Here is a 57,671-nt window from a genome sequence, read left to right as displayed (position 1 = left end):
TCCCGCTCCGTTACGACCTGCGGGACGGAAAGCCGAGCGACTGGGTCTACTCGGGTCTCCTGGAATGCGACCCGCCCAGCCCGCTCGTCGTCCAGGGGGACGGCTTCTGGTCGGTCACCGTCACCAGGACGGAGGCCGGCATCAATGTCGTCGACCTGTCCGCGGAGGGTCGGCCGACATGGGTGTTCCGGATCATCAAGAACCCGGACGCCTACTGGCTGGAGGCCGACGCGAACCGCGTGTTCGTGCTCGACGGCGCGACGCTCAGCGCCCTGCCGGTGTTCTAGGGGATCGTGTCGATCAGGCCGGGTCGGGCCTGTTGCCACGGCGCAGCGCGCGGGAGCACAGCCCGATGACGGTGGCGTTGACGAGCGCCCCGAGAACGATGGAGGCGACCATCGCCGCACCGCTGTCCGGCAGCGCGAGCATCACCAGGCTGCCCGGGGCGGTGGCGAGCGTCGGGATGACGCCGGCCATGGACTCGCCGGTGTCGTCGGTGACGGTCACCACCACCGCCCAGATGATCAGGGCGGCGCAGACGGCGAGGTAGCCGAGGGCGAAGATGTCGCTGAGCGCGTGGCGCACTCGACGGGTGACGGAAGCGGACACGGCAGTGCACTCCTAGATGGGTCCTGGTCGGGTCGGATGAAGTGAGTCGGGGTCGGTCGGTCGAGGTCGGTCGGTCGAGGTCGGTTCAGGTGCCCGGTCAGGTGACCGGTCGGGTGCCGGTCAGGTGCCGGGCGGATTCGGGCGGGCAAGGCCGAGGTCGTACGCGAGGATCGTGGCCTGCACCCGGTCGCGCAGTTCGAGCTTGCGCAGCAGCGCGTTCACATGGGACTTGACGGTGCCGACGGTGATGCCGAGTTCGGCGGCGATCTCCGTGTTGTTGAGTCCGGCCGCGACCAGCGTGAGGACGAACCGCTCGCGGCCGGTCAGGCCGTCCAGCTCACGCACCCCCACGCCGGCCTGGATCCCGGCACCGGCTCCCGACGCGTAGTGGCCGATGAGCCGACGGGTCGCGGAGGGCGCGAGGACACTGTCGCCGGTGGCCACCACCCGGATACCGCTGAGCAGTTCGGCGGGCCGTACGTCCTTGAGGAGGAAGCCGGAGGCGCCGGCGCGCAGCGCGTCGAAGACGTACGCGTCGAGGTCGAAGGTGGTCAGCACCAGAACGCGCGGCGCGTGGGGCCGGGCGGTGATGATCCGGGTGGCGGCGATGCCGTCCAGTCCGGGCATCCGGACGTCCATGACGATCACATCGGGGGCCAGCTCCTCGGCGAGACGTACGGCGGCTGCGCCGTCTGCGCCCTCGCCGACGACCCTCATGTCCTCCTCGGCGTCGATCACGGCGGCGAAGCCCGCCCGTACGACGCCCTGGTCGTCGACGACCAGCACACTGAGGCTCATCGGTCCCTCTCCGCATCGTCCTCGGCCGGTACCGCGAGTGCCGCGAGTGCCGCAGGCGCTGCCGGTGCTGCCGGTGCTGCCGGTACCGCAGGCGCTGCCGGGCCGGTCGTACCACTCGGTCCGAGTGGCAGCCGGAGTCGGACCGGACCCGGCGGATCGGTGGCGAGCGTGCCCCCGAGCGCGGCGACCCGGGCCTCCAGCCGCTCCCCCACGGCGAGGCGGGCGGCGCGCGGCACCCCGGTGGCCGCGAGGGTCAACGTGTCGCCGTCCGCGCCCGTTTCGAGGTCCAGTTCAAGCCTCGCGGGCTCCTCGCCGCCGGCCGAGAGCACGGTCTCGGCGACGTGGTAGGCGGCCAGGTCCACCGTGGTGGGCAGCCGCTCCGGCACCCGGTCGGTCAACCGTATCTCCACGTCACGGCCGGTCGCCCGGCACTGGTGGGCGAGCAGGTCGAGGGCCTGGAGGGTGGGCTGCGGGCGCAGTTCGGGCCCCGTCTCGCCCTGCCGGACCGTGTCGAGCAGGGCGCGCATCGCGGCCAGTGCCTCGCGGGCGCGGTCGGCGGTGGTGTCGAGCCGGCCCGCCTCCGCCTCCGCGACCATGTCGGCGGTACGCGACAGCACGGTGGTCTCCAGCCCGGCGGCGATACGTCGGCGCTCGGCCCACGCGTCACGTACGGCCTCCCCGGTCCAGGCGGCGAGGCGTTCCTCCTGGTCTCCCCGCGCGGCCCGGTCGCGCCGCCCGCGCAGCGTGCCGCCCCACCGGGCCGCGCCGACCGCCAGGGACGACCCGGCGACCGCGCACACGGCGACCGCCCAGCCGGGGAGGGTCGTGCCCCGGTCCAGTACGACGGCGGTGACGGCGCCGGCGTGCACGACCACCGCTACGGCGGCGCCGGCGGCACGGGCCCCGTCCGCCGCGAGCACCACGAGCGCCGCGCAGGTGGCGATCATGCTCAGCGCGGGCGGCAGCAGGACCGGACCGGCGTACTCGCCCACGGCCATCGCCACCGGCCAGAGCGGGGCCAGCGCGCACAGGACACCCAGGGCGACCCGGGGCGCCCGGCGCAGCCACAACAGCGCGAGCGCCTGCGCCGCCGCCAGCAACGCGAACAGCACACCCGCGGACACCTGCGACCCGCTCGACGCGCTCTCCGACCTGACGACCAGCGTAGGGAGCAACGGCTGAAGACAGAGACCGACGGCGGCCACGACCTGCGCCGGCCGGTAGCCCCGGGTGACGGACCGCTCGACGGGAGCGGCGGTACGGCCGGGCAGCACCGCGCGTACCTCCCAGCCGCCGTCGGCCGTCGGCCCGCTGGACAACGTCCCGCCCGCCTCCCGGGCACGGGACCGCAGGAACCCTTGCCCGCGTCCCGAGCCGAGCCCGGCGCCGTGCGCGACCGCACCCGCCGGCGGCGCGGCGCTCGTGACCACGACTTCGGTACGGGTGTCGCCGTACCGGCACAGCACCGTCGTATCCGCACCGGCCGCGTGCCGCGCCACGTTGGTCAGCGCCTCGCGCACGATCCCGTACGCCGCGTCCGCGACGGCACCGTCCGGCAGGGGATCGATCTCGCACTCCACCCGCTGGTCCAGCCGGCGGAATCCGGCGACCAGCTCCCGCAACCGTTCCTCCGGCGACGGCGCGTCCTCCCGCGAGGGCGCGGGCGCCCGTACGGCGCCGAGCGCCCGGCCGACCTCGCGGCCGGTCTCGGCCGCGAACTCCAGTGCCTCGTCGGCCAGTTCGGGCCGCCGCTCGCGCAGGCCGAGCGCCGCGCCGGCCGTGACGACCACGGCCGTCAGATGGTGGGCGCTGACGTCGTGCAGTTCGCGCTCCATCCGGCGCCGCTCGACGGCCGGCAGCCGGTGCCGCTCGGCCTCGGCCCGCCTCAGGACCCGTTCGGCGACCCGCCGTGCGCGCCGCCGCCGCCGTACCAGCAGCCCGGCGCCGCACATGGCGACGTACAGCAGAAGGGTCAGGACGACATCGAGCCCGTCCCGGTCGCTGAGCCCGTGCAGGCTGAGGCCGTGCAGCAACTGCCAGGCGGCGAGCGCCACGACGCAGAGCACGGCGGTGAAGGTGTCACGTTCGGTCGCCACGGTGTACAGGGCGAGCGCGACCCCGGCCGTCCCCAGCACGGCGACGGCCCCCGCGGGCGTCGGCCCGGCGCCGAGCGCGCAGACGGTGACGACCAGCACGAGAACCCCGACCGGCCGAGCCCGCCGCAGGGCCAGCGCGGCCCCGACCAGTCCGGCGACCAGGGCCACCACCAGAAGGTCGACCGACCGCGGCACATCACCCCGCGGCAGGACGGCCCCGGGCCACACCACTGCCTGGGCACAGATCAGCAGGACCGGAATCAGCCGGTCGTCGGTTCGATTCATATCGAGATCCAGGCTAGGGCCCGGCTGACCTGCCCGACTCCGGCTGAAGGCGGAACCGGCTCTCTTACCTGGGTTGCAGAAACGGGGCCGGGCGGACCCGAACGACAAGCTCGCCATTCACGGCCCTCGCGAGGTGAACTCATGGTGGCCGGAGCCCGTTGTGGCGTTACGAGAGGTACTCGTACGAACTGCGTTGTGTCCGCGGGCCACTGATCCAGCGGTGAGCGAACGTCAACCTTTTCATGATCGAACGGAAGGTGTTCGCATGACTGACGCGACTGACGCGGCCGAGGCGGCGGACGGTCTGAGGAGTGCGGAAGAGGGCAACTCCCCCGCACCGACGGTTGACCGGACGAGTCCGACGCCACTGGAAACGCGCCTGGAGACGTTCGAGAAGGGCGCCCTGATCACCGCCATGGGTCTGACCGCCGCCGCGTACGGGATGGAGCACAGCACACCCCGCGCGTTCGGCCTGGGCGCGCTCGCTCTCCGCCAGGCGGGAAAGGCGGTGAAGGACGGCTACAAGGAACGCGAGTCGGCCGCGGAGCCCGCCTTCAACGCCGTCGGCACCGCCGTATGGGCGGCCGGGACAGCCGCCGACAACCGCGGTCTGAAGACCTCCGGCCCGGCCCTCAACTCCGTCGCACACCTCGCCGCCGCGGGAATGCAGTACCACCAGGGCAAGGGCGAATGGAAGAGAACACTGATCGACGCGGCGGAGCAGGGCGCCTTCGCGGCCGTCGGCTACTCGGAGAGCCCCGCGGCCGGCACCGTGGCGTTCGGCAGCGCGGCACTGGGCTTCCTCGTCGACGCCAAGGACGACAAGGGCCTCCTGGGCCACGCGGCCGGCGCGGCCTTCATGGCGGCGGGAGCCGGCATGAAGTACCCGCCGCTTCAGAGCGGGGGCGCAGTAGTGGTCGGAGTCGCGGAGATCGGCCGCCTGCTCTACCCCGCTTACGAGAACTACACGAAGAAACGTTCCTCCAACCTCCCCCCACACCCCCTCCCCACCACGCCCACCTCATCGGCGTCCCACTACTCACCAACGACGCCCCCACAGCGCCGCCACTCCACCACCCACCACCCAACCCCCCACACACCGGCCCCCACGCCACCCCGCAGACACAGCATCTGACCCCCGAACAGCCGGAAGCCCCGGATCACGACGAGCGAGTTCCGGGGCTTCCCCTGAGCCGCCTTCGGGATTCGAACCCGAGACCTACGCATTACGAGGGCTTGCACAATCATGACGGCAAGTACTGACGTCTGACACAAGACTCATCCACGGCGTTCTCGTCCATGCGCCCAGGCTGCCCGCCCCTGGACACTCAGCGGTGACTTTCTCTTCACGCACTGCTTCTCGTCTGTGCCTAGTTGATCAGGCCGCGCCATCGGCGGCGACAGCGGTGGAGCGGACTGAGTGGATGACAGACACCATCACGTCCACCTCGGCCTCAGGAAAAATTGCCTCGGGACCTGTCGGGGCAAGCGCGGTGAACGGCGATTCATACAGCGCGTCAACATCGATCGTGCCGTTGCGCGCCAGATAGTCGATCAGTTCGTTGAGGAAGCGGAGCTGGTTCACTGTGAACGTCTTACTCTGCTGGAACCTATCGAAGGCCAGGGCCGCCGCCTCCCGCTCCAGTCCTGTCAGAGACCGCAGGAACAGGCCGAGGCCGCCCTTGGCGTCCTTGATGTAATCAATGTCCGCTGTAGTGCCAAGGCCCGCCTCGACGAAGATCTGCTCCAGCTGTGACAGGTCCGTGGCAGTGATCTGCTGGTTGCGACGGATCTTCTGGACGGCAAGTTGGTCCTGGTGCGTGTTGAGGTAGATACGGATCTTCTGCTCAAAACGCGTGAGGTCGGTGCCGACCTCCATACCTCTGAGCGCGGCAGCGGTCAGATCGCCGAGCTCGTCTTCAAAGTCGGTGTAGACGATGCTGCGCTTGGTCTTCTCGATCAGTCGGACAAGTCCGCGCAGGCGGCGGCGCATCGTCTCCAGCAGTGGCAGCGTCACGCCCTGCCACCATTCATCTCCTGCGACCTCGTCGAGGAGGAGTTGCTGGGCCTTAACCGCAGGAATGGTCAGCTGATCGAGCAAGGTGGACGCGATCTCCTGGGCCTGGTCCCGCAGGCGAGTGAAGCCTGGGTCGCCATTAAGGACGGCGAGTTGGAGCCGGAGCGCGAGCAAGTCGAATCGCTTAGCCTCCTCACCGGTGTCGTCCTTGTCGCGGAAAGCCGTTGGGAGGCCGGCCAAATGATCAACGGCCTCGCCATGCGCGTCAGGGGTGAACGCAAGCCACGCGTCGAAGTCAGCGAAGGCTTCGATCTGCTCGCGGTGGGGGCGGACCAGGAAGTTGTCCGGGTTCATCGCCGCAACCTCATCGTGCAGCCGGGTGGCAAGGTCCCAGCGCAAGCCGACCTCGCTGACCGTGCCGTCGGACTCGGGGCGTACGACCGACTCCGCGGCTGCCTTTTGTTCAGGGATTACTTCCCCATCGAGGGCAAGGAGCAAGTCAGCACGACGCTCGAAAATCCGCTGACTCAGAGAGGGGGCGACCTTTCCCTCGGCGCGCATCAGGTTCTGGTTGAAAAACTCGATGTTTTGACATAGGTCGAAGACCAGGAAGCCGTCCTTGCTTCGGTTCGGGCCGAAGAGATCCGGTGCGAGGCGGGTACCACGGCCGACCATCTGCCAGAACTTCGTCTTGGATCGCACCAGTTTGAAGAACACAAGGTTGACAACTTCAGGGACGTCGATGCCAGTGTCCAGCATGTCCACGGAGATAGCGATCTGCGGAAGCTCCGCAGCGTCGGAGAACTTATCAATCAGGCTTTGGGCGTACTCCGTGCGATAGGTGATGACCTGTGCGAAGGCACCCTTGAGGTGCGGGTAGTTCTTGTCGAACCGCTCTGCGATGAACTCCGCATGGCGGTTGTTGGCGGCGAAGATGATGGTCTTGCCGAGCTTGTCTCCGCCGTCGACCTTCAGACCGTGCGCCATAAGGGTCTGGAGGACCTTGTCGACGGTGTCTGCGTTGAATAGGTACTTGTTTAGTTCCTCCGTGGTGATCTCATCCGGGATTTGACCGTCCTCGCTCCACTCTGTCTCGTCCCACTTCTCCTTGTCCTCGTCGGACAGGTCGTCGTATTTAATGCCGCCACGCTGAAACTTCAGCGGGACATCGACAGCCCGCGGCGCCACAAGGTAGCCCTCGGCCACCGCCTCGTCCAGGCTATAGACGTCAGTGGGGACCCCGTCCTCAAGTTCGAAGCGGCGATAGGTGTTCCGGTCGACTTCGCCCTTGGGCGTCGCCGTCAAGCCAACAAGAAGCGTGTCGAAGTAGTCGAAGATCGCGCCATATCGCTGGTAGATCGAGCGATGTGCCTCATCGATGACAATCAGGTCGAAGAAGCCAGGGCCGAAAGTACGGCGACCCGCGGCATCGGTCTGGTCGATCAGATTCATCATCGTGGGATATGTGGAGACGAACACTCGCGCGTTGGGATCCTTCTCCTCCAGCAGATTGACCACTGGAGCACCAGGCAGGTGCTGCTTGAACGCGTTCGTGGCCTGCTTGACCAGGGCTGTTCGGTCGGCAAGGAAGAGGATGCGCTTGGCCCAGTTGGCGCGCATCATCAAGTCGCTCAGCGCGATGACGGTACGGGTCTTGCCAGAGCCGGTCGCCATTACGAGCAGGGCGTGGCGCAGGGAGTCTTTTTCGAAGGAGTCAGCAATCCGTCTTATCGCGCGGGACTGATAGTGACGGCCGGCGATCTGCTCGTTGATCGGCAGTTTGGCGAGGCTGCGGCGGCTCACCCGCCGCTGGACCAAGAGACGAAGCTCATCCTTGGTGTAGAACCCCTGGACCTCACGGGGCGGGTAGTTCAGGTCATCGAACAGGTACGTACGGTAGCCGTTGGTGTAAAAGATTACCGGCCGCTGCTTGAATTCATCTTCCAGAGCCTTGGCGTAGACGGTCGCTTGAAATTTGCCCTGCTGCGGGTCGCGGGTGGTTCGCTTGGCCTCGACGACGGCCAAGGGTTTGCCGTCGTCGTCCCACAGGACGTAGTCAACCTTGCCTTTGCCAGAGGGCGCGGCCGATGTGGGCAGCCCCGTGACCGGGTATTCGCGATCCCTCGGCTGATCCAGCTCCCAGCCGGCCTCTTTGAGAAGAAGATCGATGATCAGGGTGCGGGTCTCGGCTTCGTTGTAGTTGTGCGTGTCCGGCTGCGCCTCGTTCGCGACCTTGGCCGCCTTGATCTGTGCGCGCAGCTCTGCGATCTCGGCATCGAGATCCTGGTTCTTCTTCCGCTCTGCGACCAGCGCGGCATCCTGCACGGTGTACTTCTCCGCCTGCGCCTTCAGCTCGGCCTGCTTGGCGATTCGTACCTCCGCCGGGACCGGTCGAGGTATCAGTGCCGTGTCGAACGCGAGCGTGGACGCGGGCAGTTGAACTTGATCGCGGGTGTAGGTACGGGCCATCCAGTACAGGACATGGAACAGCTCAGCGAGCGTGCGCACCGCATCCTTCGGACCGACGGGGGTCTTGCGGTGCACAGCGATATTGCCCTGCCGACGAATCACATCCATCTTCGCCCGCACGGCAGGGCCGGCTGCCTTCACCAAGGTCGGCTCAGCAATCAGTGCCGCTAAATCGCGTCGATACGGCAATTTGAGCGTGTCATCGGCATCGAACAGCCACGCCACCGCGAGTTCCAGCACTCGGCGTGCGTAGAACGCGGACGCTCTCGGGTCTGCGTATGCCAGCCGCTCGGCATGCACCGCCTCGCGGTGCAGCTCCGGCCACTCGGCCTGCAGAAACCCGTAATTACTCACGTTGGTGACCTTTCACTGGCCAATACAGGCGGGCGGAAGTGGCATAAGGCAGCGCGATGCCGCATTAGGCGGCGGGCACAGCCTCGTCCAGCCATAGATCGCCACGGAACGCACGGTTCTGGAGCGACGCGAACAGGGTATCAAGCTCCACGAGGTGACGCCGCTGAATTTCCCTGAGTGACTCAATAACCTCAACACGCTTCGCGTAATCTACCTGCAAGTTCAGCGGCGGTTCAGCGACATTGATATTTTGGAGCTCTCGAGCGTTGATGTTCGCCATGCCTACAATGCTTTTACACATCCCCCTGAGGACGCGTTTAGCGTACGGCGTGTTGAGAAATGCCGCCAGATATTCTGGATCATTCTCCTTATTCACACGCATGCGAATAAGGTAGCCAGCATAGGCGAGCTCGTCACTCCCGCGGTAGATTGCAGTTTTACCGACCAAGTCCGCGCTATTTGTTCGATTGAACAGAACATCACCACGGCGGATCAAATACTTTACACTCACGGTAGGGCGATCCATAAACTTGAGATCACTTAGATCAATCTGCCCCGAAGAAGTGATGTTACCCATCCGCAGAACAGGGATATCTCCCTCTTCGCTCGCCTTCTCGCTTGTTCCGTAGCTCGCCGATTCGATGAGGTCGCCAATTGTCTTCATTGGCCACCCCTTGGGGTTGCGGACAGGGTCGCCGAACATTTCAACAAAGATGGACTGGGTGAGAACGTCAAGGAGAGAGATGGCCTGGCGACGCCTGGCGCGCAGTGCGTTCACATGGTCCAGCACCTGCGCAATTCGTTCCTGCTCAGCTAGGGGCGGCACGGGAATCTTGATCTGCGCCACGAACACAGGGCGCGCGCGCATCAGGGAGCCCCCGACACCGGCAACAGTATTCATGAACTGCGCATGGAATGAATCACCAACCAGGACGTGACGCAAGTAGTTTGCATCAATATCGCCTGCCGGACGAAAAACGATCCACTCCCCGGAAGCAATGATGCGCTTGCCTCGGTTCTTGCCAACGATCCAGCATCGTCGGATATGAGGGACGATCTTCGCGAGAAGAACATCGCCCGGCTGCACAACCTGCTTGGGGGATCCGATCCTGTTGCCGACTGTCAACTCTGATTTACCGGAGTCAAAGGCCGGGATGCTGTAGAGGTCAAAAATCTCGTCCGGATAGTTCGCGGGATTTACGTTTCCGGTCTTGACTGCCATGAAAGATTCCAGCGAAATCATATCTGGGCGGCTCATCCCAGCATCCCCTTGAGCTCGCTCATCCCCTGCTGAATTCCCGCTTCGATCTGAGCCAGTTCATCCATGATGTCACTCGGTGCGCGGTGCTCGACATCCTCGTGGACGATCTCTTTGTACCGGTTGATGCTCAGGTCGTAGCCCTGCGCGGCAATGTCGGCCTTGGGGACACAGAAGCTCTGCTCTGTCCGCACCCGCTCCTGCTCACTGCCGTTGCGGCGTCGCCAGCGGGCCAGTACGTCGGGCAGGTTGTTTTTGCCGTGCTCGTTCCCGCTCAGCTCGCCGTCGCCCACAAGCGGTCCGAGCTTGTCCGCCCCCAGCAGCGGCGTGCGCTTGTCGTCCAAGCTCCAGCCATCCGCAGTGACCTCGTAGAACCAGACGTTGTCCGTGCCGCCGCTGTTTGTCTTGGTGAAGAACAGGATCGCCGTGGAGACTCCTGCATACGGTTTGAAGACGCCGCCCGGCAGCTTGACTACCGCATCCAGCTTGTGGCCTTCGACGAGCAGCTTTCGTAGCTCCTTGTGAGCCTTGGTGGAGCCGAACAGCACGCCGTCCGGGACGATGACTGCGGCCCGGCCGCCGGGCTTGAGCAGGCGCAGGAAGAGGGCGAGAAACAGCAGCTCGGTCTTCTTGGTCTTGACGACCTTCTGCAGGTCGGCCGCCGTGGCGTCGTAGTCGAGGCTTCCAGCGAAGGGTGGGTTGGCGAGGATCAGCGAGTATCGGTCGGCCTCGCCTGCCGCGCTCTGGGCGAGTGAGTCGCGATACCGGATGTCGGGGTTCTCGACCGAGTGCAGCAGCATGTTCATACTGCCGATGCGGAGCATGGTGCTGTCGAAGTCGAAGCCGTGGAACATGCTCTTGTTGAAGTGCTGCCGTTGGGCCGGCTCGAACAACGCCTCTCGGTGCACGCGCTCGACGTGCTCGGCGGAGGCGACTAGGAACCCGGCCGTGCCGCACGCCGGGTCGCAGATTTTGTCGCCGGGCTGCGGGGCCATCATCTCCACCATCAGCTGGATGATGTGCCGGGGTGTACGGAACTGTCCGTTCTGCCCAGCTGTGGCGATCTTGCTGAGCATGTACTCGTACAGGTCGCCTTTGGTGTCCTTGTCGCCCATGTCGATGCCATTCAGCATGTCAACGGCCTTGGAAAGGAGGTTCGAGGTCGTGATGGTGAAGCGTGCGTCCTTCATGTGGTGCGCATAGGTGGAGTCCTCACCACCCAGCGCGCGCAGCCAGGGGAAGACTCCATCACGCACCCGAATGAGCATGTTCTCGGGGGACTCGTTGACGAACACCGACCAGCGTAGAACCTGGGCATCGTCCGCGTAGATCGGGTTCTCGACCGGCCGCCCGGTGCGATTGGCCCTGTTCTCCTTGGCCTGCTCCAGGATGTCGAGGCGCCGGATGAACATCAGGTAGGTGATCTGCTCGATGACCTCCAGCGGGTTGGAGATACCTCCTGACCAGAAGGCGTCCCACAGTCGATCGATCTTGCTCTTCAGCTCACCTGTAATCACCAAAGCAGGCTAGCGCAGCCCACCAACACACGAGCGTCATCAGCAGTTAAGTGAGAAGTACACCAAGGCCGCAGCGGTCCAAAGCCGGTGAAGTGGAGTAGGTGAGGAAGCTGTTGGGAGCTTCGACGCCCCGGGCTCCGTGGAGAATGTGCGCGCCCTTTGGGGCCTCAGGCTTCTCGTTCAGCCCGGTCTCCTCACACAGTTCGCGTACGGCGGTTTCGGTGATGGGCTCGCCGGGTCCGCTCTTGCCGACAGGAAGATCCCGCATCCACTGGGCGAACTTGGCGTTCTGGCTGCGCTGGAGGAGGACGACGCGATCGGAAAGCAGATCCTCACCTTCAATCCGGCCGCCCACGTCGAGATGGTCTGGACGCCCCAACAAACCGGCACCGACCTCGACTTCGTCGACGAAGACCGGTTTGTTCGCGATGTGGCACCTGATCGCATTCCGCGGCCTGCGCCGTGGCGAGGCATGCGGCAACCACGATCGGAGACGAACCTCGACGCTCACCTCCTCACCGTCTCCTCCCAACTCGTGCAGGGCGGCTGGGAGGTAGAGGCATCGGACCCCAAGACCGACAGCGGCTACCGGGTGGTCGCGCTCGATGACGACACCGTCAACGTTCTGAAGCGGCACCGCGAACGGCAGGACGCGGACCGCGAGGAGTGGAGTTCGGCCTGGGGCGAGACCGGCCACGTCTTCACTCAGGAAGACGGTTCCTGGCTCCACCCCGGCAAGGTGCCGACCTCTTCGAGCGCCTGGTCGTTGCTCAGGTCGGCAAGAACGCCGCCGAGGCGACCGCGAAACTCGTCCCTCTCCAGCACAAGGCCGAAGCCGAGAAGGCAACACGCAAGGCGGCGAAGAAGGAGAAGGCCAAGCGCCGAAAGCCCGAGAAGCAGGTCCCCGAGCGGCTCCGCTCACGCAAGCACTTCCACGGCGTCCTCGTCGTGCGGCTCGGCATGCCCCCAGACATGAAAAAACCCCAGGTCACGGCGAGTGAGTCCTGGGGTAATTCCGAGCCGCCTTCGGGATTCGAACCCGAGACCTACGCATTACGAGTGCGTTGCTCTGGCCAACTGAGCTAAGGCGGCAAGCTGCGGAGTTGTCTGTCCGCGCACGGTCAGGTTCGCATCAGCAGCGGCGCCAAGTCTACAGGGTTCTTGGGGGTGCCCCGCACCAGTCCTCGGGTGGGGAGGGGGGTGTGGTCAGCACTTCTTGCCGTTCTTCGGTGGGGTGCCTTCGAGGAGGTAGGTGTTGATCGCCGTGTCCACGCAGTCGCTGCCCCGGCCGTACGCCGTGTGGCCGTCGCCGTCGTACGTCAGCAGGACGCCCGAGGAGAGCTGGTCGGCGAGGGACTGGGCCCATTTGTAGGGGGTCGCCGGGTCGCGGGTGGTGCCGACCACGAGGATCGGGGGCGCGCCCTTCGCCTCGATGCGGTGGGGGGTGCCGGTCGCCTTCGTCGGCCAGTAGGCGCAGTTCAGGGACGCCCAGGCGAGGCCCTCGCCGAAGACCGGGGAGGCCTTCTGGAAGGAGGGCACCGCCTTCTCGACCTCGGCGGGCTTCGCGTAGGCGGCCGGGAGGTCCAGGCAGTTCACGGCCGCGTTGGCGTACATGAGGTTCGTGTAGGAGCCGTCGCCCTCGCGTTCGTAGTAGCTGTCGGCCAGGGCGAGCAGCCCGGAGCCGTCGCCGTCCATCGCGCTCCTGAGGGAGTCGCGGAGGCCGGGCCAGGCCGACTCGTCGTACATGGCGTTGATCACACCTGTCGTCGCCAGGGACTCGCCCAGTTTGCGAGGCTCACCGGTCGGGATCGGCTTGGTGTCGAGGGTGTTGAAGAAATCCTTCATGCGACGGCCCGCGTCGGCCGGCGAGCCCGGGCCCAACGGGCAGTCCGGCTGCTTGAGGCAGTCGGCCGCGAACGCCTCGAAGGCCGTCTCGAAGCCCGCCGTCTGGTCGCCGTTGAGTTCGGCGGACGGCAGGGAGGGGTCCATCGCGCCGTCAAGGACGAGGCGGCCCACGCGGGTGGGGAAGAGTTCGGCGTATGTGGCGCCGAGGAACGTGCCGTACGACGCCCCGACGTACGTCAGCTTCTTGTCGCCCACGACGGCGCGGAAGACGTCCATGTCCCGGGCCGCCTCGACGGTGGAGACGTGGGGAAGCAGTTCGGCCGCGCGCTTGGCGCAGCCGCGCGCGAGCTTTTTGTAGGAGGCCGCCAGGAGGTTCTGCTCGGCCATGTCGTCGGGAGTCTGGTCGACCTGGGTGTAGGCGTCCATCTCCTTGCCGGTGAAGCATTCGACGGGCGCGCTGCGGGACACCCCGCGCGGGTCCATCGCCACCATGTCGTAGCGCGCGCGGACCGGGGCGGGGTAGCCGATGCCCGCGTACCCCTGGAGATAGTCGACGGCCGAGCCGCCGGGGCCGCCGGGATTCACCTGGAGGGAGCCGATTCGCTTCCCGGGGCCGGTCGCCTTCTTGCGGGCCACCGCCAGTTTGATCTCGGAGCCGTTCGGCTTGTCGTAGTCGAGCGGCGCCCTCATCGTGGCGCACTGGAAGCCGGGGACACCGCACCCGCGCCAGTCGAGCTTCTGCGCGTAGTACTTCTTCAGCTCCGTCGGCGCCCCGGACTCCGCCGACTCCCCGCCCGACGACGAACCACCTGACGTGCAGCCGGAGACGAGCAGAACGCCTGCGGCGAGCCCGGTGGCGGAGAGACGGAAGAGGCGCCTGAAGTCCATTCGAGGAGCCTAGCCGCCGTGGGGTAAGTGTCCCCTTTCTGTGTCCGTACGGGTGACTCCCCGTGCCGGACGGCAGGGCGGCCGGGCGGCAGGGCGCGGCTCAGCCGGCCCGCAGCGACACCGTCATCGCCTCGACCGCCAGCAGCGGTGCCACATTGCGGTCGAGAGCCTGACGGCAGGCCACGATCGCCTCTATGCGGCGCAGCGTCGCCTCCGGGGTCGACGCTCTCGCGATCCGGTCGAGCGCGTCCCGTACGTCGTCGTTGGCCAGCCCGATCCGGGAGCCGAACTGGATCGCCAGCACGTCCCGGTAGAAGCCCGTCAGATCGGTGAGCGCCAGATCGAGGCTGTCGCGCTGCGTACGGGTGGAGCGGCGCTTCTGGCGGTCCGCCAGGTCCTTCATGACGCCCGCCGTGCCACGCGGCATCCGGCCGCCCGGCGCGGCGCCGAGGGCGGCCTTCATGTCCTCGGTCTCCTTGACGTCCACGTCCTCGGCGACCTGCTTGGAGTCCTCCCCCGCCGCGTCGATGAGTTCCTGGGCGGCCCGGAGGCAGCCACCGATGTCGTCGACGCGCAGCGGGACCTTCAGGACGGTGGCGCGACGGGCGCGGGCCCGTTCGTCCGTGGCGAGCCGGCGGGCGCGGCCGATGTGTCCCTGGGTGGCGCGCGCGGCTGCTGCGGCGGCCTCCGGCTCGATGCCGTCGCGCCTCATCAGGACGTCCGCCACGGCGGCCACCGGTGGCGTACGGAGGGTGAGATGGCGGCAGCGGGAGCGGATCGTGGGCAGGACGTCTTCCAGCGAAGGGGCGCAGAGCAGCCAGACCGTACGGGGCGCGGGCTCCTCGACGGCCTTCAGCAGCACATTGCCCGCGCCCTCGGTGAGCCTGTCCGCGTCTTCGAGGACGATGACCTGCCACCGTCCGACGGCCGGGGAAAGCTGGGCCCGGCGGACCAGCTCCCTGGTGTCCTTGACGCCGATGGAGAGCAGGTCGGTGCGGATGACCTCGACGTCCGCGTGCGTACCGATGAGGCTCGTGTGGCAGCCGTCGCAGAATCCGCAGCCGGGCACTCCGCCCAGCGCGCGGTCCGGGCTGGTGCACTGGAGAGCGGCGGCGAAGGCCCTGGCGGCGGTGGCACGGCCGGAGCCCGGCGGGCCGGTGAACAGCCACGCGTGCGTCATCTTCGTCGACTCGGGCGGCGGGGTGCCCGAGGACTCGGCCGTGACACGGGCGTCAGCGTCACGGGCCGCCGCGGTGAGCGTCTCGGCGATACGGTCCTGCCCGACCAGGTCGTCCCATACGGTCATGTGCCGTCACCGCCTCCGAGTTGTGCGCCGCTTTCGAGTCGTGCGCCGCTTCGAGATCCATTGTGGGGGCAGGGTCTGACAATCCCGTCCCCCCATCCCCCTGCCCGGAAGCCTGGCGGAAACGGACGAGGGCCGGGCGGAGGCCGACATCCGACCCCGCCCGGCCCCCGGCCCGCTCTCAGCGACCGCCGCGCGCCCTGCCCGTGCTGTCGTCGTCATCGTCGTGCGGACCGAGCAGTTCGTCGGCCAGCGTCGGAAGGTCGTCCAGCGGAGTCTCCTCCGCCCAGTCCGAACGACGCCGGGCCGGCCGCTCCGGATCGACCTGCGGCAGCTCGCGCGTCCGGTCGTCGCCCAGCGAGGTGTGCGGCGCCGGCTGCTCGTCGTCCCGGAAGTAGCCCGGCGGCACCCGGTCGGCCGGGTCGGCGTCCCGTACCGGAGGCAACTTGGCGGTCTCGTCTGCCGCCCGGTCGGCGGGACGCGCCACGGGGGCGTCCGGAACATCCCGTACCGAAGGCAGTACCGCCGTCTCGTCGGCCGCCCGATTCGCCGCGCCCGACCCCGACCCCTGTCCACGCACGTGCCCGTGCCCGTCACCCGGGTCCGGAACCTTCGGGATCACCCGCGTCTCGTCGTTGTCCGCACCGGAGTTGTCGCCCGGCCGCGCCGGCACCTCCTGCGTCGGCACCTCCTGCGTCGCGTCGTCCGGGGCGACCACCCGCTTCCCCCCGGCCGTACCCTCGGACGGCGGCTGCACGACCGGCGTCGGGACCGTCAACTCGCTGTCCGACTCGCCCCGTTCACCCCGCGCCGCCTCCGCAGCCGCAGCCTCCGCAGCCGCAGCCTCGGCCTCAGCGGCCTCCCTCAGCCGCCGCGACTCCTCCGCCCGCAGCAGCGCCTCCTCCGCCTTGCGCTGCTTCTCGCGCCGCCGCTCCTCGGCCTCCGCCCGGAGCCGGCTCTGCTCCTCGGCCAGCCGCCGCAACCGCTCCTGCTCCGCGCGCCGCGTCGCCTCCTCGGCCTCGCGCCGTACGCGCTCCTCCTCGGCGAGCCTGCGCGCCTCCTCGGCCCGCTCCCTCGCCTCCATCGCCTGCCGTTCGGTCTCGCGCTGCCGCGCCTCCTCCAGCTCGCGGCGCTTGCGCTCCTCCTCCTCGGCCCGGAGCTTGGCGAGCTGCGCCTGCCGCTCGCGCTCCTGGCGCTCCTCCTCGGCCTTCCGCGCGGCCTCTTCCTCGGCCCGGCGCCGCGCCTCCTCGGCGGCGGCCTTCCGCGCGTCCTCCTGCGCCTGTACCTCGGCGGCGGACAGCGGCAGCATCTGGTCGAGCCGGTGCCGTACGACGGTGGTGACGGCCTCGGGCTCCTGCGCCCCGTCCACCACCAGATAACGGGCCGGGTCGGAGGCGGCCAGCGTGAGGAAGCCGTCCCGTACCCGCTGATGGAATTCGGCGGGCTCGGACTCCAGCCGGTCCGGCGCCTCCGTGAAGCGCTCGCGCGCCGCCTCGGGCGAGACGTCGAGCAGCACCGTCAGATTCGGTACGAGACCGTCCGTGGCCCAGCGCGAGATTCGCGCGATCTCGGTCGGCGCCAGATCCCGCCCGGCGCCCTGGTAGGCCACGGAGGAGTCGATGTAGCGGTCCGAGATGACGATCGCGCCGCGCTCCAGGGCGGGGCGTACGACCGAGTCGACGTGCTCCGCGCGGTCGGCGGCGTACAGCAGGGCCTCCGCGCGGTTGGACAGTCCGGCGCTCGACACGTCGAGCAGGATCGAGCGCAGCCGCTTGCCGACGGGTGTCGCGCCCGGCTCGCGGGTCACGACGACCTCGTGGCCCTTGGCGCGGATCCACTCCGCGAGTGCCTCGACCTGGGTCGACTTCCCGGCGCCGTCGCCGCCTTCTATGGCGAGGAAGAAACCGTTCGCCGCCTGGGCCTGCGCCGGGTCGGCGCCGCCGCGCAGCGCGTCACGCAGATCACGCCGCAGCGGTACGCCGGACCGGTCGTCGGTCTTCGCGAGTACGACGGCGGCCACGGGCAGCAGCAGCGCGCCGACCAGCATCAGTGTGAAGGCGGCGCCGCCGTGCGCGAAGACGAAGTCGCCGGAGGCCAGCCGGTGCGGGCCGATGGCGGCGGCCAGTACGGGCGCCACGACGGCGCCGAGCGCGATGTAGACCCGTACGACGGCCTGGAGATGGTCGGTGTGCCGGCCTCGCCGGTACTCCTCGGTCTCCTGGTCGATCAGCCCGTGACCGGTGCCGGCCGCGACGCCCGCGGACACACCGGCGAGCAGCGCGACGAGCAGTACGGTCGCCGTGTCCGGTACGAGCCCGGTGACCAGCAGCGCGACGCCGGTGAAGGCGATCGCCAGCGCGAACAGCCGGCGGCGGGACAGCCCCGGCAGCACCTTCCCGGCGCCCCGGATACCGGCTCCCACGCCGCCCGTCAGGGCGAGGATCAGGAGGGCGAAGGCGACGGGCCCGCCGCCCAGGTCCTTGGCGTGCAGTACGGAGACGGCGGCGGCGGACGCGACGGCGGCGGCGACGGCCGCGCAGGCGAAGACGAGCAGCGGCACCGCGCCCGTACGGCCCTTGTCCGGACCGGTTCCGGTGGTCGGGCGGCGCAGACCTTCGAGCGGCGAGCGCGGGCGCGGGGTGAGGCCGCCGGGCAGCTCCAGCATGAACAGGGTCGACACGGACGCCGCGAACAGACCGGCCGCGACGTACGACCCAAGGGCCGCCTGGTGCAGCGAGAACCACTCCACGCCGGTACCGAGCAGATTGCTGATCAGCGTGACGATCAGCAGGACCGCGGCGGCCGTGGGGATCGCGACGAAGCTGGTGCGCAGCGAGAGCCGCCGCAGCGCGTCGAGATGGTCGGGCACCGGGCGTACGGCGGCGCCTTCCGGGGGCGCGGCCGGGAGCAGGGCGGGCGCCGCGCTCTCCTTGGCCACCGTCCAGAAGCGCTCGGCCACGCCGGCGACGAAGACCGTACTGAGAAGGATGGGAAGTGCGTTGTCGGGGCTCCAGTCGAGCCAGAGCGGCGCGACGATGAGCAGCGCGAGGCGTACGCCGTCGGCCCCGATCATCGTCCAGCGACGGTCCAGCGGTCCGCCCTTGGCATCGCTCTTGCTGTCGCTCTTGCTGTCGTTCTTGGCATCGCCCTTGGCCCCGGCCGCGTCTCCCCTCGGTCCGGGGGCGGTGAGGGCGGAGAGCGGCCCGAGGAGTACGGCTCCGAAGAGCACAGTGGCAAGGATCCGGGCGGCGAACACCGCGGCGACGGCGAACGCCACACCCCGGTACCCCGCCCCGAACGAGCCCTCGGCGACCGCCGCCTGCAACGACAGCAGCAGAAGCACGAGCAGGGCGAGTGCATCGCCGATGCCGCCCACGAGCTGTGCGCCCCACAACCGCCGTAGCGGGGGGAAGCGCAACAAAGCTCGTACGGCACGCTCTCGTGAGTCTGCGGCAAGTGCGTCGGAGTCGGAGGTGGGGCTCACGACCGTTGGCTGCTCGGCTCGCGTCATCCGCCCAGCCTATCCGGAGCCCGCAGGTCCTCGGAGGCCCGCCCGAACAAACGACCGCCGCACGGGTCTCCGGGCGGTTCCGGTGGAGACTCCGTGCGGCGGTCGCGGCGGTCGCGCGCGGTCGTACATCGTTCGTGCGGCGGCCGTTCGTTCGTCGGGAGCGGGGCGCCCGCGCCTCCTTGAGGAGGCCGGTGCGTGCCCCGGTCCCGCCCTACTCGTCCGTGTTCGAGTTCGCGCGGGACGACGACGCCGTCGACTTCTTCGCGGCGGCCGACTTCGTGGTGGTCTTCTTGGCCGCCGTCGTCGTCTTCTTCGCCGCGGTCTTCTTCGCCGTCGTCGTCTTCTTGGCGGGAGCCTTCTTGGCGGTCGCCTTCTTCGCCGGTGCCTTCTTCGCCGTCTTCTTCTTGGCGGGCCCCTTGGCGCGCTTCTCGGCGAGCAGCTCGTAGCCGCGCTCCGGCGTGATCTCCTCGACGCTGTCGTCGGTCCGCAGCGTCGCGTTCGTCTCGCCGTCCGTGACGTACGCCCCGAAGCGGCCGTCCTTCACGACGACCGGGCTCCCGCTCACCGGGTCCGTGCCCAGCTCCTTCAAAGGAGGCTTGGCCGCCGCCCGTCCGCGCTGCTTGGGCTGGGCGTAGATCGCCAGCGCCTCGTCCAGCGTGATGTGGAAGAGCTGGTCCTCGCTGGTCAGCGACCGCGAGTCGGTGCCCTTCTTGAGATACGGGCCGTAACGGCCGTTCTGCGCGGTGATCTCGACGCCCTCGGCGTCCGTACCGACCACGCGCGGCAGCGACATCAGCTTCAGCGCGTCCGCGAGTGTCACCGTGTCCAGCGACATCGACTTGAACAGCGAGGCGGTCCGCGGCTTGACCGCGTTCTTCCCGGTCTTCGGGGTGCCGTCGGGCAGAACCTCGGTCACGTACGGGCCGTAACGCCCGTCCCTGGCGACGATCTGGTGCCCGCTCTCCGGGTCGACGCCGAGTTCGAAGTCGCCGCTCGGCTTGGCCAGCAGCTCCTCCGCGTACTCGACCGTCAGCTCGTCGGGCGCCAGGTCCTCGGGCACGTCGGCCCGCTGGTGGCCCTCCGCGTCCTTCTCGCCGCGCTCGACATAGGGCCCGTAGCGGCCGACGCGCAGCATGATGCCGTCGCCGATCGGGAAGGACGAGATCTCGCGGGCGTCGATCGCGCCGAGGTCCGTGACGAGCTCCTTGAGCCCGCCCAGGTGGTCCCCGTCGCCATTGCCGGCCGCTGCGGCGGTCGCGACGGCAGCCGCGCCGTCCGAGTCGTCACCCGTGCCGAAGTAGAACCGCTTGAGCCAGGGCACGGACTGCGCCTCGCCCCGCGCGATGCGGTCGAGGTCGTCCTCCATCCGCGCGGTGAAGTCGTAGTCGACGAGCCGGCCGAAGTGCGTCTCCAGCAGGTTCACCACGGCGAAGGAGAGGAACGACGGGACGAGCGCCGTGCCCTTCTTGAAGACGTAGCCGCGGTCGAGGATCGTGCCGATGATCGACGCGTACGTCGACGGGCGGCCGATCTCGCGCTCTTCCAGCTCCTTGACCAGCGACGCCTCGGTGTAGCGGGCGGGCGGCTTGGTGGCGTGGCCGTCGACGGTGATCTCTTCCACCGACAGCGCGTCGCCCTCGGCGACCTGCGGCAGCCGGCGCTCGCGGTCGTCCAGCTCGGCGTTGGGGTCGTCGGCGCCTTCTACATAGGCCTTCATGAAGCCGTGGAAGGTGATCGTCTTGCCGGACGCGGAGAACTCGGCGTCCCGGCCGTCGCTCGACGTGCCCGCGATCTTGACCGTGACGCTGTTGCCGACCGCGTCCTTCATCTGGGAGGCGACGGTCCGCTTCCAGATCAGCTCGTAGAGCCGGAACTGGTCACCGCTCAGCCCGGTCTCGGCGGGCGTGCGGAAGCGGTCCCCGGAGGGGCGGATCGCCTCGTGCGCCTCCTGCGCGTTCTTGACCTTGCCGGCGTACGTACGCGGCTTGTCGGGCAGGTAGCTCGCCCCGTACAGCTGCGTGACCTGCGCCCGCGCCGCCGAGACGGCGGTGGCGGACAGCGTCGTGGAGTCCGTACGCATATAGGTGATGAAGCCGTTCTCGTACAGCTTCTGCGCGACCTGCATCGTCGACTTGGCCCCGAAGCCCAGCTTGCGCGAGGCCTCCTGCTGGAGCGTCGTCGTACGGAAGGGGGCGTACGGGGAACGGCGGTACGGCTTCGACTCGACCGAGCGGACCGCGAACGACGTGTCCCGCAGGGCGGCGGCCAGCGCCTGCGCGTTGGCCTCGTCGAGATGCAGCACCTGGTCGGACTTGAGCCGGCCGTCCGAGCCGAAGTCACGGCCCTGGGCGATACGGCGGCCGTCGACGGCCGACAGCCGGGCGTTCAGTACGGAGGGGTCGGAGGCGTCGCCGGTACGTCCGGTGCCGAAGGTGCCCGTCAGGTCCCAGTACTCGGCGGAGCGGAAGGCGATGCGCTCGCGTTCGCGCTCGACGACGAGCCGGGTGGCGACGGACTGGACGCGGCCGGCTGACAGGCCGCGCATGACCTTCTTCCACAGGACGGGCGAGACCTCGTAGCCGTACAGCCGGTCGAGGATCCTGCGCGTCTCCTGCGCGTCCACCATCAGCTTGTTGAGCTGGCGGGGGTTGGCGACGGCGGCCCTGATCGCTTCCTTGGTGATCTCGTGGAAGACCATCCGGTGGACCGGGACCTTGGGCTTGAGGACTTCCTGGAGATGCCACGCGATGGCTTCGCCCTCGCGGTCCTCATCGGTGGCGAGGAAGAGTTCGTCGGAGTCGGCCAGCAGCTCCTTGAGCTTTCTGACCTGCGCCTTCTTGTCGGCGTTGACGACGTAGATCGGCTGGAAGTCATGTTCGACGTCCACACCGAGGCGGCGCACCTCGCCGGTGTACTTCTCGGGCACCTCGGCGGCGCCGTTCGGGAGGTCGCGGATGTGCCCGACGCTCGCCTCGACGACATATCCCGGGCCGAGGTAGCCCTTGATTGTCTTCGCCTTGGCAGGCGACTCGACGATGACGAGTCGGCGGCCGGCGTGTCCGGTCTCGCTGGTCGGGGACAACTTCGCTCTTCTCTCCGGTCGGCACTCGGTGGCCCGTACAGCCTTACCGCGGTACGGCAGTACGACACCGCGGGGCAGGACATGCCCCGCTATGACGCTGCTTCGCTGCGGAGTGTGACGGTACAACCCGCCCCCGTGTCAAACGGCGAAAGACCGCAACGGCCACTCGAACGGTAACCCGAGTCCGGACGTTTCTGCCGCCCGGACCCCGGTGCCCGCCGCGCCGGACGGGACACGGGGAGCGTTCGGAGCGGGTCGGCGGCCGACTGCGGGAAGGGCTTCACCGCAGGTCCCGGGGGGCGGTGGAGGGCATACCCCGGGCGGGGACCCGGCAGGATCCGGTGCCGTGGGACTCGTCGGGCGCGCCGGTCCGCGAGGTGCGCCGGCCGTCCCGGAGGTCCAGGGGTCAGATCCGGCCGAAGCACCAGAGGCCGAGTGCCACGAACGACACGCCCGCGAGGGTCGCCAGCGTGATGGATGTCGCAGGGCTCACACCGTGCGCCACCGGGGCGCGGTGCAGGACGCGCGCGCCGGTCCACACCAGCAGCGCGGCTCCGAACAGCGCGAACGCCGCTCCCGCGAAGATCGCCGGCCCGCTCTCCATGCCCGTACCCCGTTCGATTCGCGGAGCCGACCGGCTCCGGAGGCAGAGGCTGGCACCCCGGTGCGTCATTGGCGCGAATTCCGCGTGAACGGCGCGGGGGGTTCACTCGCCCGGCGCCCGCCGGGGTCCGGTACGGGCCGGGGGCCGGGGGCCGGGAGCGCGGACGGCGGACGACGGACGGCGGACGGCGGACGGCCAGGGTGCCGGAGCCCGGGGCCCGGGGCCCGGGGCCCGGGGCGGACCACGGCAGGCGCCTGGAGGCCGCACGGCGAGTGCGCCGGGGCGCCGGTACGCCGGAGGCCGGGACCGCCCGGCGCCCCGGCCTGTCAGGTCAGGCTCCCGGCGCCGCCACCGGCAGCAGGAAGCCCTCCTCCACCAGCAGCCGGATCGCCTGTGGCGTCCGGTCGCGCAGCCGCACCGGGTCCTCCCCGACGAGCTGGGCGATCGCGTCCAGGATCCGCCCGGCGCTCAGCGAGCCGTCGCAGACCCCGGCGAAGCCCGCGGCGACCGTGTCGACCTTCGTCGCCCGCCGCATGCCGCGGTTCTGACGGAGCACCACATGCTCGGGGTCCTCCGCGCCGGGCAGTCCGACCTGCTCCTGGACGACCTCGGGGGCGAGTGCGAAATGCGCGGTGAGCAGGGCGGCGTCGTCGTGCGCGCGCAGATAGTCCTGGCGCTCGAAGTGGGCCCGTACGGTCTCGCCGAGCGGCTGCTCGACCGGGTGCGGCCACTCCTCCACGACCACCGAGGGACGCTCGGAGCCCGACTTCCTGAGGGTGATCCAGCCGAAGCCGACGGCCTTGGTCTTCCGCGCCTCGAACTCGTCCAGCCACGCCTCGTACCGCGCCGCGTACGCCTCCGGGTCCGCCCGGTGGTCACCGCTGTCGCGCAGCCACAGCTCCGCGTACTGCGTCACGTCCTGCACCTCGCGCTGCACGATCCAGGCGTCGCAGCCGCGTGGCACCCACGACCGCAGCCGGTCCTGCCACTCCTCGCCGTCCACGTGCTGCCAGTTGGCGAGGAAGTGCGCGTATCCCCCGTCGGCGAGACGCTCGCCGGTCTCCTGGACGAGCGTCCGGCACAGGTCGTCGCCGCCCATGCCGCCGTCGCGGTACGTGTGCCGGGCGCCGGGAGAGATCACGAAGGGCGGGTTCGACACGATCAGCTCGTACGTCTCGTCCCCGACCGGCTCGAACAGCGAGCCCTCGTACAGATCGGCGGCGGGCGCACCGGACAGGGCGAGAGTGAGCCGGGCGCACTCCAGCGCACGTGGGTTGAGGTCGGTGGCGGTGACCCTGGTTGCGTGCTGTGCCGCGTGGAGCGCCTGGATGCCGGAGCCGGTACCGATGTCGAGGGCGTTGACGACCGGCGTACGGACCGTGAGGCCGGCGAGCGTGGTGGACGCCCCGCCCACACCGAGCACCACACCCTCGCCGTGGCCGACCGCGCCGGAGGCGCCGCCGACCGCGCAGCCGACGTCGGAGACGATGAACCAGTCCTCCCCTGCCGGGCCGCCGTACGGCCGTACGTCCACGGCGGCCATGACGAGCGCGCCGTCCTCACCACCGGCCGTACCGTCCCTCTCACCGGCGGCCGTACCGCCTTCCGTGGACGCGGCCGTGGCGCCGACCTCCGCGACCCAGCCGTCGGCCAGGCACTGGGCCAGGGGAAGCGCCGCACGGGCCCGCTCGGCGGGGACCGGACGCTGGAGCAGAAACAGCCTGACGAGCGTTTCGAGCGGGGTGTCGCCACGGGTGGCCCGCAGGGCGGGCACGGTCTCGCTGCGGGCCAGCGCGGCGTAGGCGGGCGCGCCGAGCAGGTCCAGCAGGCCGTCGACGGTGAAGTCGGCGGCGAGCAGGGCGTCGCGGAGTCGGGGCGAGTGGTCGGGCGCGGGAAGGCTGGTCGTACTCACCTCTCCATTGTGTCGTCTCCCACTGACAAACGCCTGCGGCCCGGCTCCCCGGGCGGGGGTGCCGGGCCGCGGGTCTCGCGTCCGAGAGCGGTACTGCGAGGTCTGCGTACAACGGGGTGCTACTGCGGGCACAACGGGGCACTACGGGGTACCGCGGAGTGCCGCCGGGAGGATCAGGAGGACTTGTCGGCGGACGGTTCCGCCGCAGGCGCGTCCGCTCCGCTCTGGGCGGGCGCCGACGTGTCCGGCCGCTGGCAGCCGGGCTGCTTCGCCATCGCCGCGCCGACGTCGCCGGACTGAAGCTTCTGCAGGGCCTCGTCGCCGCTCTTGCTGAGCTTGTCGAGTTCGTCGGCGACGCCCTTGAGACCGTCCGCGAACTTCGCCTGGTCCTTGGTGTCGAGGTCGTCGACATCGGCCTTGAGTCCCGCGTACGCCTTGGAGGTGGCGTTCAGCTCGCTGACGGCCTCCTTCTGGGTCTTCTCGCCGTCGTCGACGGGCGGGGCGCCCGCCCCGTCCACGGCGGCGCCCAGCGCCTTGTAGGCGTCCGAGATGGACTGGAAGGCAGCCGCGTCGGTCTTCTGTACGTCGGCGGGCTTGCTGCTGTCCGAGGTCGCCTGCTGGATCGAGGCGTTGGCGCCCGCGATCTTCGTCAGCTGCGGCTGGACCTGGTCGCAGACCTTCTTGGCCCAGTCGTTGACCTTGCTGTCGCTGTTGTCGCTGCACCCCGACAGCGCCATGAGCAGTACCGAACCGCCGGACAGTGCGGCTGCGAGCTTCTTGTTCACCGGATTGGGTCCCTTCCAAGGCTCTCGGCCCCGGAACATACACGCCAAGTGGGCTGCTACCGCACGCCGAGTGTCCGATCCATACATCATTGCGGCCATTTGCACCAAGGGAGAGAACCCTCACTCCGCCGCCCCGCACGGCCCCGCGCAGACGGGCGACGCGTCAAGACGCGCCGCCCGTCCACCAGTTGACCCGCGCAGGCTACGAAGCCACCACCGGATCAGGGGACTTGGTCGTCCCGTCCCCGGACCCGCCTCCTGACTCGCCCCCGTCGTCGACGGTCACCGAGCGCCGCTTGGAGACGTACACCGCGCCGACGATCACGGCGATCGCCAGCACCGCCACCACCGCGCGCACCCAGGGGTTGGCGTCGTCCCCGTAGCTGAACTGCACCACCGCCGGAGCGATCAGCAGCGCCACCAGGTTCATGACCTTCAACAGAGGGTTGATCGCCGGTCCCGCCGTGTCCTTGAACGGGTCGCCGACGGTGTCGCCGATCACGGTCGCGGCGTGGGCGTCGCTGCCCTTGCCGCCGTGGTGGCCGTCCTCGACGAGCTTCTTGGCGTTGTCCCACGCCCCGCCGGAGTTGGCGAGGAAGACGGCCATCAGCGTGCCGGTGCCGATCGCGCCGGCCAGGAACGAGCCGAGGGCGCCGACGCCGAGCGAGAACCCGACCGCGATCGGGGTGAGCACGGCGAGCAGACCGGGCGTGGCCAGCTCACGCAACGCGTCCTTCGTACAGATGTCGACGACGCGCCCGTACTCCGGCTTCTCCGTGTAGTCCATGATCCCGGGGTGCTCGCGGAACTGCCGCCGCACCTCGTAGACCACCGAACCGGCCGACCGCGAGACGGCGTTGATCGCGAGCCCCGAGAAGAGGAACACGACAGCGGCGCCGAGGATCAGTCCGACGAGGTTGTTGGGCTGGGAGATGTCCAGGCTCAGGCCCATCTCGCCGGCCTTCGCCCCGACGTCCGCCACGGCCGTGGCGATGGCGTCGCGGTACGAGCCGAAGAGCGCCGCCGCCGCCAGTACGGCGGTGGCGATGGCGATGCCCTTGGTGATGGCCTTGGTGGTGTTGCCCACGGCGTCGAGGTCGGTGAGCACCTGCGCGCCCGCGCCCTCGACGTCCCCGGACATCTCGGCGATGCCCTGGGCGTTGTCGGAGACGGGGCCGAAGGTGTCCATGGCGACGATGACACCGACGGTGGTGAGCAGTCCGGTGCCGGCCAGTGCCACCGCGAAGAGGGCGAGCATGATCGACGTACCACCGAGCAGGAACGCCCCGTACACACCGAGACCGATCAGCAGCGCGGTGTAGACGGCGGACTCCAGACCTATGGCCACACCGGCCAGGACGACGGTCGCCGGCCCGGTGAGCGCCGATTTGCCGATGTCGCGCACCGGGCGCCGGTTGGTCTCCGTGAAGTAGCCCGTGAGCTGCTGGATGAGCGCCGCGAGCACGATGCCGATGGCCACGGCGACCAGCGCGAACACCCTCGGGTCACCGGGGTGCGAGGTGATCTCCTCGGCGCTCACGCCGTCCAACTCCGCGTACGTGGAGGGCAGATACGTGAACGCCGCCACGGCCACCAGGACCAGCGAGATCACCGCGGAGATGAAGAACCCGCGGTTGATCGCGGTCATCCCGCTGCGGTCGGAGGCCCGCGGCGCGACGGCGAAGATGCCGATCATCGCCGTGAGGACACCGATCGCGGGGACGATCAGCGGGAAGCCGAGCCCGAAGTTGCCGAAGGCCGCCGTGCCGAGGATGAGCGCGGCGACGAGCGTCACGGCGTACGACTCGAAGAGGTCGGCCGCCATCCCGGCGCAGTCGCCGACGTTGTCCCCGACGTTGTCGGCGATCGTCGCCGCGTTGCGCGGGTCGTCCTCGGGGATGCCCTGCTCGACCTTGCCGACGAGGTCGGCGCCGACATCGGCGGCCTTGGTGAAGATGCCGCCGCCGACACGCATGAACATGGCGATCAGGGCGGCGCCCAGGCCGAAGCCCTCCAGCACCTTGGGGGCGTCCTCGGCGTACACAAGGACCACACAGGACGCGCCCAGCAGGCCGAGGCCCACCGTGAACATTCCGACCACGCCACCGGTGCGGAAAGCGATCTTCATCGCCTTGTGCGCGACGGCTGTCAGATCCTTTTCCGGTTCTCCCTCCGCCGGGGTCGCCTCTCGCGCGGCCGCCGCGACGCGCACATTGCTGCGTACGGCGAGACGCATGCCGAAGTATCCGGTGGCCGCCGAGAAAAGCGCACCCACCAGGAAGAACAGCGAACGCCCCGCGCGTTCCGACCAGCCGTCGGCCGGAAGCAACAACAGCAGGAAGAACACCACGACGGCGAAAACGCCGAGGGTGCGCAACTGCCGTGCCAGATAGGCATTCGCGCCTTCCTGTACGGCCGCCGCGATCTCCTTCATGGAATCGGTGCCCTCGTCGGCCGCCAGCACCTGACGGACCAGCCGCTGGGCGACGAGCAGCGCCGCCAGCGCGATGACCGCGACGGCGATCACGATCAGTCTGTTGCCGTCCGTGAGTATCGCGGCAGCGAGAGAAGTGGAGTGTTCGGACAGTTGCTCGGACAGTTGTGGATCGATGTGCCCCGCCATTCGTCCTCCTTGACACTCAGCGCTCAAGATGGACGGATTGTAGGGAGCGGAAGCTGATCAAAACAGAGTGCGCCGCGTGTAATTGACTTTGACTTACGGAGCGGCAAATGATCGGCCCCTGAAAAGCACTCGGAAATGCGTAATGGTATGAACGCGTTGACCTGTGATCAATTTCTCCGGAGAAACAGAAAAGGCCCTGCTCAGCAGGGCCTTCAAAGTAATTGGATCACACGCTCACGACGGCCCCGGCGGGAGACCTCCCCGGACGGGCAGGCCGCTCGCCGCGGACCGTACGCACACGCGCACTCAGGAGAGCGTGACCGCCGATGCGGTCGGCCAGCTCATCCGGATGACGCCGCCGTGATCGTCGGAGGTCACCTGCACGTCGTCGACGAGGCCGCTGATGACCGCGAGGCCCATCTCGTCCTCGCCGTCGCCCGTGTCCGTCTCGTAGAGATCGCCTGCGAGGACGGCCCTGCGGGAGACCGGTGTCTTCTCCGCCGCGGCCGTGGTGCCCGGGGTGGGCACCTCGTCGCCGACCTCGATGGAGAAAACCTTCTCCTCCTCGGTCAGCACGACCCGTACGGGCGCCGTGATGCCGTGGCTGCGGTGCAGCCCGACCGCGCGGCTGCACGCCTCACCGACGGCGAGCCTGACCTCGTCCAACACTGCTTCGTCGACACCGGCCCGGCGCGCCACGGCAGCCGCCACCAGACGGGCCGTCCTGACGTGTTCGGGCTGGGCGCTGAAGCGGAGTTCAACGGTGGCCATGCGATCCCCCTCAGACGTACGAGCGTGCGAATCTGGGGCTCGGGCGCCCCGGGCATGTCGCCCGGCGCCCCCTGCCCTTCCTTCCGAAAGCCTCCGGCCAGGACTCAGTCGGTGGCGGCGACGGCCTCGTCGACCGTGGTGTGAATGGGGAACACCTTGGTCAGGCCAGTGATCCGGAAGATCTTGAGAATGCGCTCCTGGTTGCAGACCAGACGCAGCGAGCCCTCGTGGGCACGCACACGCTTGAGTCCACCCACGAGCACGCCGAGACCGGTCGAGTCGAGGAAGTCCACACCCTCCATGTCGACGACCAGGTGGTAGCTGCCGTCGTTCACCAACTCGACCAACTGCTCGCGCAGCTTGGGCGCGGTATACACATCAATCTCGCCACCGACCTCGACGACCGTACGGTCGCCACCGGGGCCGGACACATTGCGAGTCGACAGGGACAGGCCCACGGATCCTCCAGCACCTTGCAATCGAGCGGTCGCCCCTCGGGTCTCTCCCGACGGAGCCAGGGGGCGTATCGCCAGCCGCGATGGCATTCAATCACTTACCGGCAGCCATGCACGACGCCTTAGGACCATTGTCCGCCACGCCAGTGACACACTCGGTGCCGATGGCCACGAATCACGGTCCTGGCAGGCCGCCCGAGAGCGGGGACTCCCGCCCTTCCCCCGGTACGGTCCTGGACCGGCTCACCGCAGGGGCGGGCCGGGCTGCGCGCATCACCCATATGGAGCACTTGCCCCCGCGTGAGGGCAGGCATGCGGTCTGGCCCGATCGCATCCGGCCAGAAGTGATCAACGCCATTCAACTCGCCGGGGTCGACCACCCGTGGGTCCACCAGGCCGCCGCCGCCGAGCACGCCCTGGACGGCGAATCGGTCGTGATCGCCACCGGCACCGCGTCCGGCAAGTCCCTCGCCTACCTGGCTCCGGTGCTCACCACGCTGCTGGACGGCTCGGAGGCACCCAACGGCCGGGGCACGACCGCCCTGTACCTCTCCCCTACGAAGGCGCTCGCCGCCGACCAGCGCCGTGCCGTGAAGGCGCTCGCCGCACCGCTCGGCAACGGCGTGCGCCCCGCCGTGTACGACGGCGACACCCCCGTCGAGGAACGCGAATGGGTACGCCAGTACGCCAACTACGTGCTCACCAACCCCGACATGCTGCACCGCGGCATCCTCCCCGCCCACCCCCGCTGGGCCTCCTTCCTGAAGTCCCTCCGCTATGTCGTCATCGACGAGTGCCACACCTACCGCGGCGTCTTCGGCTCCCATGTCGCCCAGGTCCTGCGCCGGCTGCGCCGCGTCTGTGCCCGGTACGGCTCCGAGCCCGTCTTCCTCCTCGCCTCGGCCACCGCGGCCGAGCCCGCGCCGGCCGCCGGGCGGCTCACCGGTCTGCCCGTCCACGAGGTGGCCGACGACGCGTCACCGCGCGGCGAGGTGGTGTTCGCCCTCTGGGAGCCCCCGCTCACCGAACTCCACGGCGAGAAGGGCGCGCCGGTCCGCCGCACCGCCACGGCGGAGACGGCCGACATCCTCACCGACCTGACGGTCCAGGGCGTCCGCTCGGTCGCCTTCGTACGCTCCCGGCGAGGCGCCGAACTGGTCTCCGTCATCGCCCAGGAACGCCTCGCCGAGATCGACCGCTCCCTCGCCAGGCGCGTCGCCGCCTACCGGGGCGGCTATCTCCCCGAGGAACGCCGCGCCCTGGAGCGCGCCCTGCACTCCGGCGAGCTTCTCGGCCTCGCCGCCACCACCGCCCTGGAGCTGGGCATCGACGTCTCCGGTCTCGACGCGGTCGTCATCGCCGGATACCCGGGCACCCGCGCCTCCCTGTGGCAGCAGGCGGGCCGGGCGGGACGCGCCGGACAGGGCGCGCTGGCCATCCTGGTCGCCCGGGACGATCCGCTGGACACCTTCCTCGTGCATCACCCCGAGGCGCTGTTCCAGCAGCCCGTCGAGTCGACCGTGCTCGACCCCGACAACCCGTATGTCCTCGCCCCCCATCTGTGCGCCGCCGCCGCCGAACTGCCGCTCACCGAGGCCGATCTGGAACTCTTCGGCCCCGCCGCGCCCGCGCTGCTGCCGCAGCTCGTCGAGGCGGGCCTGCTGCGGCGGCGTACCACCGGCTGGTACTGGACCCGCCGCGAGCGGGCCGCCGATCTCGCCGACATCCGGGGCGAGGGCGGCCGGCCCGTCCAGATCGTCGAGGAGGGCACCGGCAGACTGCTGGGCACCGTCGACGAGGCGGCCTCCCACACCGCCGTCCACGACGGCGCCGTCCATCTGCACCAGGGCCGCAGCTATCTGGTGCGGCGGCTGGACCTGGAGGACTCCGTCGCGCTCGTCGAGGAGGCCAGCCCGCCGTACTCCACGACCGCGCGCGACACCACCGCCATCTCCGTCCTGGAGACCGACACCGAGATCCCGTGGGGCGACGGCCGTCTCTGCTTCGGCTCCGTCGAGGTCACCAACCAGGTCGTCTCCTTCCTCCGCCGCCGGCTCATGACCGGCGAGGTCCTGGGCGAGACCAAGCTCGATCTGCCGCCCCGTAAGCTGCGCACCCGCGCCGTCTGGTGGACCGTCACCGAGGACCAACTCGACGCGGCCCGGGTCAATCCGGAGCAGCTGGGCGGCGCCCTGCACGCCGCCGAGCACGCGTCCATCGGGATGCTCCCGCTGTTCGCGACCTGCGATCGCCGGGACATCGGCGGCGTGTCCGTGCCGCTCCACCCGGACACGCTGCTGCCGACGGTCTTCGTGTACGACGGCCACCCCGGCGGCGCGGGCTTCGCGGAACGCGCCTTCCACACGGCACGTGAATGGCTCACCGCGACCCGCGAGGCGATCGCCTCGTGCGAGTGCGAGGCGGGCTGCCCGTCCTGTGTCCAGTCCCCGAAGTGCGGCAACGGCAACGAGCCTCTGCACAAGCGCGCGGCCGTACGACTCCTGGGCGAACTCCTGAAGTCGGCGCCCCCGCCGGTTCCGGCAGACCCGCCGGACCCACTGGACCCACTGGACTCGGCGGACTCGGCGGACTCGGCGGACCTGCCGGAGCAGCGAGCGGCCGAGGCCGGAGCCGAGATCACGGGCTAGAAGGTGTCGTCCCACCGATCCTCCTCGGCTTGGGGACCGGCACAGCGGCGGGCGGCGCGTCCGGTGGGCCCGCGCGGGCCCTGACCGTCGGGGTGTACGGGCCGAAGCCCGCCCGCGCGGTCACGTCGGCGATCTCGCCGGTCATCGCGCACCGCACCACCCGCGCGCCCTGGGCCCCGGCCACCTCGGCCGCCCGCGCGCAGGCGGCCTCCGCTCCCCGTGGCGCGTACCCGGCCGCCGCCAGCGCCGCCAGGTCCGCCGCCGAACCCGCGCGGTGCCTGGCCACGACCGCCTGGCCCATGGCCAGGATCACCGCGAACACGGCGCACAGAGCGGTCGTCGCCACGGCCGCCCACACCGTCGCCGATCCTCGGTCCCGGTTCATGGGCGCACCCCGCCCGCGCCGGTGTCCTCGGCCGGTGCCACGGCTTCCGCCGTGAGCGGGAGCGCGATGCCGCGTGGCCCCGGAGTGGGTGCCTCGACCCGCACGCGCCACAGGTCGTCGGATCGCCCCATCGTGATCGCGGCGCCCTTCGGGGCGGCCGAGCGGGCGGCTTCCAGCGCCGCCGCCCGGGGCTCGGACCGGGCCGCGGCCCGAGCCCCCGCCCTGGCGGCGTCCACGCACTGGATCTGCGCGGAGGCCGCCGTCAGGGCCCACAGCAGCGCGGCCACGAACACCACCAGGGCCGGCACCACCATGGCGGCCTCCGCCGTCACGGATCCCCGGTCACCGCCGTCGCCCGCCGTCCCGGACTCAGTACTGCGCATCGAGGGAGTTCCTGATGACGGATTCCAGCGCGGCCGAAATGGACTCGCCGGTGACCACCTTGTAGAGCAAGGCGGCCAGGGCGCACGAGGCGAGGGTCCCCACCGCGTACTCCGCGCTGATCATTCCGGCGTCCGCCCGCACGCCGGTACGCAGCGGAAGCCGGAACCCGCTGCCGACCCGGACCCGGCTCCGGTGCAACCGGCTCACCCGGCTCGCCGCCTCCACCACCCGCCATGCCCGCCGTCCCGTCGGTCCCATCCGCATCCTCATGTCAACCTCCCGTTGAATCAGCACAGTTGAAGCAGCAGAGTTGAAGCAGCGCAGCGAGACAGCGCCATCGGGGCCGCCCGATCGCGGCGGCTCAGTTGCCCCGCAGCAGCCCGGTCGCCAGGCCGATCACCACCGGGGCCACGCCCACCGCCAGAAAGGCGGGCAGGAAGCACAGCCCCACCGGAGCGGTGATCAGCACCTGGGCCCGGCCCGCGCCGGCCTGGGCCCGACGGGCCCGTTCCGCCCTGAGGTCGTCGGCCAGCCGGGAGACCGGCTCCGCCGCCGGCGCCCCCGTGGATCCGGCCCGCTCCAGACAGCGGGCCAGCTCCTCGGCGCCCGGTATCTCGCCGAACCGCCTCCACGTCCCGACCGGTTCACCCCCGAGCCGCAGCGCCGCCGCCGTACTGACCAGGCGGTCGCCGAGCGGTCCGCCCAGGGACTCCCCCACCGCCCGTGCCGCCTCGCGCGGACCCGCCCCGGCCGAGACACAGGCGGCCAGCAGATCGGCGGCCAGCGGCAGTTGCCTCGCGGCCTCGGCCATGGCCTCGTCCGCGCCCGCGCCGTGGCCCGGCTTACGCGTACGCAGCCAGCGCTCGACTCCGTACGCCCCGGCGAGCCCCACCACCAGCCCGGCCGTCCCGCCGATCAGGGTCCAGCCGAGGCACCAGGCGCTCAGTGGCGGACCCAACCGCCGGAGCCACACACCCCATTGCGGGCGCGCTCGCCGCCGGACGGGCGCCGCGTCCACGGCCAGCAGCGCCGCCATCCGTCCGCGCGCGGCCCGTTCACGCCGCCACACCGACCACGCGAGGACCACGGCCACCGCCGCCGCCAGCGGTGCGGCGGCCATCCACACGCTGTGGACGAAGTCCTCTCGTGTGAGCCACCCGTTCATGACGCGCTCCCGCCCCTGACGATCCGACCGGCCCACCAGAGGCCGATCGCCTCCAGCAGCCCGCCGACCACCAGACAGCCCAGACCCGCGGGGGTGTGGAGCAGCACGCCGATCGGGTCGGCGCCCATGGCCCAGCCCATCGCCAGTCCCACCACGGGCAGGAGGGCCAGCACCACGACCGTGGACCTCGCCCCCGCCAACTGGGCCCGCAGGGATTCCCGTTGGTCCCGCTGCGCCCTCAGCGCGGCACGCAGCCGGTCGAGACCGGCGGCCAGCCCGGCTCCGCCGTCCACCGCGACCCGCCAGCAGGCCGCGACTCCGACGAGCCCTTCCGCGCCCGGTTGCCGGGCGGCCTCGCGCAGGGCGTCGGGGACATCGCCGCCGAAGCGGGCCGCCGCGACCACCGGGGCGAGTTCCGGGCCGCTCCGGTCCCCGCCGAGGGCCCGTACGGCCGTTGTGAGCGCCTCGGCCGGTTGCGCCCCGGCTCTCAACTCCCCGACCAGCACGTCGCACAGGCCCCGGACGGCCTCTTCCCGGCGCTCCGCCGCGCGCCGGCGCTCTCCCGCCCGCAGCCGCCGCCTCACGAGCGGCACCGCCACGGCGCCGGCGACCAGCGGCAGCACCGACTGCCCCCACAGGGCGAGCAGCACGGCGAGGGGCAGACAGAGCCACTCCTTCCCCAGCTCCGTCAGCCGCTCGCGGACCGCCTTCGCCGCAGACCCGGCCCTGCCACTGCCACTGCCGCCGCTGCCGGCGCCGAACAGAAACTCCGCCCGCCGCGATGCCCGCCTCCGCTCCACCAACCCCCAGATCCCCGCCGCCGCGGACACCGTCGCGCCGAACAGCATCAGCGGCACCGGGATCGGGAGAGGGAGCGGGAGCGGGAGCGGAAGATGCGCCGCCGTCACAGCGCACCCCCGATCAGCGTCCGCAGCCTCGGCCAGCCCCGCTCGTACGCGAAGCCCTCCGCGCCCCAGCGCAGCGCGGGCACCGGCACCACCAGCCCGGCCGCGTCCCGCTCCAGCACATGCACCTCGGCGATACGACGCCGCCCGGTCCGGTCCCGTACGAGATGGATCACGACCGACAGCGCCGCCGCCAACTGGCTGTGCAGAGCGGCCCGGTCGAGTCCGGCGGCCGTCCCGAGGGCCTCCAGCCGCGCGGGCACATCGGCGGCGGTGTTCGCGTGGACCGTCCCGCAGCCGCCCTCGTGGCCCGTGTTCAACGCGGCCAGGAGAGTGGTCACCTCGGCTCCCCGCACCTCCCCGACCACCAGCCGGTCGGGCCGCATCCGAAGGGCCTGCCGCACCAGGTCCTCCAGAGTCACCTCGCCCGCGCCTTCCTGGTTCGCGGGCCGCGCCTCCAGCCGGACCACATGCGGGTGGTCGGGCCGCAACTCCGCCGAGTCCTCGGCCAGTACGATCCGCTCGCGCTCCCCCACCAGTCCGAGCAGCGTGCTCAAGAGCGTTGTCTTTCCACTGCCGGTACCGCCGCTGATGAGGAACGACACCCGGGCCTCGATCAGCGCCCGCAGCAGCCGTTCGCCACCCGGCGGCACCGTCCCCGCGGCGGTCAGCTCCGCCGGGGAGAACGCCCGGGGACGTACGACGCGCAGCGACAGACAGGTCGATCCGACGGCCACCGGGGGCAGCACGGCATGCATGCGTGTCCCATCGGGCAGCCGTGCGTCCACCCAGGGACGCGCGTCGTCCAGCCGCCGTCCCGCCACGGCGGCCAGCCGCTGCGCCAGCCTCCTCACGGCGGCGGCATCGGCGAACGACACCCGCGTCAACTCCAGCCCGCCGCCCCGGTCCACCCAGACCCGGTCGGGCCCCGAGACCAGCACGTCGGTCACGGACGGATCGGCCAGCAGCGGCTCCAGCGGCCCCGTCCCGACCAGCTCGCATCTCAACTCCTCGGCGGCGCCGAGCACTTCCGTATCCCCCAGGAGCCTCCCCTGGGCCCTCAGAGCCGCCGCCACACGCGCGGGGGTCGGCTCGGCCCCGCTCTCCGCCAGACGCGCTCGTACGGCGTCCAGGAGCGCCCCACCGACCTGCGCGCCCCTGGCGCGCGCCACGGCGCTCACGCGGCCACGCTCCCGTCCCCGGCGCCCGCGAGCGCCCGCTCCCAGAACGCGGAGCAGAACCGCGCCAGTGGACCGCGCGCGCTCGCCCCCGGTGGCGACCCGGTGTCCTGGTCTGCCAACAGACCCGGCTCCACGGGAAGTTCACCGACGAGCGGCAGCCGCAGCGCATCCGCCACCCATTGGTCGTCCAGCCCCGTCGCGTACGGACCGCGGACCACCGCCCGCAGATCCGGCAGCACCATGCTCATCAAGGACGCCACCCGACCGGCAGCCGCGACGGCCCGCAGCTCCCCCGGCACCACCAGCAGGCCGACGTCCAGCTGCGCCAGCGCCTCCGCCACGGGCTCGTCGACGCGGCGCGGAAGATCCACGACCACGACGCCGCCCCGTCTGCGGGCCGCCGCCAGGACGGACCGCATGGCGGTCGGGGGCACCAGCACGGAGTCACCCCGGTCCCAGCTGAGCAGGCGCAGATCGTGCAGCCGGGGCAGCGACTCCTCCAGCGCGCCGCCCGCCACCCGCCCTTTGGAGGCGGCGAAATCCGGCCATCGGCGGCCCTTCGCGCGTTCACCGCCGAGCAGCACGTCGAGCCCGCCGCCGAGCGGATCGCCGTCGATGAGCATCGTGCGCAGGCCCTGGCGAGCCGCCGTGACCGCCAGCGCGCAGGCCAGCGTCGAGGCCCCGGCCCCGCCCCTGCCGCCGATCACCCCGACGGTGAGCGCCGGGCGTCCCACACCCTCCGCGACGTCGGCGATCCGGTCGACGAGCCAGCTCTCGGCGTCGGGCAGCCGCAGCACCGAGTCGGCGCCGATCTCGACGGCCCGCCGCCATACGTCCGGGTCGTCCTGGTCACGGCCGACGAGCAGGACCCCTGGACGGCGGGCGGCGGACCGGCACCGTACGGCCGCGTCATCACCCACCAGCACCAGCGGTGCGGACTCCCAGCCGCCCCGCCGCTCGGGCACGGAGTGGTGCACCTCCGGCTCGGCGCCCGCGGCGGCGCACAGCCTCAGCAGATCGTCGAGCAGGTCGACATCCTCGGTCACGATCAGCGGTCCGGGCCGGTGCCCTTCGGCGACCGGCGAGCGGTCGGACATCCTGAATCCAGCCATTTACTCCACCCCCTATTCCCGCGATCCCGGATCGACGTACGCAGCCGCGCCGAAGGCGCTCACCCACATCCGGCGCGGACACCCGAAGGGCATCCACTCAGTGGGCTCTCAGCGATCTCGTGGTGATCCGGCATCTGTGATTCCGGCTACCGCGAACTTTCGCGGTGGGAAATCACCGTGCACCGCGCGGAAAAAACGTGTGGATCTTGCTCAAAAGCTGTGGACAACTCACCGGTTGTGAATATCTCCGTAGCTCATACCGGTGACTTCCGAGAGCACCCCGACAACTACGCACAGTGACGGGTAGAGTGCACGTCAGATCCGCGCACGCGAGGCGCGACGAGGGGAGGGAGTGTGGGGATGTCTGCTGCCCGCGCATCGGAAACGCGTCCGGACATGCGACGACCCCCGCCGGGGGGGAGAGCGGGGGTCGTCCCCCAGACCGACTCGGGGGGGGGAGGAGCCGGACCAGGTGAGCACGGTCGCGAACGATCCGTGACTTCCATGGTGTACCCGAGAGCCTTCTCAGGCAAACCCACGCGCCGTACCTTACGCCGAATGGTGGGCGCCTATGCTCGGCATCGTGGAAAACCACTCCTTGCCCCGCACAGCGGCCTTCTTTGACCTGGACAAGACGGTCATTGCGAAGTCGTCGACGTTGACCTTCAGCAAGTCCTTCTATCAAGGCGGACTGATCAACCGCCGAGCCGTACTGCGCACGGCATACACGCAGTTCGTCTTTCTCGCCGGCGGCGCCGATCACGACCAGATGGAGCGCATGCGCGAGTACCTCTCCGCGCTCTGCAAGGGCTGGAACGTCCAGCAGGTCAAGGAGATCGTCGCCGAGACGCTGCACGATCTCATCGACCCGATCATCTACGACGAGGCCGCCTCCCTCATCGAGGACCACCACACTGCGGGACGCGACGTGGTGATCGTCTCCACGTCGGGCGCGGAGGTCGTCGAGCCGATCGGTGAACTCCTGGGCGCCGACCGGGTCGTGGCGACCCGTATGGTCGTCGGCGCCGACGGATGCTTCACGGGTGAGATCGAGTACTACGCGTACGGGCCGACCAAGGCCGAGGCGGTCAAGGCGCTCGCCGCGTCCGAGGGATACGACCTGGACCGCTGTTACGCGTACAGCGACTCCGTCACCGACCTGCCGATGCTCCAGTCGGTCGGCCACCCGTACGCGGTCAACCCCGACCGTGGGCTGCGGCGTGAGGCGATGGCCCGCGATTGGCCGATTCTCGTCTTCAACCGGCCGGTCCGGCTCAAGCAGCGACTGCCCGCCTTCTCCATGCCGCCACGGCCGGCGCTCGTCGCGGCGGCAGCGGTGGGCGCGGCGGCGGCCACGGCGGGACTGGTCTGGTTCGCGAGTCGGCGGCGCCAGGCGGCCTCCGCGTGAGCCACGTACCGGCCGCATCGGCCATAACTGAGCAATACGTCCGTATTTGAACCTAAAAGTAAAGTCGCGGAGCGAGGTCTTTCGCTTCTCCACGGACAGGAGTACAAAGGAATCAACGGCCCGCGAGACCAAGGACATCCGAGAGGATGACCTTTCAACGCACTCAGGCCCCACGGACCGAGCATGAAAACCGAGTACCCACGCGACGTCGACCCGTCGAATACGGGCCAGCCGCACCAGGTGACGGGCCAAGTTCCCGACCTGATGGGCAAATTACGAGGACGCTTGGTAACTCGGCGGACGTGCCAGCGGCGGTACCTCAGGGTGCCGCCGCATTTCTGCTCCCCGGCCGCCCGAGGCCTGCCCCGACGGACAGGCCCGGCGGACGGGCCGACGGGACGGGCCGGACGGGCTTAGGCCGCGCCGCGCTGGAGCGCCTCGCACACGGCCGTCGACTCCCGGACGCCCAGCTCGACCGCGCGCCCGCAGTGCGTGATCCACGCCGCCATCCCGCCCGGCGTACCCGACAGATAGCCGTCGAACGCCGCCACGTACGCGGCGCGCCCCAGCTCCGCGTGCCCGACCTCGGACGGACAGATCGACTTGGGGTCGAGCCCGCTGCCGATCAGCACGATCCGCTCGGCGGCCCGCGCCACCAGGCCGTTGTACGAGCCGAAGGGGCGCAGCGCCAGCAGTTCGCCGTGCACCACGGCGGCCGTGACGAGCGCGGGCGCCGAACTCCCCGCGATCACCAGCTCGGAGAGCCCGTCCAGCCGTCCGGCCACCTCGTCGGCGGCGGGCAGCGGCGCCTCGATCAGCGGCTTGGGACTGTCGGGCCCCGGGGTCTCGACGACCGGTTCACCGGCCAGCCTCGGCCGCCCGATCGTCTCCCCGGCGAGCCCGCCGGCTCCCCCACCCGTATCCGTATCGGCTCCGGCGCCGCCGGCCGCGACCAGATGCAGCCGGGCCAGCACCCGCACCGGTGACTGCCGCCAGATGGAGAGGAGTTGCCCCGCCTCGGCCGTCAGCCGCAGTGCGGCTCCCACCGTCAGCGCGTCGGCCGCGGCGCCGAAGTCGCTGCGCCGGCGCACCTCTTCCAGCGCCCAGTCGGCGCCGGAGAGCGCCGCCGATCCCCGCGCGGCACGCAGCGCGGCCTCCGAGGTGACCTCGTTGCTGCGCCGTCTCATCACCCGGTGCCCGTAGACGAGGTCGACCGCCTTGCGCACCGAGTCCACCGCGTCGGGGACACCCGGCAGGGCGCCCAGAGTGGCGAGCGGGTCGTGCCCTCGCGGAGCGGACGAAGCGTTCGGAGCTGTCGTACTCATAGGTAGCAAGGCTACGCGCCCATAGCGCACGCCCCACGTTGGAGTGGTCTTCTTCACCCGATGTGACAGCGCACAGCAACAGGACCACTACGCTAGGTGAACATGAAGATCGCTTTCGTGGGTAAGGGCGGCAGCGGCAAGACGACGCTGGCCTCGCTCTTCATCCGCCATCTGACCGCCAACGAGGCCCCCGTCATCGCGATGGACGCCGACATCAACCAGCATCTCGGGGCCGCGCTCGGCCTCGACGAGGCACAGACCGCCGCGCTGCCGGCGATGGGCGCGCATCTCCCGCTCATCAAGGAGTATCTGCGGGGCACCAACCAGCGGATCACGTCCGTCGATTCGATGATCAAGACGACGCCCCCGGGCGAGGGCTCCCAGCTCCTGCGGGTCCGCGAGTCCAACCCGGTGTACGACGCCTGCGCCCGTACCGTCCGGCTGGACGACGGCGACATCCGGCTGATGGCCACGGGGCCGTTCACCGAGTCCGACCTGGGGGTGGCCTGCTACCACTCCAAGGTCGGGGCGGTCGAGCTGTGCCTGAACCACCTCGTTGACGGCCCGGACGAGTACGTCGTCGTCGATATGACGGCGGGCTCCGACTCGTTCGCGTCGGGGCTGTTCACCCGGTTCGACATGACGTTCCTGGTGGTCGAGCCGACGCGTAAGGGGGTGTCCGTCTACCGCCAGTACAAGGAGTACGCACGGGACTTCGGCATCGCGTTGAACGTCGTCGGCAACAAGGTCCAGGCCCAGGACGACGTGGACTTCCTCCAGGACGAGGTGGGCGACGATCTGCTCGTGACCGTGGGGCACTCCAATTGGGTGCGGTCCATGGAGAAGGGCCGCCCGGCCCCCTTCGAGCTGCTGGAGGCCGAGAACCGGGTGGCGCTCCAGGTCCTGGAGGACGCGGCGGAGGACTCGTACGCGGACCGGGACTGGGAGCGCTACACGCGGCAGATGGTGCACTTCCATCTCAAGAACGCCGAGAGCTGGGGCAATGCGAAGACGGGCGCCGACCTGGCCGCGCAGGTCGACCCGGCTTTCGTGCTCCGCGAGGACACGGCCGTTCCGCAGCCCAGCTGAGAGCGCCGGCGGTACGGGCGGCGCCGCGATCTCGTGCGCCGCTGCCCGTACCGCCGAGTGCTCAACTCACCTTGCGGCCGGGTCCTCTTCGGAGACGGAGCCCGAGTCCGGACCCGCCGCCTGACCGGCATCCGGGTCGGCGTCCGGACCGGCATCCGGGCCGTCGGCGGGCCCGTCCGCCGGACCGGCGGCCGGCGCGGACGCCATGTTCGGAGCCGCCGGGACCGCCGGTGAGGCCGGCGCCTTGGGGGCCGTCAGATACGACTGCCAGCCGGTCGCGGGCTTCTGACCGACACCCAGCTCCCGCAGCCGCTCCAGCGTCTGGGGGTCCTGCGCGTCCAGCCAGTCCGCGAGTTCCTTGAACGTCACGCACCGCACGCCGTCCTTCACACAGACGGTCTTGATCGTCTCCTCGACGGCACGCATGTACGTGCCGCCGTTCCACGACTCGAAGTGGTTGCCGATGATCAGCGGCGCGCGGTTGCCGTCGTAGGCACGGTCGAAGGCCTGAAGCAGACCGTCACGCATCTGGTTGCCCCAGTACGCGTGCTGGGACGGGTCGCCGTTGACCGTCTTCGACTGGTTGAACATGAAGTTGTAGTCCATGGAGAGCGTCTCGAACTTCCGGCCGGGCACCGGGACGAGCTGGAGCGGGATGTCCCACATGCCCTCGGTCTTCTTGGGCCAGACCTGGTTGCCGACCCCGCTGGAGTCGTAGCGGAAGCCCATCGTCCGCGCCGCCCGCATCATGTTCTTCTGCCCTTCGAGGCAGGGGGTGCGGGCGCCGACCAGTTCCTTCTCGTAGTCGAAGGGCAGTGGGGCCTCGGCCGTCAGACCGGAGTTGCTCTTCCAGTTCTTGACGAACGCCTTGGCCTGGCTGATCTCGCTCTTCCACTCCTCGACGGACCAGTTGCCGACCCCGCCGTCAGCGCCGCAGAAGTGCCCGTTGAAGTGGGTGCCGATCTCGTTGCCGTCCTGCCACGCGCCGCGCAGCTCGCGCAGGGTGTTCTTGATGCCCTCGGCGTCGTTGAAGCCGATGTCCGAGCGCCCGGCGGCGTGTTGGGGCGGGCTGTACTGCTTGGACTTGTCCTCCGGCAGCAGATACACACCGCTGAGGAAGTACGTCATCCTCGCGTCGTACTTCTTCCCGACGTCGCGGAAGTGGGAGAAGAGCTTCTGGCTGTCCTCGCCGGCGCCGTCCCAGGAGAACACCACGAACTGCGGCGGCTTCTCACCGGGCTTCAGACGTTCGGGCTTGAGGACGCCGGGCTGGGCGCCGGTGTACGCCGTCGAACCGTCGCCGATGAGCCGCACCGCGCTCTTGGCCGGCCCCTTCTTCGCGCCGTGGGCGCCTTCCTCGGACTTGGTCCCGTCCTTCGGTCCCGGCGAACCGGACCCGGAGCATCCGGCGAGCCCCACGGCCAGCGCCGTCACGGCCACGCCGCAGGCGATCCTCTTTCTGGCGGCCAGCATCCGCCCACCTCTTCCCTCAGGTTCTGTGCGTTGAGTGCGCCGAAACGCCGGAAACGCCGAGTACGGCGCCGAGCGCCGACAACGTCGCACTGGGACCTGAGGGGAACCGGTATGACAAGCCGTACAAAATGACTAATCACCACTGAGGGTGAATATTTGCACCATTTGCCCGGAAAGTCATGCCTCAATCTTTACTCTCCATTACGATCCATTTACTGAGAGTTGATAAATCCAGTCCCGCCACTGCACGCCGTGACCCACGGCCGCGTCACCAACCCCGCGACCGCGTCGCCCCGGAGGAGACGGGAACCATGTCTGCCGACGTCCCCACCCGCGAAGACCAGCCCGACCGCCCGCACCCGCAGAGCCCGCGAAACCCACGGAACCCGCGGAAATCACGCGGCCCGCAGGGATCACATGACTCGCAGAGATCACGTGGCCCGCAAAACGCGCCGACCACCGCCCCCGACGGCCGACCGCCCGCCCGGTGGCGGCAGTTCCGGATCGCCGGGGCGGATCTCTCCGCCTCCATCTCGGTCTTCCTGATCGCCCTGCCGCTCTCCCTCGGCATCGCGCTCGCCACCGGCGCGCCTCTTCAGGCCGGTCTCGTCGCCGCGGCCGTGGGCGGTCTGGTCGTCGGCCGCCTCGGAGGCGTACCTCTCCAGGTCAGTGGTCCCGCCACAGGTCTGACCGTCGTCACGGCCGGCCTGATCCAGCAGTACGGCTGGCGCACCACCTGCGCCATCACGGTGCTCGCGGGCGTGGCCCAACTGGGTCTCTCCGCCCTGCGCGTGGCCCGCACCGCGCTCGCCGTGAGCCCGGCGATCGTGCACGGCATGCTGGCCGCCATCGGCATCTCGATCGCGCTCGCCCAGCTGCACATCGTCCTCGGTGGGAATCCGCAGAGTTCCGCCGTCGCCAATGTCCAGGAGCTGCCGGCGCAGTTGGCCCGCCTACAGCCCGCCGCGCTCTCCGTGAGCGCGCTGACCGTGGTCGTGCTGTTCGCCTGGCCGCGTATCCCGGGGCGTACGGGCCGGATCGCGCGCAGAGTGCCCGCCGCGCTCGCGGCGGTGGCGGCGGCGACCGCCGTGGCGACCTTCGCGGGGCTGCGTCTGGACCGCGTCGATCTGCCCTCCTGGAGCAGCCATGTGCTGCCCGAGGCGCCGAACGGGCCGGTGCTCGGACTCTTCGCCGCCGTCCTGACCGTCACCCTGGTCGGCAGTGTCGAGTCACTGCTCTCGGCCGTCGCCGTGGACAAGCTGGTGGCCGCCCGCAAGGACCCGGACGTGCAGATCCCGCGGGCCAGGCTCGACCGGGAGCTGTCCGGGCAGGGCGCCGCGAACATCGTGTCCGGTGCCCTCGGCGGACTGCCGATCGCCGGCGGCGGCGTCCGCAGCGCGACCAATGTGGCCGCGGGCGGCATCAGTCGGCACTCGACGATGCTGTACGGGCTGTGGGTGGCCGTCGCCGCGCTCTTCCTGGTCCCCGTGTTCGACCTGATCCCGCTGGCCGCGCTCGCCGCGCTGGTGATGGTGATCGGCATGCAGATGGTCAACATCACGCACATGCGCAGCGTGCGGCGCAATCGCGAACTGCTCGTCTATGTGGGGACGCTGGCCGGTGTGGTCTTCATCGGTGTCCTGGAGGGGGTGGCGATCGGGATCGCCCTGGCGGTCGCCGTCGCGCTGCACCGGCTCACCCGGACCCGTATCACCCTGGACGAGCGGGCCGGTGTCCACCGGCTGCACGCGCGCGGGCAGTTGACGTTCCTGGCCGTTCCTCGGCTGAGCCGGCTGCTGCACCAGGTGCCGCAGGGCAGTTCCTGTGTGGTCGAGTTGGACGGCTCGTTCATGGACCACGCGGCGTACGAGGCGCTGCACGACTGGCAGGTCGCCCATCTCGCCCGGGGCGGCTCGGTCGAGTTCACCGGCAGGTCGGGTGCCCGTATCGCCGAGCCCGCCGAGCCGGTGACGCAGTCGAGCACCTGCTGCCGCCCGTGGACGCCGTGGCGCAACCACCACTGCGGCGAGCCGGTCGAGCAGCCCGGACCGGAGCAGGGCGGCGGTACGGATCAGGTACGGGTGACGGCCGGGGTGCCGGGCGGTCAACTCGCCAGTGGGCTGAGCTCGTTCCAGCGCAACACGGCTCCGCTCGTACGGGGCGAGCTGGCACGGCTGGCGCGCGAGGGCCAGCAGCCCTCCCAGCTCTTCCTCACCTGCGCCGACTCCCGCCTCGTGACGAGCATGATCACGGCGAGCGGTCCCGGTGATCTGTTCACCGTCCGCAATGTCGGCAATCTGGTCCCGCTTCCCGGGGAGGAGGGCGCCGAGGGGCAGGACGACTCGGTGGCGGCGGCGATCGAGTACGCGGTGGACATCCTGCGGGTGCAGTCCATCACCGTCTGCGGGCACTCGGGATGCGGCGCGATGCAGGCCCTCCTCAGCACATCGGACGACGCACCGGACAGCACACGCGGAAAGACACCTGGCAGGACAGCTGGCAGGACAACTGGCAGAACAGCCGACAGGACAGCCGGCAAGGCACCGGGCAGGACGTCCGGCAACGCTCACCGCAGCACGCCCGACGACGCGCCGGCCTCCCCCCTCAGCCGCTGGCTCCGGCACGGCCGTCCCAGCCTGGAGCGGATGCGCAGCCGCGACCACGCGTGGGCCAGGATCTCCGGGCGGCTGCCCACCGACGCGGTCGAACAGCTCTGTCTGACCAATGTCGTCCAGCAGTTGGAGCATCTGCGCGCCCACACCTCGGTGGCGCGGGCACTGGCGGAGAGAAGACTCGAACTGCACGGCATGTACTTCCATGTCGGCGAGGCACAGGCGTATCTGCTCGCGGCCGACGGACAGCCCGACGAACGGCCCGAGGGGCAGTCCGACAGCACCGACAAGGTGTTCAACCGCGTGGCCCCGACGGCTTTCGAGGAGTCGCGCGCCTGAACCGGCGGCCTGTCGCATCCGTGAGAATGTGTGGCCCCGTTCCCCTCCACAGCCGGGGAACGGGGCCGCTTACCCATACGCCGACCCGTCACCGCCCTCGTACGTCCGGTCGCGTGTCCGAGGGCACGTCCGGCCGCATAGGTCTAAACCAATTTCCTGAAGACCCTTGTCACCCGGGCATCTGCCTGATGAGCTAGGCCCGGGGACACATAGGACGCCCTGGGAAAGGGAGATGTCGTGAGCAACGAAAGCCTGGCCAACCTGCTCAAGGAAGAGCGGAGGTTCGAGCCACCGGCCGAGCTGGCCGCGCACGCCAACGTGACGGCGGAGGCGTACGAGCAGGCCGCGGCGGACAGGCTTGGCTTCTGGGCCGAGCAGGCCCGGCGGCTCACCTGGGCCACCGAACCGACCGAGACCCTCGACTGGTCGAACCCGCCCTTCGCGAAGTGGTTCGCGGACGGCAAGCTCAACGTCGCGTACAACTGCGTGGACCGGCACGTCGAGGCGGGCAACGGCGACCGGGTCGCCATCCACTTCGAGGGCGAGCCCGGCGACAGCCGTTCCATCACCTACGCCGAGCTGAAGGACGAGGTCTCCCGGGCCGCGAACGCGCTCACCGAGCTGGGTGTGGGCAAGGGCGACCGCGTCGCCATCTATATGCCGATGATCCCCGAGACGGCCGTGGCGATGCTGGCGTGCGCCCGTATCGGCGCCGCGCACTCCGTGGTCTTCGGCGGCTTCTCGGCCGACGCCGTGGCCTCCCGTATCCAGGACGCCGACGCCAAGCTCGTCATCACCTCCGACGGCGGCTACCGGCGCGGCAAGCCGAGCGCGCTCAAGCCCGCGATCGACGACGCCGTCGCCCGGTGTCCGCAGGTCGAGCATGTCCTGGTGGTCCGCCGCACCGGCCAGGACACCGCCTTCAGCGAGGGCCGGGACGTGTGGTGGCACGACATCGTGGACCGCCAGTCCGCCGAGCACACGCCGGAGGCGTTCGACGCCGAGCACCCGCTCTTCATCCTGTACACGTCCGGCACCACGGGTAAGCCCAAGGGCATCCTGCACACCTCGGGCGGCTATCTCACCCAGGTGGCGTACACGCACCACGCGGTCTTCGACCTCAAGCCGGAGACGGACGTCTACTGGTGCACGGCCGATGTCGGCTGGGTGACCGGCCACTCGTACATCGTGTACGGGCCGCTGGCCAACGGCGCGACGCAGGTCATGTACGAGGGCACGCCCGACACCCCGCACCAGGGGCGCTTCTGGGAGATCGTCCAGAAGTACGGTGTGACGATCCTCTACACGGCGCCGACGGCGATCCGCACGTTCATGAAGTGGGGGGACGACATCCCCGCCAAGTTCGATCTGACGTCGCTGCGCGTCCTGGGCTCGGTCGGCGAGCCGATCAACCCCGAGGCCTGGATCTGGTACCGGCAGAACATCGGCGCGGGCAAGACCCCGGTCGTGGACACCTGGTGGCAGACCGAGACCGGCGGCATGATGATCTCCCCGCTGCCCGGCGTCACCGCCGCGAAGCCCGGCTCCGCGCAGCGCGCGCTCCCCGGCATCTCGGCGACCGTCGTGGACGACGACGCCAACGAGGTGCCGAACGGGGGCGGCGGATATCTCGTCCTCACCGAGCCGTGGCCGTCGATGCTCCGCACCATCTGGGGCGACGACCAGCGGTTCATCGACACCTACTGGTCGCGCTTCGAGGGCAAGTACTTCGCCGGCGACGGTGCCAAGAAGGACGACGACGGCGACATCTGGCTGCTGGGCCGGGTCGACGACGTGATGCTGGTGTCCGGCCACAACATCTCCACCACGGAGGTCGAGTCGGCGCTCGTCTCGCACCCGAAGGTCGCCGAGGCGGCCGTCGTCGGCGCCGCGGACGAGACGACCGGTCAGGCGATCGTCGCCTTCGTCATCCTGCGCGGTACGGCGTCGGTGGACGACGGTCTCGTGGCCGAGCTGCGCAACCACGTCAGTTCGGCGCTGGGGCCCATCGCCAAGCCGAAGCGGATCCTGCCGGTGGCCGAGCTGCCCAAGACCCGGTCGGGCAAGATCATGCGGCGGCTGCTGCGCGATGTCGCGGAGAACCGTCAGCTCGGTGACGTCACCACCCTCACCGACTCCTCGGTCATGGATCTGATCCAGACTCAGCTCCCCAGCGCGACCAGCGAGGACTGACCGCAAGGGCACATGTACGGAGCAGGAGCCCCCGCCGTATCGCGTCGGGGGCTCCTCTTTGTAAAGTGGGCGGCGCGTCAATAATGTAATAAGGATCCAACGGTGTGCCGGGAAGTCTGGTCGGCAGGTGATGTGTCATGCCCGCCGAACCGACCGGAGGACCTTCTCGTGGCCAGCCCGCGCCCCTCGCGCACCTTTCTCGGACGCCTCCCGCTGCCCGAGCGGACGTATCTCACGAGCGCGCTGCGGACCGAGACGGTCGGCGGTGTCCTGCTGCTCGTGGCCGCCGTCGCCGCGCTGATCTGGGCGAACACCCCGTTGAGCGAGAGCTACACGACCGTCGGCGACTTCCATCTGGGCCCGGCCTCGCTCGGTCTGAACCTCTCGGTCCAGCACTGGGCCGCCGACGGACTGCTCGCGATCTTCTTCTTCGTCGCGGGCATCGAGCTGAAGCGTGAGCTGGTCGCCGGAGAGCTGCGCGACCCGAAGGCCGCCGCCCTCCCCGTGATCGCGGCGCTCTGCGGCATGGCCGTGCCCGCTCTCGTCTATGTGCTGGTCAACGTGGTGGGCGGCGGATCCACGGACGGCTGGGCCGTCCCCACGGCCACCGACATCGCCTTCGCGCTCGCCGTGCTCGCCGTCCTCGGCACCTCACTGCCGTCCGCGCTGCGCGCCTTCCTGCTCACGCTCGCGGTCGTGGACGATCTCTTCGCGATCCTGATCATCGCGATCTTCTTCACCAGCGACATCGACTTCGCGGCCCTGGCCGGCGCCTTCGCGGCGCTCGCCCTGTTCTGGTTCCTCCTCAGGAAAGAGGTACGGGGCTGGTACGTGTACGTCCCGCTGGCGCTCGTCATCTGGGGCCTGATGTACAACAGCGGCGTCCACGCCACCGTCGCCGGCGTCGCGATGGGCCTGATGCTCCGCTGCGTCAAGCGCGAGGGCGAGAAGCAGTCCCCCGGCGAGCACATCGAACACCTCGTCCGCCCGCTGTCGGCCGGTCTCGCCGTGCCGCTGTTCGCGCTCTTCTCGGCGGGTGTCTCGATCAGCGGCGGCGCGCTGGCCGACGTCTTCACCCGGCCGGAGACCCTGGGCGTGGTCCTGGGCCTCGTCATCGGCAAGGCGCTCGGCATCTTCGGCGGCACCTGGCTGGCCGCGCGCTTCACCCGGGCGGAACTGAACGAGGATCTGGCCTGGCCGGACATCCTCGCCGTGTCGACACTCGCCGGTATCGGCTTCACCGTCTCGCTGCTGATCGGCGAACTCGCCTTCACCGGCGATCCGGGGCTGACGGACGAGGTGAAGGCGGCCGTCCTGACGGGTTCGGTGATCGCCGCCGTACTCGCCGCCGTACTGCTGCGGCTACGGGTCCGTACCTACCGGGCGCTGTACGACTCCGAGGAGCGCGACGAGGACCTGTCCGGCATTCCCGATATTTATGAGCAGGACGACCCGGCGTACCACCTGAGAATGGCCGCGATCTACGAGGCGAAGGCCGCCGAGCACCGCCGGCTGGCGGAACACGCGGCGGCGACGCGCGATGACGGCGCCGGTCCGGCATGATCTGACATCCGACATTGATCCGACTTCCGGCATGATCTGAAGCCGCAGAGCCGGAAGAACGCGAAATCTGCGAGATCCGCGAGAGCGCAGCCGAAACGAGGGAGTCCACGATGAGCGACCCCGGCAGCCATGCCGCCGTCACCACCGATGCTGTCGACGCCGTTCCAGCCGTCCGGGTCAACGGTGACCGCAGCCTGGGGCAGTTGGTCTCCGTCGCCACGGCGGAGGTGTCCGCGCTGGTGCACGACGAGATCGCGCTGGCCAAGGCCGAACTGCGACAGGACGTCAAGCGGGGCGTGACGGGCGGCGCCGCGATCGGTATCGCGGCGGTGTTCGCGCTTTTCTCACTGCCGGTGCTGAGCTTCGCCGCCGCGTACGGGATCCACAACTGGGGCCTGGGGCTCGCGTGGTCGTTCCTGATCGTGGGAGGAGCGTTTCTGCTCATCGCGGGCCTGCTGGCGCTGCTCGCCGTGCGGAAGTTCAAGAAGGTCAAGCCGCCGGAGAAGAGCATCGCGTCCGCCAAGGAGACGGCGGCCGTGCTCCAGACGGTCAAACCTCATCCGCGCCCCGTTCATGAGGCGGGCAAGACTGTGGCACGCTCGTCTGCATGACCGCCCCCGAAAACGGCTCCGGCACGACCTCCGGCATTCCTGGCGCGACCGTCGCGGCCGATGTACGACTCGACGGGCCCTGGACGCACCGGGACGTGGCCGCCAACGGGGCCCGCTTCCATATCGCCGAGATGGGCGACGGGCCGCTGGTGCTGCTCCTGCACGGCTTCCCGCAGTTCTGGTGGACCTGGCGGCACCAACTGCCCGCGCTCGCCGAGGCCGGATACCGGGCCGTCGCGATGGACCTGCGGGGCGTGGGCGGCAGCGACCGTACGCCCCGGGGTTACGACCCCGCCAACCTCGCGCTCGACATCACCGGTGTGGTGCGCTCGCTCGGCGAGCCGGACGCCGCGCTCGTCGGGCACGACCTCGGCGGGTATCTGGCCTGGACGGCGGCGGTGATGCGGCCGAAGCTGGTGCGCAGGCTCGCCGTGTCGTCGATGCCGCACCCGCGCCGCTGGCGCTCCGCGATGCTGTCGGACTTCTCGCAGAGCCGGGCCGGCTCGTACATCTGGGGCTTCCAGCGGCCGTGGGTGCCGGAGCGTCAGCTCGTCGCCGACGAGGGGGCGTTGGTGGGTGAGCTGATCCGCGGCTGGTCCGGTCCGCAGCCGCCCGACGACAAGACGGTCGACATCTACCGGCGGGCGATGACGATCCCCTCGACGGCGCACTGCTCGATCGAGCCCTACCGCTGGATGGTGCGGTCGATGGCGCGGCCGGACGGAATCCAGTTCAACCGGCGGATGAAGCGTCCGGTGCGGGTGCCGACACTCCAGCTGCACGGGTCGCTCGATCCGGCGATGCGTACGCGCAGTACGGCCGGGTCCGCCGAGTATGTCGAAGCGCCCTACCGGTGGCGGCTGTTCGACGGTCTTGGCCATTTTCCGCATGAGGAGGACCCGGTGGCGTTCTCCACGGAGCTGATCAACTGGCTGAAGGACCCCGAGCCGGACCGCTGATCAGCGCCGTGTTCGACGGGTCGGCACCCTCCCACAGGCACCCTCAGGAACACTTGTACGACGAACAGCCAATTGCCTGACGCATAGGCCAATTGGCCGACGTTGGGGCGATTACCGACCATGGGCCCCGGGCAAACGTCCGTGTATGGGCTGGACGCACGACTACGGTGACGCAGCACGCAACCGCCGCTCGGCCACAGTGCCGATCACCCACGAGAGGGGCGGCCCAGAAGATCAGGGCCATGATCTCCGACTCGGTATTCCACTGATTCTCCGCCGAAGGGCCCGTTGGGTCTCGGCGCGGCTGCGGCATCCACGCGGCTAGGCACGGCGGACAGGAATCGACCGGACCGAACGGACCGACGGAGCACGGGAGCAACGGAGCAGGGGAACAACGGAGGACGGAGCCGGGCCGGACCAGGATCTCCTGGCCCGGTCCGTCCTCGTCTCCCCGCCCGCGTGACGGTTACAGCGCGCATCCCTGGCTGTCGACCTGCTGGTTGGCCGAGCGGCCCAGCTTGATGTCCTCACGGATCTCGTCGGCCGTCAGGGCGTAGCCGGTGTCCGGGTCGTCCAGCGAGCGGGCGAAGATCACGCCGTACACCTTGCCGTCGGTGGTGAGCAGCGGGCCGCCGGAATTGCCCTGCCGGACGGTCGCGAAGAGCGAGTAGACATCGCGCCGGACCTCACCGCGCCGGTAGATGTCCGGCCCGTTGGCGTCGATACGGCCCCGAACCCGCGCCGAGCGCACGTCGTACGCGCCGTTCTCCGGGAAGCCGGCGACGATCGCGCTGTCGCCGCTGTTCGCGTCCCGGTCGGTGAACTGGAGCGCCGGGGCGCGCAGGTCGGGCACGTCCAGGACGGCGATGTCCCGCTCCCAGTCGTAGAGGACGACCTTCGCGTCGTACAGCCGGCCCTCGCCGCCTATCTGGACGGTGGGCTCGTCCACGCCGCCCACGACATGCGCGTTGGTCATGACGCGGCGCTCGGCGAAGACGAAGCCGGTGCCTTCGAGGACCTTGCTGCAGCTCTGCGCCGTACCGACCACCTTGACGATGGAGCGCTGCGCGCGGGCGGCGACGGGGCTGCCGACGAGCGCCGGGTCCGGCGGGTCGACCGCGGTGATCGGCTCGTTGGCGAACGGGCTGAAGACCTGCGGGAAGCCCTTCTCCGCGAGGACGGACGAGAAGCCCGTGAACCAGGTCGCCGTCTGACCGGGCATCACCCGCGAGACGCCGAGCAGCACCTTCGAGTTACGGACCTCCTTGCCGAGCGTCGGCAGCGAGGTCCCGGCCAGGGCGGAGCCGATCAGCCAGGCGACCAGCAGCATCGCGACGACATTGACCAGGGCGCCGCCCGTGGCGTCCACGGCGCGCGCCGGTGACCAGGTGATGTAGCGGCGGAGCTTGTTGCCGAGGTGGGTGGTGAAGGCCTGGCCCACGGAGGCGCACACGATCACGACGACGACGGCGACGACCGTGGCCGTCGTCGTGACCTCGGCCTCCTCGGTGATCTGGTCCCAGATCACCGGGAGCAGATAGACCGCGACGAGACCGCCGCCGAGGAAGCCGATCACCGACAGGATGCCCACGACGAAGCCTTGGCGATACCCCACGATCGCGAACCACACCGCGGCCAGCAGCAGCAGGATGTCCAGCACGTTCACTGTCAATAGCCTCGCTAGCCTCGCTGATTCGTCTCCCGTCGCCCCGTCGGGTGGGGGTCCGGACCTGCGGCGCGGTCACCGGCCGACCACGAACACCCGATCGGCACAGTGACGACGCAAGCCTGTCATGAGCGACCGTCGAGCGGGACCTCCTTCGAGCGGTCCCATGGGCGCTCCCAGCCCGAGAAGTGCAGAATGCGGTCGATCACCCCTGCGGTGAAGCCCCACACCAGCGCCGAAGCGACCGTGAAAGCGGGACTGTTGACGCCGCTCGGGTGCGTGGCCATGACGCGGTTGGCCGGGTCCGTGAGATCCGCCACGGGCACGGCGAAGACCCGGGCCGTCTCCGCGAGATCGACGGCGCCGACCGGGGTGGGGGTGTGCCACCAGCCGAGCACCGGGGTCACGACGAACTCGCTCACCGGGATGTAGAGGCGGGGCAGCACGCCGAAGAGCTGGACACCGGCGGGGTCGAGCCCGGTCTCCTCCTCGGCCTCCCGCAGCGCGGCGCGCAGCGGTCCGGTCGTCGCCGGATCGCCGTCCTCGGGGTCGAGGGCGCCACCGGGGAAGGCTGCCTGGCCGGCGTGCGAGCGCAGCGTGCTGGCCCGCTCCATCAGGAGCAGCTCGGGACCGCGCTCGCCCTCGCCGAAGAGGATGAGCACGGCGGACTGCCGTCCGACGCCGCTCTCGGGCGGCAGGAAGCGGCTCAGCTGTTCCGGGGCCACCGTCCGCATGGCGTGCACCACCGGGTCCAGCCAGCCGGGCAGGCCATCGGTGGTGACGGGGACGTCGGTGGTGACGGGGGCGTCGTGCCCCCGCTCGTCCCGGCCGTGGGCGGCGTCGTCGTGCGTCCGCGCGGCACGCGTCGTGCGCGCTGTCCGTGCGGCATGCGTGTCAGCCCGTGTCATCGGCACCCCCCACGTAACAACGCCCGCTGTCGCCCGGATCGTTCCAGCCGCATGTGCCGCAGCCCGTCCTCTCGCACTCGCCCGCTCACCCGCACCCTCGGTCTGTCCGGTGATACGGCTCCGGCCCGCCGCGCGCTCATCGCGCGGGCGGCGCTCATTCGGCCCCGGCGGGGGTGCCGAGGGGCGGCGCGGGCTTGCCCGGATAGTCCGGCGGCGGGGAGAGCCGCTGTCCCGGATAGCCGCCCATCTCGTACTTGAGCAGCTTCTTCGCCTTCTCCGGGTCCGTCTCGCCCTCTCCGTAGGAGGGGCAGAGGTGCGCGATCGGGCAGGCACCGCAAGCGGGCTTACGGGAGTGGCAGACCCGGCGTCCGTGGAAGATGATCCGGTGCGAGAGCATCGTCCACTCGCTCTTGGGGAAGATCTCGGCGATCTCCGCCTCGACCTTCTCCGGGTCCTCCTGGTCGGTCCACTTCCAGCGGCGCACCAGGCGGCCGAAGTGGGTGTCGACAGTCAGACCAGGGACACCGAAAGCATTGCCCAACACCACATTTGCCGTCTTTCGCCCCACCCCGGGCAGCGTCACGAGGTCCTTGAGCGTGCCGGGCACCTCACCGTCGTAACGGTCCCGGAGCGCCGTCGACAGCCCTATGAGGGACCTCGCCTTGGCCCGGAAGAAGCCGGTGGGGCGGATGACCTCCTCCAGCTCCTCGGGCACGGCGGCGGCCATGTCCTCCGGGGTCGGATACTTCGCGAACAGCGCGGGCGTCGTCTGATTGACGCGCAGGTCCGTCGTCTGGGCGGACAGGACCGTGGCGACCAGCAGCTCGAAGGGGTCGCGGAAGTCCAGCTCCGGGTGGGCGTACGGATAGACGTCGGCCAGCTCGCGGTTGATCCGGCGGGCGCGGCGGACCATCGCCAGCCTGGACTCCGGCTTGGCGGTCTTCGCCCGCTTGGCGCTCGTGGAAGCGGAGGCGGGCGCGGACGAAGGCGCGGACGCGGACGCGGTGGGACCGGCCTCGCCGCTCGCGGGCTTCGCCTTGGCTGCTTTTGTGGCTTTCTTCGGCTTTGCGGAGGGCTGTTCGCCCACAGCGGAATTCTGCTTCGGTGACACTCTTCGAGCTCCCTTGACCTGCCCTCTCACCGGCGAGTTGGACACCCGGCCAGCCTAGAGCCCCGCACTGACATCCGCCCCGGCTCCGGCCGATCACCACCCGAATCGGGCCCCGGGGCACGGTCCGGGGCCGCTGTACGTCAAACTTGTGACTGATCGCACGTTTTCGACAACGGGTGACCGGTACGGAGACAGAGTCGCCGCCGGCCCGCGCCACCCTTGAACATGCAGCACGTCCGGCATCATGGGACCGACGGTCCCCTGAGCAGGTCGACAAGGAGAGATTTCGTGGACGACGTTCTACGACGCGCCCCGCTCTTCGCGGCGCTCGACGACGAGCAGGCCGCGGAGCTCCGCGCCTCGATGAGTGAGACGACGCTCGCCCGTGGCGACGCGCTGTTCCACGAAGGCGACCCCGGCGACCGCCTCTACGTGGTCACCGAGGGCAAGGTCAAACTGCACCGCACGTCCCCCGACGGCCGCGAGAACATGCTGGCCGTCCTCGGCCCCGGCGAACTGATCGGCGAGCTGTCGCTGTTCGACCCCGGCCCGCGCACCGCCACCGCCAGCGCTCTCACCGAGGTCAAGCTCCTCGGCCTGGGCCACGGCGACCTCCAGCCCTGGCTGAACGCCCGCCCCGAGGTGGCCACCGCGCTGCTGCGCGCCGTCGCCCGGCGCCTGCGCAAGACGAACGACCAGATGTCCGACCTGGTCTTCTCCGACGTACCGGGCCGGGTGGCCCGCGCACTCCTCGACCTGTCGCGCCGCTTCGGCGTGCAGTCGGAGGAAGGCATCCACGTCGTCCACGACCTCACACAGGAGGAGCTGGCCCAGCTGGTCGGCGCGTCCCGCGAGACGGTCAACAAGGCGCTCGCGGACTTCGCTCAGCGCGGCTGGCTGCGCCTGGAGGCACGCGCGGTGATCCTGCTGGACGTCGAACGTCTCGCGAAGCGCTCGCGCTGACCCCGGGGCCCGCCCCGACGTACTCGTACAGGCGCTCGAAGCACTGTACGACGCTGTACGACTCCGTGAAGGCCGCCCCGCTCCCCGAGAGCCGGGCGGCCTTCCGCATGCCGCCACGAGGCCGCCGCGACCCGCCCCAGCGATGCCCAGGAGTCCTCCGGAGCTGCCCGGAGGTGTCCAAAGGTGCCCGGTGCCCGGGGGATGTCCTACGGGCCGCCGGAGATCAGTCCGTGCTCCCGCAGATACTCCAGCTGCGCCCGTACCGACAGCTCGGCCGCCGGCCACAGGGACCGGTCCACGCCGCTGCCTCCGTACACATGCGCCACGATCTCCGCCGCCGAGCGGTAGCCGTTCTCCACAGCCGTCTCGACCTGCGCGAGACGGCTCGCGCGGTGCGCGAGGTAGTACTCGACCGCGCCCTGCGCGTCCTCCAGTACGGGCCCGTGGCCCGGCAGCACCGTATGGACGCCGTCGTCGACCGTCAGCGAACGCAGCCGCCGCAGCGAGTCGACGTAGTCGCCGAGCCTGCCGTCCGGGTGGGCCACCATCGTCGTACCGCGCCCGAGGATCGTGTCCCCCGTCAGCACCGCGCGGTCGGCCGGCAGATGGAAGCAGAGCGAGTCGGAGGTGTGCCCGGGGGTCGCCACGACGCGCAGCTCCAGCCCGCCCTCGGTGACGACGTCACCGGCCGCCAGCCCCTCGTCACCGAGGCGCAGGGCCGGGTCCAGGGCCCGTACGGACGTACGCGTCAGCTCGGCGAAGCGCGCCGCGCCCTCCGCGTGGTCCGGGTGGCCGTGGGTGAGAAGGGTCAGCGCGACGCGCTTGCCCGCCCGCTCGGCGGTGTCGACGACCGCCCGCAGATGCCCCTCGTCGAGCGGGCCCGGATCGATCACGACGGCGAGCGCGGAGTCCGGCTCGGAGACGATCCAGGTGTTCGTGCCGTCCAGGGTCATCGCGGAGGCGTTGGGCGCGAGGACGTTGACCGCGCGGGCCGTGGCGGCGCCCGAGAAGACGCCTCCGCGCGGCTGTCCCGGCAGGGCGGCGGCGTCCGTCATCGCTCCTCGCCCCCCGGCGGTACGCGCAGTGGCACGCGCTTGGTGAACTCCTCCTGGCCCGGCCAGGCCAGCACCACCTCGTCGCCCTCCACCCTCGGCCTGGCCAGCACGGGCGCGAGGTCCCGCCCCACGGAGGCGGCCAGCGCCTCGGCGGCGGAGCCGTACGGCTGGAGCTGGCGCAGGGTCGCCACGGTCGGAGGCATCATCAGCAGCTCGCCCTTGTCGTATCCGAGTGCCGCGTCGGCGGGCCGGATCCACACCGTGCGGTCCGCCTCCGTAGAAGCGTTGCGCGTACGCTGCCCGGCCGGCAGCACGGCCACGAAGAACCAGGTGTCGTACCGCTTCGGCTCGAACTCCGGGGTGATCCACCGGGTCCACGCGCCCAGCAGATCGCTGCGCAGTGTCAGCCCGCGCCGGTCCAAGAACTCCGCGAAGGACAGCTCACGGTCCACCAGGGCGGCCCGGTCGGCCTCCCAGTCGTCGCCCGTGGTGTCGCCGACGACGGTCTCGGCGCTCTCCCCGGCCAGCAGGACCCCGGCCTCCTCGTACGTCTCGCGCACCGCCGCGCAGACGATGGCCTGCGCGGACGCGGAGTCCACGCCGAGCCGCCCGGCCCACACGTCACGCCCCGGCCCCGCCCAGCGGACGAGCCGGTCGTCGTCGCGCGGGTCGACGCCGCCGCCCGGGTAGGCGTACGCGCCTCCGGCGAAGGCCATGGAGGTACGGCGGCGCAGCATATGTACATAGGGCCCGGCGGGTTCAGTGGGCCCGGCGGATCCTGCGGACCCGGTGCGCTCGTCGGTGGAGTCACGCAGCAGCATCACGGTCGCGGCCCGCCGTGCGGGGGCGACGCTCAGCTCGCCCTGGGCGAGCGCGCGGATGCGGCCGGACCACTCGGGCGGGAACCACTGACCATTGGGCATGCCGGGATGCTACGGGCTCGCCCGGCGATGTTCGAGAGGCACTTCCCGGGGTCCGGCGACCCCGGGACGGCGTGGGACCGCCCGGGGCGTCGAGGCCGCCCCGGGCGCGGACGGATGTCAGTCCGCGACCAGCTCCACCTGGATCTCGATCTCGACGGGGGCGTCCAGCGGCAGGACGGCGACACCCACCGCGCTGCGCGCGTGCACACCCTTGTCGCCGAAGACCTGACCGAACAGCTCGCTCGCCCCGTTGAGCACCGCGGGCTGGCCCGTGAAGTCCGACGCGGAGGCGACGAACCCCGTGACCTTCACCACGCGCGCGACGCGGTCCAGGTCACCGACGACGGACTTCACGGCGGCCAGCGCGTTCAGCGCGCAGACACGGGCGAGGTCCTTGGCCTCCTCGGGCGTCACCTCGGCACCGACCTTGCCGGTCACCGGAAGCTTGCCGTCCACCATGGGGAGCTGCCCCGCGGTGTACACGTACACACCGGTCCGCACGGCCGGCTGA

43 protein-coding genes, 1 tRNA gene and 2 pseudogenes (2 of these 46 cut by a window edge) are annotated in these 57,671 nt (G+C 70.2%); 13 read left to right on the top strand and 33 right to left on the bottom strand.

Features of this window, described 5'->3' with window-relative positions; all coding sequences use genetic code 11:
• Positions 1-287, top strand: partial view of a serine/threonine-protein kinase gene (locus tag ACFYNU_RS25195; RefSeq protein WP_356588762.1) — the end only. It extends 1,855 nt beyond the left edge of the window; 287 of the gene's 2,142 nt are visible here — the last part of the coding sequence; its start codon lies off the left edge, out of view; the stop codon is at positions 285-287.
• Positions 288-300: 13 nt separating this feature from the next.
• Here ACFYNU_RS25195 and ACFYNU_RS25190 read toward each other — a convergent pair whose 3' ends face one another.
• The 3 genes from ACFYNU_RS25190 to ACFYNU_RS25180 form a co-directional block, all read right to left on the bottom strand.
• Positions 301-609: an SCO4225 family membrane protein gene (locus ACFYNU_RS25190; RefSeq protein ID WP_356588764.1), complete on the bottom strand. Its 309-nt coding sequence runs from the start codon at positions 607-609 to the stop codon at positions 301-303.
• A 120-nt stretch (positions 610-729) separates the two neighbouring features.
• A complete protein-coding gene (locus ACFYNU_RS25185) occupies positions 730-1,407 on the bottom strand; it encodes a response regulator transcription factor (protein WP_356588766.1) in 678 nt (225 codons plus the stop codon).
• Entirely contained in the window at positions 1,404-3,788 is a 2,385-nt protein-coding gene (locus ACFYNU_RS25180) for a histidine kinase (protein WP_356588768.1), read from the bottom strand. Before ACFYNU_RS25180 ends, ACFYNU_RS25185 begins: the two co-directional genes overlap by 4 nt.
• 265 nt (positions 3,789-4,053) lie before the next feature.
• Here ACFYNU_RS25180 and ACFYNU_RS25175 point away from each other — a divergent pair, with 265 nt between their 5' ends.
• Positions 4,054-4,923, top strand: coding sequence for a hypothetical protein (locus tag ACFYNU_RS25175; RefSeq protein ID WP_356588770.1), 870 nt, complete (start codon positions 4,054-4,056; stop codon positions 4,921-4,923).
• 243 nt (positions 4,924-5,166) lie between these two features.
• Here the strand turns inward: ACFYNU_RS25175 and ACFYNU_RS25170 are convergent, their stop codons facing one another.
• The 4 genes and pseudogenes from ACFYNU_RS25170 to ACFYNU_RS25155 form a co-directional block, all read right to left on the bottom strand.
• The gene (locus ACFYNU_RS25170; RefSeq protein ID WP_356588772.1) at positions 5,167-8,628 is read right to left on the bottom strand and encodes a DEAD/DEAH box helicase family protein; all 3,462 of its coding nucleotides are present in this window, start codon (positions 8,626-8,628) and stop codon (positions 5,167-5,169) included.
• 64 nt (positions 8,629-8,692) lie between these two features.
• Positions 8,693-9,850, bottom strand: a complete 1,158-nt coding sequence (locus ACFYNU_RS25165; RefSeq protein WP_356588774.1) for a restriction endonuclease subunit S — start codon at positions 9,848-9,850, stop codon at positions 8,693-8,695.
• Positions 9,851-9,882: 32 nt separating this feature from the next.
• Positions 9,883-11,403 carry a class I SAM-dependent DNA methyltransferase gene (locus ACFYNU_RS25160; protein ID WP_356588776.1) on the bottom strand — a complete coding sequence of 507 codons (1,521 nt, stop codon included), beginning with the start codon at positions 11,401-11,403 and terminating at the stop codon, positions 9,883-9,885.
• A 100-nt stretch (positions 11,404-11,503) separates the two neighbouring features.
• Positions 11,504-11,758: pseudogene (locus ACFYNU_RS25155) on the bottom strand (NUDIX domain-containing protein); the annotation flags it as partial.
• Here ACFYNU_RS25155 and ACFYNU_RS25150 point away from each other — a divergent pair.
• Positions 11,657-12,300 (top strand): annotated as a pseudogene (locus ACFYNU_RS25150) (site-specific integrase); the annotation flags it as partial. The pseudogenes ACFYNU_RS25155 and ACFYNU_RS25150 overlap by 102 nt on opposite strands.
• A 121-nt stretch (positions 12,301-12,421) precedes the next feature.
• Here the strand turns inward: ACFYNU_RS25150 and ACFYNU_RS25145 are convergent.
• From ACFYNU_RS25145 to ACFYNU_RS25095, 11 genes are all read right to left on the bottom strand, one after another.
• Positions 12,422-12,495: transfer RNA gene (locus tag ACFYNU_RS25145), tRNA-Thr, on the bottom strand.
• 114 nt (positions 12,496-12,609) lie between these two features.
• Positions 12,610-14,136: an alpha/beta hydrolase gene (locus ACFYNU_RS25140; protein ID WP_356588778.1), complete on the bottom strand. Its 1,527-nt coding sequence runs from the start codon at positions 14,134-14,136 to the stop codon at positions 12,610-12,612.
• Between the two features lie 100 nt (positions 14,137-14,236).
• Positions 14,237-15,442 (bottom strand): DNA polymerase III subunit delta', encoded by a 1,206-nt coding sequence (locus tag ACFYNU_RS25135; protein ID WP_356588780.1) that lies wholly within the window; start codon positions 15,440-15,442, stop codon positions 14,237-14,239.
• 178 nt (positions 15,443-15,620) lie between these two features.
• Positions 15,621-18,950 carry a dTMP kinase gene (gene tmk / locus ACFYNU_RS25130; protein ID WP_356588782.1) on the bottom strand — a complete coding sequence of 1,110 codons (3,330 nt, stop codon included), beginning with the start codon at positions 18,948-18,950 and terminating at the stop codon, positions 15,621-15,623.
• Positions 18,951-19,161: 211 nt separating this feature from the next.
• Positions 19,162-22,032: a type I DNA topoisomerase gene (gene topA / locus ACFYNU_RS25125; protein ID WP_356588784.1), complete on the bottom strand. Its 2,871-nt coding sequence runs from the start codon at positions 22,030-22,032 to the stop codon at positions 19,162-19,164.
• 406 nt (positions 22,033-22,438) lie between these two features.
• A complete protein-coding gene (locus ACFYNU_RS25120) occupies positions 22,439-22,636 on the bottom strand; it encodes a hypothetical protein (protein ID WP_354606634.1) in 198 nt (65 codons plus the stop codon).
• Between the two features lie 331 nt (positions 22,637-22,967).
• Positions 22,968-24,548 (bottom strand): methyltransferase, encoded by a 1,581-nt coding sequence (locus ACFYNU_RS25115; RefSeq protein WP_356588786.1) that lies wholly within the window; start codon positions 24,546-24,548, stop codon positions 22,968-22,970.
• Between the two features lie 173 nt (positions 24,549-24,721).
• Entirely contained in the window at positions 24,722-25,333 is a 612-nt protein-coding gene (locus tag ACFYNU_RS25110; protein ID WP_356588788.1) for a small secreted protein, read from the bottom strand.
• A 202-nt stretch (positions 25,334-25,535) separates the two neighbouring features.
• Positions 25,536-27,956 (bottom strand): sodium-translocating pyrophosphatase, encoded by a 2,421-nt coding sequence (locus ACFYNU_RS25105; protein ID WP_356588790.1) that lies wholly within the window; start codon positions 27,954-27,956, stop codon positions 25,536-25,538.
• 306 nt (positions 27,957-28,262) lie between these two features.
• Entirely contained in the window at positions 28,263-28,727 is a 465-nt protein-coding gene (locus tag ACFYNU_RS25100) for an ATP-binding protein (RefSeq protein ID WP_356588792.1), read from the bottom strand.
• Between the two features lie 104 nt (positions 28,728-28,831).
• Entirely contained in the window at positions 28,832-29,185 is a 354-nt protein-coding gene (locus tag ACFYNU_RS25095; protein ID WP_388767288.1) for an STAS domain-containing protein, read from the bottom strand.
• Between the two features lie 80 nt (positions 29,186-29,265).
• Here ACFYNU_RS25095 and ACFYNU_RS25090 point away from each other — a divergent pair, with 80 nt between their 5' ends.
• Entirely contained in the window at positions 29,266-31,830 is a 2,565-nt protein-coding gene (locus ACFYNU_RS25090) for a DEAD/DEAH box helicase (protein WP_356588794.1), read from the top strand.
• On the opposite strand, the gene ACFYNU_RS25085 is transcribed toward ACFYNU_RS25090, so the two are convergent.
• From ACFYNU_RS25085 to ssd, 7 genes are all read right to left on the bottom strand, one after another.
• Complete coding sequence (locus ACFYNU_RS25085; RefSeq protein WP_356588796.1) at positions 31,820-32,215, bottom strand: Rv3654c family TadE-like protein; 396 nt, start codon at positions 32,213-32,215, stop codon at positions 31,820-31,822. The genes ACFYNU_RS25090 and ACFYNU_RS25085 overlap by 11 nt on opposite strands.
• The gene (locus ACFYNU_RS25080; RefSeq protein WP_356588798.1) at positions 32,212-32,598 is read right to left on the bottom strand and encodes a TadE family type IV pilus minor pilin; all 387 of its coding nucleotides are present in this window, start codon (positions 32,596-32,598) and stop codon (positions 32,212-32,214) included. Before ACFYNU_RS25080 ends, ACFYNU_RS25085 begins: the two co-directional genes overlap by 4 nt.
• Positions 32,585-32,857 (bottom strand): DUF4244 domain-containing protein, encoded by a 273-nt coding sequence (locus ACFYNU_RS25075; RefSeq protein WP_356588800.1) that lies wholly within the window; start codon positions 32,855-32,857, stop codon positions 32,585-32,587. The genes ACFYNU_RS25080 and ACFYNU_RS25075 overlap by 14 nt, the downstream gene beginning before the upstream one ends.
• A 103-nt stretch (positions 32,858-32,960) precedes the next feature.
• Positions 32,961-33,764, bottom strand: a complete 804-nt coding sequence (locus tag ACFYNU_RS25070; RefSeq protein WP_356588802.1) for a type II secretion system F family protein — start codon at positions 33,762-33,764, stop codon at positions 32,961-32,963.
• Complete coding sequence (locus ACFYNU_RS25065) at positions 33,761-34,612, bottom strand: type II secretion system F family protein (RefSeq protein ID WP_356588804.1); 852 nt, start codon at positions 34,610-34,612, stop codon at positions 33,761-33,763. The genes ACFYNU_RS25070 and ACFYNU_RS25065 overlap by 4 nt, the downstream gene beginning before the upstream one ends.
• Before the next feature lie 56 nt (positions 34,613-34,668).
• A complete protein-coding gene (locus tag ACFYNU_RS25060) occupies positions 34,669-35,850 on the bottom strand; it encodes a TadA family conjugal transfer-associated ATPase (RefSeq protein WP_388767285.1) in 1,182 nt (393 codons plus the stop codon).
• Entirely contained in the window at positions 35,847-36,962 is a 1,116-nt protein-coding gene (ssd, locus tag ACFYNU_RS25055) for a septum site-determining protein Ssd (RefSeq protein ID WP_356588806.1), read from the bottom strand. Before ssd ends, ACFYNU_RS25060 begins: the two co-directional genes overlap by 4 nt.
• A 571-nt stretch (positions 36,963-37,533) precedes the next feature.
• On the opposite strand from ssd, the gene ACFYNU_RS25050 reads away from it, so the two are divergent.
• The gene (locus ACFYNU_RS25050) at positions 37,534-38,370 is read left to right on the top strand and encodes an HAD-IB family hydrolase (RefSeq protein WP_356588808.1); all 837 of its coding nucleotides are present in this window, start codon (positions 37,534-37,536) and stop codon (positions 38,368-38,370) included.
• A 413-nt stretch (positions 38,371-38,783) separates the two neighbouring features.
• Here the strand turns inward: ACFYNU_RS25050 and ACFYNU_RS25045 are convergent, their stop codons facing one another.
• On the bottom strand, positions 38,784-39,695 hold the full coding sequence (locus ACFYNU_RS25045) for an oxidoreductase (protein WP_356588810.1): 912 nt from the start codon (positions 39,693-39,695) through the stop codon (positions 38,784-38,786).
• A 102-nt stretch (positions 39,696-39,797) separates the two neighbouring features.
• Here ACFYNU_RS25045 and ACFYNU_RS25040 point away from each other — a divergent pair, with 102 nt between their 5' ends.
• Positions 39,798-40,784 carry an ATP-binding protein gene (locus tag ACFYNU_RS25040; RefSeq protein ID WP_356588812.1) on the top strand — a complete coding sequence of 329 codons (987 nt, stop codon included), beginning with the start codon at positions 39,798-39,800 and terminating at the stop codon, positions 40,782-40,784.
• Positions 40,785-40,850: 66 nt separating this feature from the next.
• On the opposite strand, the gene ACFYNU_RS25035 is transcribed toward ACFYNU_RS25040, so the two are convergent.
• Positions 40,851-42,257, bottom strand: coding sequence for a hypothetical protein (locus tag ACFYNU_RS25035; protein WP_356588814.1), 1,407 nt, complete (start codon positions 42,255-42,257; stop codon positions 40,851-40,853).
• 311 nt (positions 42,258-42,568) lie between these two features.
• On the opposite strand from ACFYNU_RS25035, the gene ACFYNU_RS25030 reads away from it, so the two are divergent.
• From ACFYNU_RS25030 to ACFYNU_RS25005, 6 genes are all read left to right on the top strand, one after another.
• Positions 42,569-45,208, top strand: a complete 2,640-nt coding sequence (locus ACFYNU_RS25030) for a SulP family inorganic anion transporter (RefSeq protein WP_356588816.1) — start codon at positions 42,569-42,571, stop codon at positions 45,206-45,208.
• Between the two features lie 237 nt (positions 45,209-45,445).
• Positions 45,446-47,401 (top strand): acetate--CoA ligase, encoded by a 1,956-nt coding sequence (gene acs / locus ACFYNU_RS25025; protein WP_356588818.1) that lies wholly within the window; start codon positions 45,446-45,448, stop codon positions 47,399-47,401.
• A gap of 168 nt (positions 47,402-47,569) precedes the next feature.
• On the top strand, positions 47,570-48,964 hold the full coding sequence (gene nhaA / locus ACFYNU_RS25020) for a Na+/H+ antiporter NhaA (RefSeq protein ID WP_356588820.1): 1,395 nt from the start codon (positions 47,570-47,572) through the stop codon (positions 48,962-48,964).
• A 110-nt stretch (positions 48,965-49,074) separates the two neighbouring features.
• Entirely contained in the window at positions 49,075-49,575 is a 501-nt protein-coding gene (locus ACFYNU_RS25015; protein WP_356588822.1) for a phage holin family protein, read from the top strand.
• A complete protein-coding gene (locus ACFYNU_RS25010) occupies positions 49,572-50,534 on the top strand; it encodes an alpha/beta hydrolase (protein WP_356588824.1) in 963 nt (320 codons plus the stop codon). Before ACFYNU_RS25015 ends, ACFYNU_RS25010 begins: the two co-directional genes overlap by 4 nt.
• A gap of 145 nt (positions 50,535-50,679) precedes the next feature.
• Positions 50,680-50,859, top strand: coding sequence for a hypothetical protein (locus tag ACFYNU_RS25005; protein WP_242572208.1), 180 nt, complete (start codon positions 50,680-50,682; stop codon positions 50,857-50,859).
• Positions 50,860-51,000: 141 nt separating this feature from the next.
• Here ACFYNU_RS25005 and ACFYNU_RS25000 read toward each other — a convergent pair whose 3' ends face one another.
• The 3 genes from ACFYNU_RS25000 to nth all read right to left on the bottom strand — a co-directional run bounded on the left by ACFYNU_RS25000 (position 51,001) and on the right by nth (position 54,195).
• Complete coding sequence (locus tag ACFYNU_RS25000; RefSeq protein ID WP_356588826.1) at positions 51,001-52,200, bottom strand: MarP family serine protease; 1,200 nt, start codon at positions 52,198-52,200, stop codon at positions 51,001-51,003.
• A 125-nt stretch (positions 52,201-52,325) separates the two neighbouring features.
• Positions 52,326-53,108 (bottom strand): CoA pyrophosphatase, encoded by a 783-nt coding sequence (locus ACFYNU_RS24995; RefSeq protein WP_356588828.1) that lies wholly within the window; start codon positions 53,106-53,108, stop codon positions 52,326-52,328.
• 154 nt (positions 53,109-53,262) lie between these two features.
• Positions 53,263-54,195: an endonuclease III gene (gene nth / locus ACFYNU_RS24990; RefSeq protein ID WP_356588830.1), complete on the bottom strand. Its 933-nt coding sequence runs from the start codon at positions 54,193-54,195 to the stop codon at positions 53,263-53,265.
• A 312-nt stretch (positions 54,196-54,507) separates the two neighbouring features.
• Here nth and ACFYNU_RS24985 point away from each other — a divergent pair, with 312 nt between their 5' ends.
• Positions 54,508-55,182 (top strand): Crp/Fnr family transcriptional regulator, encoded by a 675-nt coding sequence (locus ACFYNU_RS24985; protein ID WP_023539685.1) that lies wholly within the window; start codon positions 54,508-54,510, stop codon positions 55,180-55,182.
• A gap of 206 nt (positions 55,183-55,388) precedes the next feature.
• Here the strand turns inward: ACFYNU_RS24985 and ACFYNU_RS24980 are convergent, their stop codons facing one another.
• From ACFYNU_RS24980 to ACFYNU_RS24970, 3 genes are all read right to left on the bottom strand, one after another.
• Complete coding sequence (locus ACFYNU_RS24980; RefSeq protein ID WP_356588833.1) at positions 55,389-56,237, bottom strand: MBL fold metallo-hydrolase; 849 nt, start codon at positions 56,235-56,237, stop codon at positions 55,389-55,391.
• Positions 56,234-57,160, bottom strand: coding sequence for an NUDIX hydrolase (locus tag ACFYNU_RS24975; protein ID WP_356588835.1), 927 nt, complete (start codon positions 57,158-57,160; stop codon positions 56,234-56,236). Before ACFYNU_RS24975 ends, ACFYNU_RS24980 begins: the two co-directional genes overlap by 4 nt.
• A 117-nt stretch (positions 57,161-57,277) precedes the next feature.
• On the bottom strand, positions 57,278-57,671 hold the 3' portion of the coding sequence (locus tag ACFYNU_RS24970; RefSeq protein WP_356588837.1) for a RidA family protein. The gene runs 77 nt beyond the window's last position; only the last 394 of its 471 coding nucleotides appear in the window; the start codon falls outside the window, past its right edge — the gene reads right to left on this strand; its stop codon occupies positions 57,278-57,280.

This window comes from Streptomyces sp. NPDC006643 (assembly GCF_042870175.1).
In the GTDB taxonomy this organism is placed as follows: domain Bacteria; phylum Actinomycetota; class Actinomycetes; order Streptomycetales; family Streptomycetaceae; genus Streptomyces.
Note: the sequence above shows the minus strand (reverse complement) of the source record. Positions and strands in the feature narration are given on the sequence as shown.

Bases quoted from the DNA above. Each gene is read 5' to 3' on its own strand.
- ACFYNU_RS25105 (WP_356588790.1), bottom strand. From the start codon at position 27,956: ATGGCGGGGCACATCGATCCACAACTGTCCGAGCAACTGTCCGAACAC.
- ACFYNU_RS25100 (WP_356588792.1), bottom strand. From the start codon at position 28,727: ATGGCCACCGTTGAACTCCGCTTCAGCGCCCAGCCCGAACACGTCAGG.
- ACFYNU_RS25005 (WP_242572208.1), top strand. From the start codon at position 50,680: ATGGGCTGGACGCACGACTACGGTGACGCAGCACGCAACCGCCGCTCG.
- ACFYNU_RS25075 (WP_356588800.1), bottom strand. From the start codon at position 32,857: ATGGGACCGACGGGACGGCGGGCATGGCGGGTGGTGGAGGCGGCGAGC.
- ACFYNU_RS25030 (WP_356588816.1), top strand. From the start codon at position 42,569: ATGTCTGCCGACGTCCCCACCCGCGAAGACCAGCCCGACCGCCCGCAC.
- ACFYNU_RS24995 (WP_356588828.1), bottom strand. From the start codon at position 53,108: ATGACACGGGCTGACACGCATGCCGCACGGACAGCGCGCACGACGCGT.
- ACFYNU_RS25015 (WP_356588822.1), top strand. From the start codon at position 49,075: ATGAGCGACCCCGGCAGCCATGCCGCCGTCACCACCGATGCTGTCGAC.
- tmk (WP_356588782.1), bottom strand. From the start codon at position 18,950: ATGACGCGAGCCGAGCAGCCAACGGTCGTGAGCCCCACCTCCGACTCC.
- ACFYNU_RS25065 (WP_356588804.1), bottom strand. From the start codon at position 34,612: ATGCTGTTCGGCGCGACGGTGTCCGCGGCGGCGGGGATCTGGGGGTTG.
- ACFYNU_RS25010 (WP_356588824.1), top strand. From the start codon at position 49,572: ATGACCGCCCCCGAAAACGGCTCCGGCACGACCTCCGGCATTCCTGGC.
- ACFYNU_RS25035 (WP_356588814.1), bottom strand. From the start codon at position 42,257: ATGCTGGCCGCCAGAAAGAGGATCGCCTGCGGCGTGGCCGTGACGGCG.
- ACFYNU_RS25085 (WP_356588796.1), bottom strand. From the start codon at position 32,215: ATGAACCGGGACCGAGGATCGGCGACGGTGTGGGCGGCCGTGGCGACG.
- ssd (WP_356588806.1), bottom strand. From the start codon at position 36,962: ATGGCTGGATTCAGGATGTCCGACCGCTCGCCGGTCGCCGAAGGGCAC.
- ACFYNU_RS25090 (WP_356588794.1), top strand. From the start codon at position 29,266: ATGGCATTCAATCACTTACCGGCAGCCATGCACGACGCCTTAGGACCA.
- ACFYNU_RS25185 (WP_356588766.1), bottom strand. From the start codon at position 1,407: ATGAGCCTCAGTGTGCTGGTCGTCGACGACCAGGGCGTCGTACGGGCG.
- ACFYNU_RS25120 (WP_354606634.1), bottom strand. From the start codon at position 22,636: ATGGAGAGCGGGCCGGCGATCTTCGCGGGAGCGGCGTTCGCGCTGTTC.
- ACFYNU_RS25140 (WP_356588778.1), bottom strand. From the start codon at position 14,136: ATGGACTTCAGGCGCCTCTTCCGTCTCTCCGCCACCGGGCTCGCCGCA.
- ACFYNU_RS25070 (WP_356588802.1), bottom strand. From the start codon at position 33,764: ATGAACGGGTGGCTCACACGAGAGGACTTCGTCCACAGCGTGTGGATG.
- ACFYNU_RS25180 (WP_356588768.1), bottom strand. From the start codon at position 3,788: ATGAATCGAACCGACGACCGGCTGATTCCGGTCCTGCTGATCTGTGCC.
- ACFYNU_RS25165 (WP_356588774.1), bottom strand. From the start codon at position 9,850: ATGGCAGTCAAGACCGGAAACGTAAATCCCGCGAACTATCCGGACGAG.
- ACFYNU_RS25135 (WP_356588780.1), bottom strand. From the start codon at position 15,442: ATGACCGTATGGGACGACCTGGTCGGGCAGGACCGTATCGCCGAGACG.
- ACFYNU_RS25080 (WP_356588798.1), bottom strand. From the start codon at position 32,598: ATGCGCAGTACTGAGTCCGGGACGGCGGGCGACGGCGGTGACCGGGGA.
- ACFYNU_RS25040 (WP_356588812.1), top strand. From the start codon at position 39,798: ATGAAGATCGCTTTCGTGGGTAAGGGCGGCAGCGGCAAGACGACGCTG.
- ACFYNU_RS25050 (WP_356588808.1), top strand. From the start codon at position 37,534: ATGCTCGGCATCGTGGAAAACCACTCCTTGCCCCGCACAGCGGCCTTC.
- ACFYNU_RS25045 (WP_356588810.1), bottom strand. From the start codon at position 39,695: ATGAGTACGACAGCTCCGAACGCTTCGTCCGCTCCGCGAGGGCACGAC.
- ACFYNU_RS25175 (WP_356588770.1), top strand. From the start codon at position 4,054: ATGACTGACGCGACTGACGCGGCCGAGGCGGCGGACGGTCTGAGGAGT.
- ACFYNU_RS24975 (WP_356588835.1), bottom strand. From the start codon at position 57,160: ATGCCCAATGGTCAGTGGTTCCCGCCCGAGTGGTCCGGCCGCATCCGC.
- ACFYNU_RS24980 (WP_356588833.1), bottom strand. From the start codon at position 56,237: ATGACGGACGCCGCCGCCCTGCCGGGACAGCCGCGCGGAGGCGTCTTC.